46 protein-coding genes (2 of these 46 cut by a window edge) are annotated in these 57,671 nt (G+C 63.2%); 23 read left to right on the top strand and 23 right to left on the bottom strand.

Features of this window, described 5'->3' with window-relative positions; all coding sequences use genetic code 11:
- Together E8E78_RS06455 and E8E78_RS06450 are read right to left on the bottom strand one after the other, a co-directional pair.
- A protein-coding gene (locus E8E78_RS06455; RefSeq protein WP_049273476.1) for a methyl-accepting chemotaxis protein crosses the window boundary here: on the bottom strand, window positions 1-732 show its 5' end (the start). 885 nt of this gene lie to the left of the window's left edge; the window shows 732 of its 1,617 coding nt (coding positions 1-732); it begins with the start codon at window positions 730-732; its stop codon lies off the left edge, out of view.
- Window positions 733-922: 190 nt separating this feature from the next.
- Window positions 923-2,686: an ABC transporter transmembrane domain-containing protein gene (locus E8E78_RS06450; protein ID WP_280312863.1), complete on the bottom strand. Its 1,764-nt coding sequence runs from the start codon at window positions 2,684-2,686 to the stop codon at window positions 923-925.
- Window positions 2,687-2,894: 208 nt separating this feature from the next.
- Here E8E78_RS06450 and E8E78_RS06445 point away from each other — a divergent pair, with 208 nt between their 5' ends.
- A complete protein-coding gene (locus E8E78_RS06445) occupies window positions 2,895-3,068 on the top strand; it encodes a PA1571 family protein (RefSeq protein WP_165605163.1) in 174 nt (57 codons plus the stop codon).
- A 208-nt stretch (window positions 3,069-3,276) separates the two neighbouring features.
- Here E8E78_RS06445 and pdxB read toward each other — a convergent pair whose 3' ends face one another.
- The 3 genes from pdxB to rlmM all read right to left on the bottom strand — a co-directional run bounded on the left by pdxB (window position 3,277) and on the right by rlmM (window position 6,452).
- Window positions 3,277-4,419 carry a 4-phosphoerythronate dehydrogenase PdxB gene (gene pdxB, locus E8E78_RS06440; RefSeq protein ID WP_061203813.1) on the bottom strand — a complete coding sequence of 381 codons (1,143 nt, stop codon included), beginning with the start codon at window positions 4,417-4,419 and terminating at the stop codon, window positions 3,277-3,279.
- A gap of 60 nt (window positions 4,420-4,479) precedes the next feature.
- Window positions 4,480-4,722 (bottom strand): sulfurtransferase TusA, encoded by a 243-nt coding sequence (gene tusA, locus E8E78_RS06435; RefSeq protein WP_016500764.1) that lies wholly within the window; start codon window positions 4,720-4,722, stop codon window positions 4,480-4,482.
- Between the two features lie 665 nt (window positions 4,723-5,387).
- Window positions 5,388-6,452: a 23S rRNA (cytidine(2498)-2'-O)-methyltransferase RlmM gene (rlmM, locus tag E8E78_RS06430; protein ID WP_280312866.1), complete on the bottom strand. Its 1,065-nt coding sequence runs from the start codon at window positions 6,450-6,452 to the stop codon at window positions 5,388-5,390.
- 224 nt (window positions 6,453-6,676) lie between these two features.
- Here rlmM and acnA point away from each other — a divergent pair, with 224 nt between their 5' ends.
- Both acnA and E8E78_RS06420 read left to right on the top strand, forming a co-directional pair.
- Complete coding sequence (acnA, locus tag E8E78_RS06425) at window positions 6,677-9,418, top strand: aconitate hydratase AcnA (RefSeq protein WP_156858872.1); 2,742 nt, start codon at window positions 6,677-6,679, stop codon at window positions 9,416-9,418.
- Between the two features lie 193 nt (window positions 9,419-9,611).
- Window positions 9,612-11,177 (top strand): PAS domain-containing methyl-accepting chemotaxis protein, encoded by a 1,566-nt coding sequence (locus tag E8E78_RS06420; RefSeq protein ID WP_049272873.1) that lies wholly within the window; start codon window positions 9,612-9,614, stop codon window positions 11,175-11,177.
- 136 nt (window positions 11,178-11,313) lie between these two features.
- On the opposite strand, the gene E8E78_RS06415 is transcribed toward E8E78_RS06420, so the two are convergent.
- From E8E78_RS06415 to E8E78_RS06395, 5 genes are all read right to left on the bottom strand, one after another.
- On the bottom strand, window positions 11,314-12,198 hold the full coding sequence (locus tag E8E78_RS06415; RefSeq protein ID WP_016500769.1) for a pseudouridine synthase: 885 nt from the start codon (window positions 12,196-12,198) through the stop codon (window positions 11,314-11,316).
- Between the two features lie 51 nt (window positions 12,199-12,249).
- Complete coding sequence (locus E8E78_RS06410; protein WP_016485613.1) at window positions 12,250-12,558, bottom strand: hypothetical protein; 309 nt, start codon at window positions 12,556-12,558, stop codon at window positions 12,250-12,252.
- Window positions 12,559-12,623: 65 nt separating this feature from the next.
- Entirely contained in the window at window positions 12,624-13,055 is a 432-nt protein-coding gene (locus E8E78_RS06405; RefSeq protein WP_059395421.1) for a D-Ala-D-Ala carboxypeptidase family metallohydrolase, read from the bottom strand.
- A 109-nt stretch (window positions 13,056-13,164) separates the two neighbouring features.
- Window positions 13,165-13,404 carry a glutaredoxin family protein gene (locus E8E78_RS06400; RefSeq protein WP_049272879.1) on the bottom strand — a complete coding sequence of 80 codons (240 nt, stop codon included), beginning with the start codon at window positions 13,402-13,404 and terminating at the stop codon, window positions 13,165-13,167.
- Between the two features lie 72 nt (window positions 13,405-13,476).
- Window positions 13,477-14,685 (bottom strand): ammonium transporter, encoded by a 1,209-nt coding sequence (locus E8E78_RS06395; protein ID WP_049272881.1) that lies wholly within the window; start codon window positions 14,683-14,685, stop codon window positions 13,477-13,479.
- Window positions 14,686-14,998: 313 nt separating this feature from the next.
- Between E8E78_RS06395 and E8E78_RS06390 the strand changes: the two genes are divergently transcribed.
- The 8 genes from E8E78_RS06390 to dacB all read left to right on the top strand — a co-directional run bounded on the left by E8E78_RS06390 (window position 14,999) and on the right by dacB (window position 24,076).
- Entirely contained in the window at window positions 14,999-15,313 is a 315-nt protein-coding gene (locus E8E78_RS06390; protein WP_016500773.1) for a YqjD family protein, read from the top strand.
- 9 nt (window positions 15,314-15,322) lie between these two features.
- Complete coding sequence (locus E8E78_RS06385) at window positions 15,323-15,697, top strand: phage holin family protein (protein WP_016500774.1); 375 nt, start codon at window positions 15,323-15,325, stop codon at window positions 15,695-15,697.
- Window positions 15,694-16,023, top strand: coding sequence for a hypothetical protein (locus tag E8E78_RS06380; protein WP_016500775.1), 330 nt, complete (start codon window positions 15,694-15,696; stop codon window positions 16,021-16,023). Before E8E78_RS06385 ends, E8E78_RS06380 begins: the two co-directional genes overlap by 4 nt.
- A 147-nt stretch (window positions 16,024-16,170) precedes the next feature.
- Window positions 16,171-17,502, top strand: a complete 1,332-nt coding sequence (locus E8E78_RS06375; RefSeq protein ID WP_059395422.1) for a deoxyguanosinetriphosphate triphosphohydrolase — start codon at window positions 16,171-16,173, stop codon at window positions 17,500-17,502.
- A 285-nt stretch (window positions 17,503-17,787) separates the two neighbouring features.
- Window positions 17,788-18,405, top strand: a complete 618-nt coding sequence (locus E8E78_RS06370) for a response regulator transcription factor (protein WP_049274653.1) — start codon at window positions 17,788-17,790, stop codon at window positions 18,403-18,405.
- Between the two features lie 8 nt (window positions 18,406-18,413).
- Window positions 18,414-22,046: a transporter substrate-binding domain-containing protein gene (locus E8E78_RS06365; RefSeq protein ID WP_084967231.1), complete on the top strand. Its 3,633-nt coding sequence runs from the start codon at window positions 18,414-18,416 to the stop codon at window positions 22,044-22,046.
- 41 nt (window positions 22,047-22,087) lie between these two features.
- On the top strand, window positions 22,088-22,432 hold the full coding sequence (locus E8E78_RS06360) for a YggL family protein (RefSeq protein WP_016500779.1): 345 nt from the start codon (window positions 22,088-22,090) through the stop codon (window positions 22,430-22,432).
- Between the two features lie 186 nt (window positions 22,433-22,618).
- Window positions 22,619-24,076 carry a D-alanyl-D-alanine carboxypeptidase/D-alanyl-D-alanine-endopeptidase gene (gene dacB, locus E8E78_RS06355; RefSeq protein ID WP_016500780.1) on the top strand — a complete coding sequence of 486 codons (1,458 nt, stop codon included), beginning with the start codon at window positions 22,619-22,621 and terminating at the stop codon, window positions 24,074-24,076.
- A 131-nt stretch (window positions 24,077-24,207) separates the two neighbouring features.
- On the opposite strand, the gene E8E78_RS06350 is transcribed toward dacB, so the two are convergent.
- Together E8E78_RS06350 and rlmKL are read right to left on the bottom strand one after the other, a co-directional pair.
- Window positions 24,208-26,598 carry a GGDEF domain-containing protein gene (locus E8E78_RS06350; RefSeq protein ID WP_114942464.1) on the bottom strand — a complete coding sequence of 797 codons (2,391 nt, stop codon included), beginning with the start codon at window positions 26,596-26,598 and terminating at the stop codon, window positions 24,208-24,210.
- Between the two features lie 94 nt (window positions 26,599-26,692).
- Window positions 26,693-28,885, bottom strand: coding sequence for a bifunctional 23S rRNA (guanine(2069)-N(7))-methyltransferase RlmK/23S rRNA (guanine(2445)-N(2))-methyltransferase RlmL (gene rlmKL / locus E8E78_RS06345; protein WP_016500782.1), 2,193 nt, complete (start codon window positions 28,883-28,885; stop codon window positions 26,693-26,695).
- A 561-nt stretch (window positions 28,886-29,446) separates the two neighbouring features.
- Here rlmKL and E8E78_RS06340 point away from each other — a divergent pair.
- On the top strand, window positions 29,447-29,662 hold the full coding sequence (locus E8E78_RS06340) for a ribosome modulation factor (RefSeq protein ID WP_003248687.1): 216 nt from the start codon (window positions 29,447-29,449) through the stop codon (window positions 29,660-29,662).
- Between the two features lie 96 nt (window positions 29,663-29,758).
- On the opposite strand, the gene E8E78_RS06335 is transcribed toward E8E78_RS06340, so the two are convergent.
- On the bottom strand, window positions 29,759-30,784 hold the full coding sequence (locus tag E8E78_RS06335) for a quinone-dependent dihydroorotate dehydrogenase (RefSeq protein ID WP_016500784.1): 1,026 nt from the start codon (window positions 30,782-30,784) through the stop codon (window positions 29,759-29,761).
- Window positions 30,785-30,930: 146 nt separating this feature from the next.
- Here E8E78_RS06335 and E8E78_RS06330 point away from each other — a divergent pair, with 146 nt between their 5' ends.
- The 5 genes from E8E78_RS06330 to cobA all read left to right on the top strand — a co-directional run bounded on the left by E8E78_RS06330 (window position 30,931) and on the right by cobA (window position 36,587).
- Complete coding sequence (locus E8E78_RS06330; RefSeq protein WP_049274331.1) at window positions 30,931-32,145, top strand: CmpA/NrtA family ABC transporter substrate-binding protein; 1,215 nt, start codon at window positions 30,931-30,933, stop codon at window positions 32,143-32,145.
- 9 nt (window positions 32,146-32,154) lie between these two features.
- Window positions 32,155-32,730: an ANTAR domain-containing protein gene (locus E8E78_RS06325; protein ID WP_016500786.1), complete on the top strand. Its 576-nt coding sequence runs from the start codon at window positions 32,155-32,157 to the stop codon at window positions 32,728-32,730.
- Window positions 32,731-32,926: 196 nt separating this feature from the next.
- Window positions 32,927-34,138 (top strand): nitrate/nitrite transporter, encoded by a 1,212-nt coding sequence (locus tag E8E78_RS06320; RefSeq protein ID WP_016500787.1) that lies wholly within the window; start codon window positions 32,927-32,929, stop codon window positions 34,136-34,138.
- A gap of 9 nt (window positions 34,139-34,147) precedes the next feature.
- The gene (locus tag E8E78_RS06315) at window positions 34,148-35,818 is read left to right on the top strand and encodes a bifunctional protein-serine/threonine kinase/phosphatase (protein ID WP_049274334.1); all 1,671 of its coding nucleotides are present in this window, start codon (window positions 34,148-34,150) and stop codon (window positions 35,816-35,818) included.
- A gap of 28 nt (window positions 35,819-35,846) precedes the next feature.
- The gene (gene cobA / locus E8E78_RS06310; protein WP_049274336.1) at window positions 35,847-36,587 is read left to right on the top strand and encodes a uroporphyrinogen-III C-methyltransferase; all 741 of its coding nucleotides are present in this window, start codon (window positions 35,847-35,849) and stop codon (window positions 36,585-36,587) included.
- A 188-nt stretch (window positions 36,588-36,775) separates the two neighbouring features.
- On the opposite strand, the gene E8E78_RS06305 is transcribed toward cobA, so the two are convergent.
- From E8E78_RS06305 to ppsA, 8 genes are all read right to left on the bottom strand, one after another.
- Window positions 36,776-37,810 (bottom strand): OmpA family protein, encoded by a 1,035-nt coding sequence (locus E8E78_RS06305; RefSeq protein WP_016500790.1) that lies wholly within the window; start codon window positions 37,808-37,810, stop codon window positions 36,776-36,778.
- A gap of 111 nt (window positions 37,811-37,921) precedes the next feature.
- Window positions 37,922-38,488 (bottom strand): RNA polymerase sigma factor SigX, encoded by a 567-nt coding sequence (gene sigX / locus E8E78_RS06300; protein ID WP_016500791.1) that lies wholly within the window; start codon window positions 38,486-38,488, stop codon window positions 37,922-37,924.
- A 113-nt stretch (window positions 38,489-38,601) separates the two neighbouring features.
- Complete coding sequence (locus E8E78_RS06295) at window positions 38,602-39,426, bottom strand: mechanosensitive ion channel domain-containing protein (RefSeq protein ID WP_016500792.1); 825 nt, start codon at window positions 39,424-39,426, stop codon at window positions 38,602-38,604.
- A gap of 2 nt (window positions 39,427-39,428) precedes the next feature.
- Window positions 39,429-39,701 (bottom strand): hypothetical protein, encoded by a 273-nt coding sequence (locus E8E78_RS06290; RefSeq protein WP_014591816.1) that lies wholly within the window; start codon window positions 39,699-39,701, stop codon window positions 39,429-39,431.
- A gap of 87 nt (window positions 39,702-39,788) precedes the next feature.
- Window positions 39,789-40,784 carry a zinc transporter ZntB gene (locus E8E78_RS06285; RefSeq protein ID WP_016500793.1) on the bottom strand — a complete coding sequence of 332 codons (996 nt, stop codon included), beginning with the start codon at window positions 40,782-40,784 and terminating at the stop codon, window positions 39,789-39,791.
- A 27-nt stretch (window positions 40,785-40,811) separates the two neighbouring features.
- A complete protein-coding gene (rraA, locus tag E8E78_RS06280; RefSeq protein ID WP_049274340.1) occupies window positions 40,812-41,303 on the bottom strand; it encodes a ribonuclease E activity regulator RraA in 492 nt (163 codons plus the stop codon).
- A 215-nt stretch (window positions 41,304-41,518) separates the two neighbouring features.
- A complete protein-coding gene (locus E8E78_RS06275) occupies window positions 41,519-42,511 on the bottom strand; it encodes an alpha/beta fold hydrolase (protein WP_230676130.1) in 993 nt (330 codons plus the stop codon).
- Between the two features lie 102 nt (window positions 42,512-42,613).
- Window positions 42,614-44,989: a phosphoenolpyruvate synthase gene (gene ppsA / locus E8E78_RS06270; RefSeq protein ID WP_041167818.1), complete on the bottom strand. Its 2,376-nt coding sequence runs from the start codon at window positions 44,987-44,989 to the stop codon at window positions 42,614-42,616.
- A 179-nt stretch (window positions 44,990-45,168) separates the two neighbouring features.
- Between ppsA and E8E78_RS06265 the strand changes: the two genes are divergently transcribed.
- On the top strand, window positions 45,169-45,987 hold the full coding sequence (locus tag E8E78_RS06265; RefSeq protein ID WP_016485587.1) for a pyruvate, water dikinase regulatory protein: 819 nt from the start codon (window positions 45,169-45,171) through the stop codon (window positions 45,985-45,987).
- Window positions 45,988-46,207: 220 nt separating this feature from the next.
- Here E8E78_RS06265 and E8E78_RS06260 read toward each other — a convergent pair whose 3' ends face one another.
- Window positions 46,208-51,073 carry an NAD-glutamate dehydrogenase gene (locus E8E78_RS06260; protein WP_280337096.1) on the bottom strand — a complete coding sequence of 1,622 codons (4,866 nt, stop codon included), beginning with the start codon at window positions 51,071-51,073 and terminating at the stop codon, window positions 46,208-46,210.
- A 273-nt stretch (window positions 51,074-51,346) separates the two neighbouring features.
- Between E8E78_RS06260 and E8E78_RS06255 the strand changes: the two genes are divergently transcribed.
- A complete protein-coding gene (locus tag E8E78_RS06255) occupies window positions 51,347-51,700 on the top strand; it encodes a hypothetical protein (protein ID WP_049274347.1) in 354 nt (117 codons plus the stop codon).
- Between the two features lie 90 nt (window positions 51,701-51,790).
- Here the strand turns inward: E8E78_RS06255 and E8E78_RS06250 are convergent, their stop codons facing one another.
- Window positions 51,791-52,696 carry a LysR family transcriptional regulator gene (locus E8E78_RS06250; RefSeq protein WP_049274349.1) on the bottom strand — a complete coding sequence of 302 codons (906 nt, stop codon included), beginning with the start codon at window positions 52,694-52,696 and terminating at the stop codon, window positions 51,791-51,793.
- A 123-nt stretch (window positions 52,697-52,819) separates the two neighbouring features.
- Here E8E78_RS06250 and lysA point away from each other — a divergent pair, with 123 nt between their 5' ends.
- The 4 genes from lysA to E8E78_RS06230 form a co-directional block, all read left to right on the top strand.
- Window positions 52,820-54,052, top strand: coding sequence for a diaminopimelate decarboxylase (gene lysA, locus E8E78_RS06245; protein ID WP_049274351.1), 1,233 nt, complete (start codon window positions 52,820-52,822; stop codon window positions 54,050-54,052).
- A 249-nt stretch (window positions 54,053-54,301) separates the two neighbouring features.
- Entirely contained in the window at window positions 54,302-54,802 is a 501-nt protein-coding gene (locus tag E8E78_RS06240; RefSeq protein WP_049274353.1) for a sigma-70 family RNA polymerase sigma factor, read from the top strand.
- A gap of 5 nt (window positions 54,803-54,807) precedes the next feature.
- A complete protein-coding gene (locus E8E78_RS06235; RefSeq protein WP_049274354.1) occupies window positions 54,808-55,743 on the top strand; it encodes a FecR domain-containing protein in 936 nt (311 codons plus the stop codon).
- A 113-nt stretch (window positions 55,744-55,856) separates the two neighbouring features.
- Window positions 55,857-57,671 carry the 5' portion of a TonB-dependent receptor gene (locus tag E8E78_RS06230; RefSeq protein ID WP_049274356.1) on the top strand. It continues 672 nt past the right edge of the window, so the window shows 1,815 of its 2,487 coding nt (coding positions 1-1,815); its start codon is at window positions 55,857-55,859; the stop codon falls past the right edge of the window.

Genomic DNA, 57,671 nt, shown 5'->3' with positions numbered 1-57,671 from the left:
GCGCCCCAGTTCGTCCTCACGGCGGCTGTCCACGCGGGCGGCAAAACGGCCCTGGCTAAGCTGCGCGACGTACTCGATCAACTGGTGGATCGGCTCGATCAGGCTGCGGTTGACCAGCCACAGGCTGAGCAGCCCCACCAGTACCGCCGAGGCCAGCATCACCAGCAAGCCCAGCCATACCGTGCGTTCGGCACTGGCGTTGATGCTGGCCGCACGCTGGCGGGCATCGGCACGCAGTTGCTCCACCAGTTCGCTCATCTGCTCGCTGGCGGCGCGGTCTACACCCTTCACCGCCAAGTCGCCGGCTACCGGGTCGCCACCAGCGGCGAGGAAGGCCTGACGGCCCTGCGCATAGGCCTGGCCCAACTGCCGGTGGCTGTCACGCAGTTGCTGCAACGGCGCCTTGAGCCTGGCGTCGCTGCTGTCGATCAGTTGCCCGAGCAATTGTTGCACCTGCTGTTCGCGGGCCTGAAACTGCTGCCAGTACTTCTCCATCTCAGCCGGCTGGCGCCCGCGCAGCAGCACGTTCTTCCATTCCTGCACCTGGATCTTGAACTGCAGGTTAGCTTCATCAATCAATTGCGAAGCCCGCAGCGGCCCGTCCACCAACTCGGCATAACCGCGCACGCTGGACGACAAAAACTGGAAACACACCAGGGCGATCAACAGCATCGCCACCAGGCTGCCGCCGAGCAGCGAGAGAATTTGCACTCTGAGGGATTTACGCAACATCGTGGATCTCGAAACCGGAAGGAAAGGAATGGCGCGCATCCGCAACACCAGGTAAGACATTCCATGTCCTTGTTGGCAGGCCAAAAAAAAGCTGCCATCAAGCAATGGCAGCCAGGTCGAGCACTTACGCAACAGTTGAGCCAGATACTCTCAGGCAATTGCTACAAAATTGTTACAAACTCGCGACGCATTAGCCGCTGGTGAATTGCAAGGCCGCCAGCCGCGCATACAGCGGGCTTTCCTCGACCAGCTGGCGGTGGGTACCCACCGCCACCACCCGGCCCTTGTCGATGACCGCAATGCGCTCGGCATGCTGCACCGTGGCCAGCCGATGGGCGATCACCAGCGTGGTACGCCCGGCCATCAGGCTGGGCAACGCCTGCTGGATCAAGTGTTCGCTCTGCGCGTCGAGCGCGCTGGTGGCCTCGTCCAGCAGCAGGATCGGTGCATCCACCAGCAACGCCCGGGCAATCGCCAGGCGCTGGCGTTGCCCGCCAGAAAGGCCGATGCCACCCTCGCCCAAGGGCGTCTGGTAGCCTTGCGGTAGCTGCCGGATGAATTCGTCGGCATGGGCACCGTGCGCCGCTGCTTCGACTTCGGCCAGGGTCGCATCGGGTCGGCCATAACGGATATTGGCCTCCACTGTTCCGCGAAACAGTGAGGGGTTTTGCGCCACCAGGGCGAACTGGCGGCGCAACTGGTCGGGGTCCAGCTCAGTCACCGGCAGGCCATCGAGCAGGATGCGCCCTTGCTGTGGGTCGTAAAAGCGCAGCAACAAATCGAACAGGGTCGACTTGCCCGCCCCCGAGGGGCCCACCAAGGCCACGGTCTGCCCGGGCTCGATAACCAGGCTCAGGCCATCGACCGCTGCCACCGAGGGCCGTGACGGGTAGGCGAACACCAACTGCTGCAACTCGATACGTCCACTGGCCCGCTGCTGCGGTAGCGCCTGCGCCACGGTGGGTGGCAGGATCGCACTGCGCGCCGCCAAAAGCTCGGCAATGCGCTCGGCCGCACCCGCTGCACGTTGCAGCTCGCCGATCACCTCACTGAGGGTGCCGAACGCGCTACCGACGATCAGGCTGTAGAACACGAACGCCGCCAGTTCGCCTGCGGAGATACGCCCGGCGATCACATCCATGCCGCCCACCCACAGCATCACCCCCACTGCCCCCAGCACCAGCACGATCACCAGGGTAATCAGCCAGGCACGCTGGGCAATCCGCTTGCGGGCCACGCCAAAGGCGGCTTCGACCGTGTCGGCGAACCGTTCGCGGTCATGCGCCTGGTGGTTGTAGGCCTGTACCGTCTTGATCTGCCCCAGGGTCTCGGCCACGTAGCTGCCCACATCGGCCACCCGATCCAGGCTCTGGCGCGACAAGCTGCGCACCCTGCGACCAAACAGCAGGATCGGTGCCAGCACCAGCGGCAAGGCGACCACCACGATGCTGGTGAGCTTGGGGTTGGTGATGAACAACAGCACCACACCACCAATGACCATCAGCGCGTTGCGCAGGAACATCGACAGCGATGAGCCGATGACCGATTGCAGCAAGGTGGTGTCGGCGGTCAGCCGCGACTGGATCTCGGAACTGCGGTTGTCTTCGAAAAAGCCGGGGTGCAGCCCCATCAGGTGGTCGAACACGGCACGGCGGATATCGGCCACGCAACGCTCGCCGATCCACGACACCAGGTAGAAACGGCTGAAGGTGCCCACCGCCAGGGCCAGCACCAGCAGCAGGAACAGGCCGATGGTCTGGTTGAGCTGGTGCGCCGAACGGGTCATGAAGCCCTGGTCTACCAGCAGGCGGATGCCCTGCCCCATGGACAGCGTGATGCCGGCAGTAACCACCAGGGCCAACAAGGCCAGCAGCACCTGTCGACGGTACGGACGAACGAACTGCCAAGCCAGGCGCAAGGCTCGGCGTTGGCGAGGTGAAACCGAATCGGGCATGGCGGCGGCTACGATGGCGGAGAAACCGCAGACTACCACTCATCCGGCAGGGGGAATGCATGCAGGTTGCTATAACGCATCGGTCTAAACAGATGATGGAGCTTTCACAGGGTTTCTGTTGGACTGTTGCTGCCGTGATTCAGAAGCTGTCACAGGCCAGTCACGGCGCAGGGCTACCCTGAACTTGAACCTGAAGAGGAGACAGTACATGAGCTTGCAGCATGGCAGTGACCACCAGAAGCCTCAGACCACCCCGCCACCCCAGGCATGCGGTTCGATCATCGACGGCAAGGGGCGCGAAGTGCCAATTACCGAGCAGATGATCCAGCAGGCCTGCAAGGCCCTGGAAGAAAGCAGGGTCGAGCGCGTACACAAAGGTTGATCGGCGAATTTTTTGCAACCCGGCGCCTACGCCGGGTTTTTATTGCCCGCAGGTTTGCTTGGGCCCTTGTGGGAGCGGCCTTGCGTCGCGAAAGGGCTGCAAAGCAGCCCCGGCAACCCGTGCCGCGCTGCTGAAATCCTGGGGCCGCTCTGCGGCCCTTTCGCGACACAAGGCCGCTCCCACAACCGCAGATAACTCCAAAACTTGCTTAGACCAACTCCGCCCCCAAGGCACTCACCAGCTGCGCCAACTGCGGCGACTCCCCACGCAAGCGCACCGCCAACCCTTCAATCTCGCGCCGCGGCGGGTATTGCTTACGCAACTGGTCGAACGCCGCACGCTGCTGCTGCGGGTCGTCACTCAGGCTGCGGCGGAAGTCGGCATCGTCGCGGCGTGGGTCGTACACGGCGCGGCACAGGGTCGCCAAGGCCCAGGCCGGGTCGGTGCTGGCATCCAGTTCGATTTGCGCCAGCGGCGGTCGGGGCAGCAAGTCGGCCAGTTGCACCTGCTCGTCCACCCCCAGGAACCGGCACAGCGCCTGGTAGATCTGCGCCGTGCCACGCTGGCGGCCGTCGAGGCTGTAGCCGGCAATGTGCGGTGAGGCCAATGTGCACAGGTCGGCCAGTTGCAGGTCGACCTGTGGCTCGCCCTCCCACACGTCCAGCACTGCATGCACGTCTTCACGGTCCAGCAGCAGCTCGCGCAGGGCGGCGTTGTCCACCACCGGACCACGGCTGGCGTTGATCAGCCAGGCACCCGGACGCAACTGCGCCAGCTGCGCCTGGCCGAACAGGTGCCAGGTCGGGTGCTCGCCATCGAGCTGCAACGGGGTATGCAGGCTGATCACATCGCACTGTTGCACGATGGTTTCCAGGCTGACGTAGTTGCCGCCCTCGGCGGCCTGGCGTAGCGGATCGCACACCAGCACCTTCCAGCCCAGGCCGTGCAGCACCCGCACCAGGCGACCACCCACTTCACCCGCGCCCACCACGCCATACACCCGCTCGGGCAGTGCCGCGCCATCCAGCTCGGCCAGCGTCAACAGGCTGCCCAGCACGTAGTCGACCACACCGCGGGCATTGCAGCCCGGCGCACTGCTCCAGCGAATGCCGGCTTCGGCAAAGTAGTCCAGGTCCAGGTGATCGGTACCGATGGTGCAGGTGCCGACAAAGCGTACGCGGCTGCCTTCGAGCAACTGGCGGTCGACTTTGGTTACCGAGCGCACCAGCAGGATATCGGCGTCCTTGACGCTGGCGGCATCGAGACTTCGGCCGGGGTAACGGCGGATTTCACCGAAACCCTGGAAAAAGGCATCGAGCAGCGGGATGTTCTCGTCGGCAACTATCAGCATGGCGCTCTCCTGTCTGGGGAACGCAGTGTAGGCGCAACGTCGGGCGTGTTCCAGAGCGCTTCAGTCGGCTTTCTTGCGAATCCAGTACAGGAAGGTACCGGCGTCTTCTTGCTGCTGCAGCAGTTCGTGGCCGAGGAAGTTGCAGAACTTGGGGATGTCGCGGCGGGTCGACGGGTCGGTGGCGATCACCTTGAGCAGGCCGCCGGCGGCCAGGTCGCGCACGTGCTGGTGCAGCATCATCACCGGCTCCGGGCAGTTCAGGCCGGTGGCATCGAGGATGGCGTCAGGGGTGAAATCGGTCATGGGGGGCTCCGAAAATGATCGCCATTGTCGCGCATAGCGCGACGCGGTCCAAGCACCGCTTGATAAATGCGCAGCTGCCCGCCAGCCCAGCTCTTGATCTTGATCTTGATCTTGCTTTTGATCTTCGCGACTTCAGGAGGCCGAACGCAGGCCTTGCGGAGGGAGGTGACGGGCATGGATGCCCGTCAAGCGCTGGGCCCCAGGATGGGGCCTGCAGCGCGGTCCTCCCGGGAGCGAGGCCGGAGTGAGGGAACCCCGGAGCGAAGCGCAGGGGCCGGATGATCGGAGCGCAGCGTTTTTTGGTTACTTTTTTGTCGCGTTTGACAAAAAGTGACTCGCCGTAAGGGCGAAAAGGTGAGTAAGCGTCGCCATCACAAATGGACTGTTCGCTGAACCAAAACAGCCAGATCCGCTTTTTAGCTTCTTGCGAGATGGGCCTCAACACAGTGTAGACATTCGTTCGCGCAGGTGGCGCTGAGTCACCTTCGCGCCCTTCCGGCGGGTTACTTCGGTCTTGGCCAAAGTAACCAAAGCCGTCCGCTCCCATCATCCGGCCCCTGCGCTCGGCCTCCTGAAGTCGCAACCTGCGTCGCCTGAGCTACCGCGCGCTTAGAAGCAAAAACCGAAGCAAGAGCTACAGGCGGAGCGCGAACAGCGCCCTGGGCTCAGCGCGGCTTCAGATCGAGCCGGCGCAGGTGGCAAGTCACTTCCTCGCGGTCGTGGTACAGCTGCTTGCAGGCAATCGATACCCTGATCTTGCGCGCCTTGAACGTCGCCTCCATGCGATCGAGCAGCCGGCGTACTTCGGCATAGCGCTGCTTCATCGGCAGCTTCAGGTTGACCACTGCCTCGCGGCACAGTCCCTCGCCCAGCCAGGTTTCGATCAGCGAGGTGGTGCGCGCCGGCTTCTCGACGATGTCGCACACCATCCAATCCACCGGCTGCTTCGGCTGCCAGGTAAAACCATCAGCCATCAGGTGCTGAACCAGGCCGGTGTCCATCAGGCTTTCGGCCATCGGGCCGTTGTCGATGGCGGTCACCAGCATGCCCCGGCGCACTAGCTGGTAAGTCCAGCCACCCGGCGAAGCGCCCAGATCAACGCCGGTCATGTCATCGCCCAGGCGCTGCTCCCACTGCTCGCGCGGGATGAACTGATGCCACGCTTCTTCCAGCTTGAGGGTCGAGCGGCTGGGTGCCTCGCGGGGGAATTTCAGGCGCGGAATGCCCATGGGCCACAGGGCACTGTTGTTGGCCGGCGCAACACCGGCGAACACCCGCCGGCCGCTGATGAAGGTGAGCAGCAGGCGTGGGCGGCTGGCGTCGTCAACCAGGCGGCCGGCCTTCTCCAGCGCCTTGCGCAGCGGCACTTCGAACTTGCGGCAAAAGGTAGACAATTCCTTGCCTTCGTTACTGTCCAGCACTTCCAGCCACAGGCTGCCGAACACAGGCAAGTCGGCCAGCTCCGCCAGCAGCACACTGATGCGGTCAGTTTCCGGCAGTTCGACATAACCGCCCCGGGCCCACTGGCGCGGGAAAATCAGCTCGTTGAAACGCAGCGCCCCCATCAGCAGCTCGGCGCCGCCTTCTTCGGTACAGACAAACTCGGCGCTGGCACTGTGCGGCTTGCCTTTGGCATAGCCAGCAATACCCAGACGGGCGGCATGTTCGCTGATTTCGGCGCACACCTCGCCCTCGAAACCGGGCCGGCAATGCATGAACAGGGTATTCATCTCTCACTCCACTACGGCTGGCGCGCAACAGGCGCCGGCAGGGCGGCGATAATAAAGGAAGTTCGGAACCTGCGACACGCCCCGCCGGTCCAGAAAAGGGTCAGGGGCCGCAAACCGGTCTAACCTGACCACTCAGCCAGGTCCGTACCGTGCGGATCGAAACAGAGCGGTGACACCGGCAGACCTTGAGTATTTGCCGGGCACCGGCGCAGAAGGAGTTGGCAATGCCCTCGCTCGACAGCCTGAACACCCTCAACACCCTCCAGGTCGGCAACCAGACCTATCACTATTTCAGCCTTACCGAGGCCGCCCGCCAGTTGGGCGACCTGCAACGCCTGCCCATGTCGCTGAAGGTGCTGCTGGAAAACCTGCTGCGCTGGGAGGACGGCCAAACCGTCACCGGCGATGACTTGCGCGCCATTGCCCAATGGTTAAGCGAGCGGCGCTCCGACCGCGAGATCCAATACCGCCCGGCGCGCGTGCTGATGCAGGACTTCACCGGCGTGCCGGCCGTGGTCGACCTGGCCGCCATGCGCGCAGCCATGGCCAAGGCCGGCGGCGACCCGCAGCGGATCAACCCCTTGTCACCGGTGGACCTGGTGATCGACCACTCGGTAATGGTCGACCATTACGGCACGCCTCAGGCCTTCGGCGAGAACGTGGATATCGAAATGCAGCGCAATGGCGAGCGCTATGCCTTCCTGCGCTGGGGCCAGAGCGCCTTCGACAACTTCCGCGTAGTGCCGCCGGGCACCGGCATCTGCCACCAGGTCAACCTGGAATACCTGGGCCGCACGGTGTGGACCCGTGAAGCCGATGGCCGCACCTACGCCTTCCCCGACACCCTGGTCGGTACCGACTCGCACACCACCATGATCAATGGCCTGGGCGTGCTCGGCTGGGGTGTCGGTGGCATCGAGGCAGAGGCGGCCATGCTCGGCCAACCCGTGTCGATGCTGATCCCCGAGGTGATCGGCTTCAAACTGACCGGCAAGCTGCGCGAGGGCATCACCGCCACCGACCTGGTGCTGACGGTAACGCAGATGCTGCGCAAGAAAGGTGTGGTGGGCAAGTTCGTCGAGTTCTATGGGGACGGCCTGGCCGAGCTGCCGCTGGCAGACCGTGCGACCATCGCCAACATGGCACCGGAGTATGGCGCCACCTGCGGCTTCTTCCCGGTTGACGAGGTGACCCTGGACTACCTGCGCCTGTCGGGCCGACCGGACGCGACTGTGCAACTGGTCGAGCAGTACTGCAAGGCCCAGGGCCTGTGGCGCCTGCCGGGGCAGGAGCCGTTGTTCAGCGACAGCCTGGAACTGGACATGCACGAGGTCGAGGCAAGCCTGGCCGGGCCCAAGCGGCCGCAGGACCGCGTGGCGCTGGGCCAGGTCAGCCAGGCCTTTGACCATTTCATCGAACTGCAGCCCAAGCCGCTGGCCAAGGAAGTCGGCCGCCTGGAAAGCGAGGGCGGCGGCGGTGTAGCGGTGGGCAACGCCGACCAGGCTGGCGAGATCGACTACAGCCATGGAGGCCAGACTCACACCCTGCGCGATGGCGCCGTGGTGATTGCCGCCATCACCTCCTGCACCAACACTTCCAACCCCAGTGTGATGATGGCGGCCGGGCTGGTGGCGAAAAAGGCCCTGGAAAAAGGCTTGCAACGCAAACCCTGGGTCAAGAGCTCGCTGGCGCCGGGCTCCAAGGTAGTCACCGACTACTTCGAGGCAGCGGGGCTCACCCCTTACCTCGATCAACTGGGCTTCGACCTGGTCGGCTATGGCTGCACCACCTGCATCGGCAACTCCGGCCCGCTGGACGAAGCGATCGAGAAAGCCATCGGCAGCGCCGACCTCACCGTCGCCTCGGTGCTGTCGGGCAACCGCAACTTCGAAGGCCGCGTGCACCCGCTGGTCAAGACCAACTGGCTGGCTTCGCCACCGCTGGTAGTGGCTTACGCGCTGGCCGGTAGCGTGCGCATGGACCTGACCCGCGACCCGCTGGGTACAGGCAAGGACGGCCAACCGGTGTACCTGAAGGATATCTGGCCAAGCCAGCAGGAAATTGCGGCGGCCGTGGCCAAGGTCAATACCGCGATGTTCCACAAGGAATACGCCGAAGTGTTTACCGGCGATGCGCAGTGGCAGGCCATCGAGGTACCACAGGCTGCCACCTACGTGTGGCAGGCCGACTCTACCTATATCCAGCATCCGCCGTTCTTCGACGACATCGGCGGACCGCCGCCACGCATTGCCGACATCCACAGTGCGCGGGTACTGGCTCTGCTGGGCGACTCGGTGACCACCGACCATATCTCCCCTGCCGGCAACATCAAGGCCGACAGCCCTGCCGGGCGCTATCTGCGCGAGAAGGGCGTGGAGCCACGCGATTTCAACTCCTACGGCTCGCGGCGTGGCAACCATGAAGTGATGATGCGCGGCACCTTCGCCAACATCCGTATCCGCAACGAAATGCTGGGGGGTGAAGAAGGTGGCAATACCCTTCACGTGCCAAGCGGCGAGAAGATGTCGATCTACGATGCGGCTATGCGCTACCAGCAGGAAGGCACCCCGCTGGTGGTGATCGCCGGCCAGGAATATGGCACCGGCTCGAGCCGTGACTGGGCGGCCAAGGGCACCAACCTGCTGGGGGTCAAGGCGGTGCTGGCGGAAAGCTTCGAGCGCATTCACCGCTCCAACCTGGTGGGCATGGGCGTGCTGCCGCTGCAGTTCAAGGCCGGCCACGACCGCAAGCAGCTGGTGCTGACCGGCAAGGAGCGGATCGACGTGCTGGGCTTGAGCGGTGCGCAGATCCGCCCTGGCATGAGCCTGCCGTTGCGCATCACCCGCGAAGATGGGCAGCAGGAACAGATCGAGGTGCTGTGCCGGATCGATACCTTGAACGAGGTGGAGTACTTCAAAGTCGGCGGAATTCTGCACTTCGTGTTGCGACAGATGATCGCCGGCTGAGGCTGGGAGGTACGGCTGCGAATTTGCGGCGCTCTCGAGACCGAGCGCCGCCCGCGATGCGCCGCGCGGGCGGCGCTCGATTTCACAGGCGCCACAGCTCCAGCGCCGGACCAAACGCAGCAACGTTAAATAATCATTCAATAAAACCAGTGCCTTGCCGATACCTGTCCAAAGCCCTGCGGACTATCACCCCATGCGTAACAACCAGCCGATTACCCAGAGAGAACGGACTTTCCCTGCCCAGCAGCGGTTGATCTCCACCACCAACGCCAAGGGCGTGATCACGTACTGTAACGATGCCTTCATCGAAATCAGTGGTTTCACCCGCGAAGAGTTGACCGGCGCGCCGCATAACCTGGTACGCCACCCCGACGTGCCGCCTGCCGTGTTTGCCCATATGTGGCAAACCCTGAAGCAGGGCCAGCCGTGGATGGGCATCGTCAAGAACCGCTGCAAGTCCGGCGACCACTACTGGGTCAACGCCTACGTCACACCTATTTACGACAACAACCAGGTTGTCGGTTTCGAGTCGGTGCGGGTCAAGCCAACCGCTGAGCAGATTCGCCGCGCCGAAGCACTGTACCAGCGCATCAACCAGGGCAAGCCAGCTGTACCTCGCAGGGACAAGTGGCTGCCGGTGCTGCAGGACTGGTTGCCTTTCATCCTGATCAGCCAGGTGGGCTTCCTGATCGGCAACTGGCTGGGCCATTCCTGGGGCTTTGCCCTGGCTGCCGGGCTATCCGTACCCCTGGGCCTGCTGGGCTTGAGCTGGCAGCAGCGCGGCCTCAAGCGCCTGTTGCGCCTGGCCGAGCAGACCACCTCCGATCCGCTGATCGCGCAGATGTTTACCGACAGCCGTGGCGTACAGGCGCGCCTGGAAATGGCCATGCTCAGCCAGGATGCCCGCATGAAAACCTGCCTGACCCGCCTGCAGGACAGTGCCGAACACCTCAGCGACCAGGCGCGTCAGTCCGACGCCCTGGCGCACAAGAGTTCTTCGGGGCTGGAGCGCCAGCGGGTGGAGACCGAGCAGGTTGCCGCCGCCGTCAACCAGATGGCCGCCACCACACAGGAAGTGGCCAACCACGTTCAGCGCACCGCCGATGCCACCCAAGAAGCCAATCGCCTGACCAGCCAGGGCAGGCAGATTGCCGGGGAGACCCGCGAGGCCATTGAGCGCCTGTCGGCAGCGGTGGGCGAAACCGGTCAGACGGTCACCCAACTGGCCAAGGATAGCGACGAGATTGGTGGCGTGGTCGATGTGATCAAGGGCATTGCCGACCAGACCAACCTGCTGGCACTGAATGCGGCCATCGAAGCGGCGCGTGCCGGTGAAATGGGCCGTGGCTTTGCTGTGGTGGCCGACGAAGTGCGCCAGTTGGCCCAGCGCACTGCCGAATCCACCGGGCAGATCCACGGCCTGATTGCCAAGCTGCAACAAACCGCCAGCAACGCCGTGCTGACCATGGAAACCGGCCACCGCCAGGCGCAGGAAGGCGTCGACCGTGTGATGCAGGCTGACGAGGCCCTCGTGGGGATCAGCGAAGCGGTGGCCAACATCACCGACATGGCCACCCAGATTGCCGCCGCTACTGAAGAGCAGACTGCAGTGGCCGACGAAATCAGCCGCAACATCAGCACCATTGCCGAACTGGCCGACCAGACCGCCGAACAGGCGCAGCATTCGGCACTGCTGAGCGAGGAGCTGACCAGCACGGCGGGTAGCCAGTATTCACTGGTGGAGCGGTTCAACCGCTAATGCTCGCGACTTAAGCACTCCACCGCTGTGGATGGCACCGGCCCTGCCGGTGTTCGCGGCTAAAGCCGCTCCCACAGGAACCGAGTGACCTTGAAGCCTGCGCTCCCACGAGGACCGCGTATGCCTGCTTGCTGGATTACCAGTCCAGCCGCAGGCGGCTCTCGAAATAGCGCTCTTCGCCGCTCAACGGGTCCTCGAAACGCAAGCTCTGCGCCAGCAGTTTCAGCGGCCGCTGGTAGTCATCCGCTGCATCAAGCAGCTGCGGATAGAACGGGTCATTGCAGATTCCCGCCCCCAAGGCTGCCATGTGCACGCGCAACTGGTGGGTCTTGCCGGTCACTGGCGACAGCCCATAGCGCCACAGCTCACCGTTCTTCTCCAGCACCTCGGCCAGGGTTTCGCTGTTGGCCTCCCCTTCCACTTCATGCATACGGAAAAACGGCTCGCCATGCACCAGGCGGCTTTTGTGCACCAGTGGAAATGCATGCTGCGGCAAAGCCGCCGCAATGGCCTGGTAACGCTTGTCGATGCGCCGTTCAGGGAACAGCCGCTGGTAGGCGCTGCGGCTGTGCGGGTTGGCAGAAAACAGCACAAGCCCGGCGGTGTGCCGGTCAATGCGGTGCAGCGGCACCAGGTGCGGGTTATCCAGGCGACGGATCAGGCGGCGCAGCAAGGTCTGCTCGACGTATTCACCGGTTGGCGTCACCGGCAGGAAATGCGGTTTGTCTGCCACCACCAGGTGTTCATCCGCGTGCAGTACCACCTCCTGCACCGGGATCGGCCGCTCGTTCGGCACTTCGCGGAAGTAGTGCAAACGCATGCCACGCTTGTAGGGTAACTCGGCGGCAACCGCCCGGCCCTCGGCATCCAGCACCCTGCCACGGGCAAAACGGTCGAGCCACTGGGCGCGGTCGATGGCCTTGAAATGGTCGCACAGGCAATCAAGCACCGTCGCCCAGTTACCGGGGGGCAGGCACACCGTGCTGGCTTGCTGGCGGGCGGGGTCGAAGGGCGCGGTCATGGCAGGGCTCGGAACGTTCACGGCCGCGCATTATCGCCCAAGCCCGCGCCCTCAACCAGCCTGGACTATCGCCTCGCTGCGTTCCTTCAGCCAGCGCAGCACCTGCACCGGTTCCCAACGACCTGGGTCGTAAAGGGCATAGAGCAACCCTTGGTAACCCACCACATCCAGCCCGCGGTGGTAACCGGCACGCTGGAACAAGGCCTCGATTTCGGCGAAGCAGGTATTGAAGTGCACTTTACCGAACGGCGTGCGGTCGTCGGTCACCAGGCCTTCGAGGCGCAGTTCCAGAACGGCGTCAGCCACCCGATCCACGGGCATGCGGTTGACGCTGTACTTGAGTTGCTCGACGTTGAGCATGGCTTTACCTCGATACTGTATTTATATACAGCATACGAACATCCCCTTGCCGCCGTCAATGCGCTTCATTGCAGCCCCGTCAGGTAGCCACTGCCTTTGCGCATGGTCAAGACCTGCCGACGCGGCGTGCCCGGGGCCACCGACAGATGCACCCACCTGTCGAACTCCAGGATGAGTTGATCGAACGGCACGGCGCTTTCGCTGATCCTGCGCACGGTTTCCCGAGGGCTGACTTCAATTACAGTGAAGTCCGCCGCCAGGCCTTGTACATGCTGGCTGTTCGTGGCACCGCCGATCAACCGGTTGACCTTCTCGCTGCGAAAACCGCTGCTGACGATGATCGGCGCGCCGAACAGTGCGCGCACCTGCTCCAGCGCACCGCACAGCAATTGCAGGTTGGCCCTGGCTTCAGGGGGCGGGGTGTTATCGAATCCGTCCCTGGCGGCGAGCTGGGATACGGTCATTTCATCGAACGTGAAATGTGGGGTGATCAACATGGCGAACTAATCCGATGATGAGGGAGGTACCGGCGCCAGAGTGCGCCGGCACCTGATCATCAGCTCGCGTCACAGATCATGGAGCAGGGTTGCGACTCCTCTGCGGCCTTCATTGCCCAAGGAACGCCACCACCTGTTCGGCATCGAACGGCCAGTGCAGCTCGGCGGCATTGTCGCAGCGTCGCAACACTGGAATGATCAGGCCGTAACGCTCGAACAAGTGCTCGCTCTCGGCAATGTCGACCAGCTCCACCAGCAGGCCATGATCGACGAAAGGCATCAGCACAGCTTCGGCCACTTCACACAGGTGGCAGCCGAGGGTGCCGAACAGTTGGCATTCAGGCAGCATGGGCAGGTCCCGGTTTGACATGCAGAGAAACCTATTCTAGGTCTGTCGCGCCCGTCATGCACCTGACCTGGCTCAATCCTGGCTGGTGGCGCCGATACGGTGCAGCGACAAGTCCGCACCCTGGAACTCCTGCTCATGGCTCAAGCGCAGCCCATGCAGCGCGCGGATTGCGCCATAAACGGCAAAGCCGCCGACCAATGCCACCACAACGCCCATCAGGCTGCCCAGCAACTGGCTGATCAGGCTGACACCGCCCATGCCACCCAATGCCGCCTGGCCAAAGACGCCGCAGGCAATGCCACCCCACACGCCGCACAGGCCATGAAGTGGCCACACGCCCAGCACGTCGTCGATCTTCCAGCGGTTTTGCGCAGCAGTGAAGGTCCAGACGAACAACGCGCCGGCCACCAGGCCGGTGGCCAGTGCGCCAATCGGGTGCATCAGGTCGGAGCCGGCGCAAATCGCCACCAGGCCGGCCAACGGCCCGTTGTGCAGAAAACCTGGGTCGTTGCGCCCGGCCAGCAAGGCCGACAGGGTGCCACCGACCATGGCCATGAGCGAGTTGATCGCTACTAGCCCGCTCACCCCCTGCAACGTCTGGGCACTCATCACGTTGAAGCCGAACCAGCCGATGATCAGAATCCACGAGCCCAACGCCAGGAAGGGAATGCTCGACGGCGCAAACGCCACCAACCGGCCCTCGCGGTAGCGCCCACGGCGCGCGCCCAGTAGCAGCACCGCCGCAAGGGCCAGCCAGCCGCCCATGGCATGCACCACCACCGACCCTGCAAAATCGTGGAAAGGCGCGCCGAAACGGGCCTGCAACCAGGTTTGCAGCCCCAGGTTGCCATTCCATACCACGCCCTCGAAGAAGGGGTAGACAAACGCCACGATCAACGCCGTGGCACACAGTTGCGGCACAAAGCGCGCCCGCTCGGCGATGCCCCCGGAGATGATCGCCGGGATCGCCGCAGCGAAGGTCAGCAGAAAGAAGCACTTGACCAGCGCATAGCCATGGTCGACCGCCAGCGCCGCTGCCGGCTGGAAGAAATTGACGCCATAGGCTATCCAGTAACCGATGAAGAAATACACCAGTGCCGAAATGGCAAAGTCGCTGAGGATCTTCGACAAGGCGTTGACCTGGTTCTTGTGGCGCACCGTGCCCACTTCGAGGAACGCGAAGCCGGCATGCATGGCCAGCACCAGAATGGCGCCCATGAGAATGAACAGGGTATTGGAACCGTGGACCAGGGAGTCCATCGCGCTGTGCATGTTTTCCATGAAATAGGCAGACCTGCTGAAAAAGGCACCAGGACAGTTCAAGAACCTGCATCCCTGCACCGAATCGGTGCCAGCCCCCTGCCCTGTTTCGGTGACCGGGTCGGAGCCTGCGTGGTTTTTTCTTGGGTTTGTCGAGGATTGGGTTAAGGTTTATCGGTACCCGCTGCGCTAGCGCCCTGAATCGGCGCAATAGCTGCCAGCGACGCCCCGCAACGTGGCAATGCCTTAGCAAGGCCCATACCAGCACCGGCACTTGAACCTTCCGCGCGTGCTATTACTCGAATTACCATCACTCATCGACAGGGAGAGGCCCATGGCCAGCAAATCGGCAAAGACTGCACAAGAAATTCTGATGGCTGACTTCCAGGCTTTGGTACGCGACACCGAACGGCTGCTGGCCGACACTGCCAACCTGGCCGGCGACCAGGCCGACGAATTGCGCGAACAGATTCACGACCGCCTGACCCAGGCTCGCGAAACCCTGCAACTGACCCAGGACTCTGTCCGCGAACGCGGCCAAGCCGCGCTGGGCAGCGCCGAGCAGTACGTGCAGGAAAACCCGTGGCAGGCAATCGGCATCGCGGCCGGTGTCGGCCTGTTGATCGGCCTGCTGGCCAACCGGCGCTAAGGGGTTCCCATGGAGAATGACGCCAACGGCGCCAGCGCCTCGGGCAAGCGCCTGGGCGCCGCAGCGCTGGGGCTGCTGCACAGCCATATCGAACTGTTCGGCATCGAGTTGCAGGAGCAAAAGGGCCGCACCTTGAGCCTGCTGCTGTTCGCAGGCCTGGCCCTGGTGTTTGCCCTGTTGCTGCTGACGGCCCTTTCCGGGTTGTTGCTGGTGCTGCTGTGGGACAGTTATCGCCTGGCCGGCATCATCGGCCTGTGCGTGTTCTATGGCCTTGCCGCGCTGTACTGCGGCTTGCGCCTGAAGGCTGCGGTGTTCGACGAATCGTCGCCCTTCGGGGCCACCCTCGACGAACTCGCCAAGGACCGGGAGCGCCTGTTGCCATGAGCCTGCCACAACTGCCAAACACCCGTAACCCGCGCGAACTGCGCAAGGCACTGCTGCGCCTGCGCATGGAGATGCACCGCCAGGAAATTCGCCATGAGTCCGGCCAACTGATGGAACCGCTGCGCCGCGTGCGCGGCATGGGCAGCTCGCTGCATGAAGGGCTGGGGATAAAGCATGCGCCTTTGTGGGGGATTGGCGCCGTGGTGGCGCTGGGTTTCCTCACCGGCAAGGGCGTGCGCAGCGGTAACCTGGCGCGGCTGGTGCGCCTGGGCAGCAGCCTCCTGCCGCTGGTGCGCCTGTACCTGCAAGGCAACCGCCGCCCCTGAGCCCTGCACAATCCTTTGCAGGAGCTGCCTTGTGCTCCGAAGAGGCCGGCCCGGTAACACACGTGTATCGACTAAACGGGCCTCTTCGCAGCACAAGGCTGCTCCTACAGGATATGCTGCTTCCTTCGATCCACAGGAGAATGCGCCTTGGACTGGCACACCCTGCTCACCCGTGAACGCCTGGGCAAAGCTCTCTACAGCGCCGATGAACTCGGGCGCAGCCCTTTCCACAAAGACCATGACCGCATCATCTTCTCCGGCGCCTTTCGCCGCCTCGGGCGCAAGACCCAGGTGCACCCGGTTACCAGCAACGACCATATCCACACGCGTCTCACCCACTCGCTGGAAGTCAGCTGCGTAGGTCGCTCGCTCGGCATGCGCGTCGGCGAAACCCTGCGCGACAACCTGCCCGACTGGTGCGCCCCCAGCGATCTGGGGATGATCGTGCAGTCAGCCTGCCTGGCCCACGACATCGGTAACCCGCCATTCGGCCACTCCGGCGAAGACGCCATTCGCCACTGGTTCCAGCAGGCAGCCGGGCGCGGGTGGTTGGATGACATGAGCGACGACGAGCGGGCTGATTTCCTGAATTTCGAGGGCAATGCCCAAGGCTTTCGCGTACTCACCCAGCTGGAGTACCACCAGTTCGACGGCGGTACGCGGCTGACCTACGCCACCCTCGGCACTTACCTGAAGTACCCCTGGAGCGCGCGCCACGCCGACGCCCTGGGCTACAAGAAGCACAAGTTCGGCAGCTACCAGAGCGAGCTGCCCCTGCTTGAGCAGATCACCCGCAAGCTCGGCATGCCGCAACTGGAAGAGCAACGCTGGGCGCGCCACCCGCTGGTGTACCTGATGGAGGCCGCCGATGACATCTGCTATGCGCTGATCGACCTTGAAGACGGCCTGGAAATGGAGTTGCTGGAATACGCCGAAGTCGAAACGCTGCTGCTTGACCTGGTCGGCGAAGACCTGCCAGAAACTTACCGCCAGCTCGGCCCACGCGACTCCCGCCGGCGCAAGCTGGCGATTCTGCGTGGCAAGGCTATCGAGCACCTGACCAACGCCGCCGCCCATGCGTTCGTCGAGCAGCAGCAGGCATTGCTGGCCGGGCACCTGGCGGGCGACCTGGTGGAGCATATGCACGGCCCGGCCAAACGCTGCGTGCTGCAGGCCAAGGACATGGCGCGCAACAAGATCTTCCAGGACAAACGCAAGACCCTGCACGAAATCGGCGCCTACACCACCCTGGAGATTCTGCTCAACACCTTTTGTGGCGCAGCGCTCGAACAGCACGGCGGGCGCACCCCCTCGTTCAAGAGCCGCCGGGTGCTGGACCTGATCGGCAACAATGCCCCGGATCCGCATGCCTCGCTGCACAGCGCGTTCCTGCGCATGATCGACTTCATCGCCGGGATGACCGACAGCTATGCCAGCGAAATGGCCCGCGAAATGACCGGGCGCTCCAGCCCCACCTGAATCACGCCGGTGCAGCCACGGCCCCTCAGCCGGTGCTGCACCGCGTATTGCAGGAAACTTCCTACATATACTGACAGCAAGTTAAACAGTACGAATAAAAGCCCATGAAAAGTTACCAAAGACGCTTTGACATTGGGTCAAACACAAAAAATTCGTAGCCCGTTTTGTTTTATCTTGTAAGCCATTTCCCATAAGGAGCGAATCGCCCCCCCTCGCATGCCCGATGACTTCCAACTGCGATAAGGTGCCGGTTGTCCCCCTCAATCGCCCGCAGGGAAGTTGAACATGCATTCCATATTTATTGTCGACGATCATCCTGTCATCCGCCTGGCCGTCCGTATGTTGCTGGAAAACCAGAATTACAAGATCGTCGGCGAGTCGGACAATGGCGTGGACGCCATGCAGATGATTCGTGAAGCCGCGCCCGACCTGGTCATCCTCGACATCAGCATCCCCAAGCTAGACGGGCTGGAGGTACTTTCCCGCTTCCAGGCCATGGCCCTGCCATTGAAGGTTCTGGTATTGACCGCCCAGTCTCCGGCATTGTTTGCCGTGCGTTGCATGCACTCCGGCGCCGCAGGCTATGTGTGCAAGCAGGAAGACCTGAGCGAACTGCTCAGTGCTATCAAGGCGGTGCTGGCCGGCTACAACTATTTCCCCAGCCAGGCAATAAAAAACAACCAGACAACCGATACCGAGCTGCAACTTTTCCGCCAGGTAAATGACCGCGAACTGATGGTACTGCAACTCTTCGCCCAAGGCCGCAGCAACAAGGAAATAGCCAAGGGCATGTTCCTCAGCAGCAAGACTGTCAGCACCTACAAGAAGCGCCTCATGCACAAACTGCAGGTCAGTACACTGGTTGACCTGATCGAAATAGCCAAACGCAACGCGCTGGTCTGAGGGTGGTCATGCCGCACCCTATTGCTCGCCTGCTACTCGCCCTGCTCCTGTTTAGCGGCGTAGCGCAGGCCACCTATCAAGGGGCCTCGTCCTATACGTTACTGGCTCGGTCATCGGCCAAGCCGACCCACCCCATGCTCACGGCCGAACAACGGCAATGGCTCGAAGGCCGTCAGGAACTGGTACTGGGCACGTCGGCGCCAGACTACCCGCCGTTCGACATCACCAGTGGCGGCCGCGACTACCAGGGCCTCACCGCCGAGTACGCGAGCCTGATCGGCACAGCCCTGCAATTACCCGTGCGAGTGCTGCGCTTCCCCAGTCGGCAGGCGGCGGTGGAGGCGCTCAGGCATGGTGATATCGACCTGCTTGGCAGCGCCAATGGCTACGAAGCGGCCAGCGACGGCCTGGCGCTGTCGCAACCGTATGCCGTTGACCAGCCGGTGCTGGTAACACGCGAAGACGAAAGCCGGGCGCTCGACATGGACCTGGCCGGCCTGCGCCTGGGCATGCTTTACCATTACCTGCCCAAGCAGGAGGTACGCAGCACCTACCCCATGGCCGAGGTGCTGGCCTTTGGCTCCTCCAGCCAGGCCTTGAACGCCGTGGCGTTCGGGCAGGCCGACGTGTACATCGGCGATACCATCTCCACCCACTATCTGCTTAACCGCGGCCACCTGCCGCGTCTGCGCATGGCCAATTTCGGCAAGCACGAGGCCGTCGGCTTCAGCTTTGCCTTGCGCCAGCAGGACACGCTGCTGCTAGAGGTGGTGAACGCCACACTGGACAGCCAGCCCCCCGCCCTGCGCGCCAGCATCTTCAAGCGCTGGAGCGCCGGCAGCGACCTGCTGCTGACCGAGCGCAAGCTGCAACTGACCGACGCCGAGGAACAATGGCTGCAAGATCACCCGGTGATGCGCGTGACGATCGATGATACGGCTGCGCCCCTATCGTATTTCGATGGCTCTGGGCATTTTCGCGGCATCACCGCCGACCTGCTGGAGTTCATCAGCCTGCGCACCGGCTTGCGTTTTGAAGTGCAGCGTAGCAGCGGCATCGCCGACATGATCGCCCGCCTCAAGGATGGCCGCGCAGATGTGATTGCCGCACTGGCCACCGGCGCGGTGACCGACGAAGACCTGCAAGTCAGTCGGCCCTACCTGGAGAGCGCCTTCGTGCTGGTCGGCCGCAAGGACGATATGGCCCTGAACACCCTGGAGCAGTTGCAGGGGCATCGCGTGGCCATTACCCGCTACAGCGCCATGAACGCGAAGCTATCGCGGCACTATCCGACAATCGGCTGGGTCGAGACCGAAAGCGGGTTCTATTCCATGGCATTGCTCAACAGCGGGGCGGTGGACGCAGTGATCACCACGTTGCTCGACGCAAACCATGCCTTGGCCAACAACCCTGGGCTGGTCATCCGCACCACGGTGGGCAGCGAGCCCGCCAACTTCGCCATGGCCACCAGCACTCCGTCACAGGCAATGATGTCGATCATCGACAAGGCGTTGCTGAGCATTTCGCCAGAAGAGCTGGGGGTAATCAACAACCGCTGGCGCGGCTTCGGGCAGCACGACGATGGCAACGGCAAAGGCTACAGCCAGCTTGCTCTGCAGGTGGTGCTGGGCATGGTCGCGCTGCTATTGCTGGCCTTGCTCTGGAACGCCCGCCTACGCCTGCAGATCCGCCAGCGCCAACGCGCCGAACGAGCACTGAATGACCAACTGGCGTTCATGCGCGCCCTGCTCAACGGTACCCCCCACCCCATGTACGTACGTGATCGCGAGGCCTGCCTGCAAAGCTGCAATTTTAGCTATCTGGAAGCCGTGCAGGCCCGCTCCGACGAAGTCATCGGCAAACAGCTGGACGGCAGCCTGTTTGCCGACGAAGAGCAAACCCGGCAGATCCAGGCCGACTACCTGAAGGTCATGGCGGCAGGCTCGCCGTTGATAATGGACCGGCCACTGCGGATCAAGGGCCGCGAAATGACCATCTATCACTGGATACTGCCGTACCGCGACTCGCTGGGAGAGGTGCAGGGCATCATCGGCGGCTGGATCGACATCAGCGAGCGCCGCCAGTTGGTCATGGAACTGCGTCAGGCCAAGCAGCAGGCCGACGATGCCAACCGCGCCAAGAGCACCTTCCTGGCCACCATCAGCCATGAAATCCGCACCCCGATGAATGCCGTCATCGGCATGCTCGAACTGGCAGTCAAGCGCGCCGACCAGGGCCGGGTAGACCGCAGCGCACTGCAGCTGGCCCACCATTCAGCCAAGGACCTGCTGGGCCTGATCGGCGATATTCTCGACATCGCGCGCATCGAGTCTGGCCACTTGTCCCTGGCCCCGGAGGCCGTCGACCTTGCAGCACTGGTCGAATCGGTAGGGCGTATTTTCGAGGGGCAGGCGCGCCAGAAAGGCCTTGCTCTGGAGGTAAGGATTGCACCCGCCGCACGCTGCCACGCACTGCTCGATCCCCTGCGTTTCAAACAGGTGTTGTCCAACCTGGTGAGCAATGCCATCAAGTTCACCGAGCATGGCCAGGTCCGTATTGGAGTCAGTCTGCAGAATGACGGCAACACCACGCCCGCAGTGCTGGAACTGGAAGTGCGCGACAGTGGCATCGGCATCCATGCCGACGACCTGCAACGCCTGTTCAATCCGTTCATCCAGGCCAACCCGCACAGCCAGGGCGCCCGTGCCGGTACCGGCCTGGGCCTGGCCATCTGCCGCAGCCTGTGCGAAATGATGGGCGGCAGCCTGACCATCAAGAGCCTGGAAGATGTTGGCACCCAGGTGCGCCTGAAGATGCCGCTGCAGCGGATTGACGCCGCCCCACCCCCAGCGCCGCTCCTCGAGCACCTCGATGTGCCTGACCCGCGGCTGAACGTACTGGTGATCGACGACCACCCGGCCAATCTGCAACTGATGGCGCAGCAGCTCGGCTACCTGGGCCTGCCGCACGCCAGCGCCCGCGATGGCCGCGAAGGCCTGGCGGCCTGGCGCGCAGGCGACTTCGATGTGTTGGTGCTCGACTGCAACATGCCGCATATGAACGGATACCAACTGGCGACCGCCGTCCGTGCCGAAGAACGTCATGGCAAGCGGCTGCGCTGCACCATTCTCGGCTATACCGCCAACGCGCAGCCAGAGGTGCGCCGCCGGTGCCTGAGCGCCGGTATGGACGACTGCCTGCTCAAGCCGATCAGCCTGGGCACCCTCAGCCAGCACCTGGCGAGCATTCGTCCACGCCGCCAGCAAAAGCCCCGGCGCAAGCTTTACCATCTGGACGGCCTGGCTGCAGTGGTCGGGCATGACCCCGCCGACCGCCAGCGCTTCCTGCAGGCCTTGCAGCAAAGCCTGCAGGCCGACCTGGCCAGCTTGATGGCGCTGCATCCGGAGCATGACAGCGACGCCATTGCCGAGCAGGCCCACAAGGTGCTGAGTGCGGCCCGCATGCTGGAAGCCCCCGACCTGATGCAGGCCTGCGAGGCGCTGGAGGCCCGCGGCCTGCCCACGCACCAGTTGCGCCTGCGGCGCCAGGCACTGGCACGGCACATGTGCCGTGTAGAACGGGCTCTGGCCAAGGAGCTGGCCACCGGCGCATGCACTCAGGCAGGCAGCCAGACGTGTTAACTGGTAGACTGCGCGGCGTTATTACCTAAGAGGATTGTTTCATGGCCACAAACCGCTCCCGTCGTCTGCGCAAAAAACTGTGTGTCGACGAGTTTCAGGAATTGGGCTTCGAGCTGAACCTGGAATTCAAGGAAGATCTGGATGACCAGGCAATCGATGCTTTCCTCGATGCGTTCCTGGAAGAAGCGATGGACGCCAACGGCCTGGACTATGTAGGCGGTGACGATTACGGCCTGGTGTGCTCGGTCAAACGCGGCTCGGCCAGCGAAGAACAGCGCGCTGCCGTTGAAACCTGGCTGAAGGGCCGTAGCGAACTGACCAAGATCGAAGTCAGCCCGCTGCTGGACGCCTGGTACCCGGAAAAGCCGATCAACAAGGCTGAGTGATACCTGCCTGGCTTGATCGCTGAAAAGGCTGCCCTTGCGGGTGGCCTTTTTTATTGGCGGTGCTTTTCCGTCGAACGTGGCGCATCGTCGCTACGCTTGGGGCATAATGCGTACTCTTTCGTCGTGGGGCCATCATCTCTTACAGCCCCAATGCCCTTTTCCCTCGCCGCAGGGTATTTATCCATTATGATCAAAACGCTTCGTCCCTTCATTCTTGCAAGCCTGCTGTTGCCACTCGCATTGCCCAGCCAGGCCGCCGCCGTCAATACCACCCTGCCCGCCAAAGTGCAGCAGGCGCTCAAGGCCAACAAGCTGCAGGACACAGCCCTGTCGCTGGTAATGCTGCCGCTGGACGGCCCCGGCACGCCGACCGTGTTCAATGCCGATGTTTCGGTAAACCCGGCCTCGACCATGAAACTGGTCACTACCTACGCTGCCCTCGAACTGCTTGGCCCCACCTTCCAGTGGAAAACCGAGTTCTATACCGATGGCACCCTGAGCAACGGCGTGCTCAATGGCAACCTGTACCTCAAAGGGGGCGGCGACCCGAAGCTGAACATGGAAAAGCTGTGGCTGCTGATGCGTGACCTGCGCGCCAATGGCGTGCGCACCATCACCGGTGATCTGGTGCTGGACCGCAGCCACTTCGTGCAACCCAACCTGCCGCAGTTCAATGATGACGGCGGCGATGAAAACAAGCCGTTCCTGGTCAAACCCGATTCGCTGCTGGTCAACCTCAAGGCCCTGCGCTTCGTGGCCCGCAACGATGGGGGCAAAGTCACCGTCGCGGTCGAGCCACCGATTGCCAGCATCCGTATCGACAACCAGGTCAAGGCGGTGGCTTCGAAGCAGTGCACTGGCGATGTGCGCTACAACCCGGTACCCCAGGCCGATGGCATCAGCGTAACCGTCAGTGGCCAGCTGGGTGACGGCTGCAACTCGCAGACCTACCTGTCGCTGCTCGACCACGCAACCTACGCCGCCGGTGCCGTGCGCGCGATCTGGAACGAGCTGGGCGGCAGCATCCAGGGTGGCGACCGCATCGAGAACGTGCCCAAGAGTGCTCGCCTGCTGGCCCGCGCCTTCTCGCCAGACCTGGTGGAAGTGATCCGCGACATCAACAAATACAGTAACAACACCATGGCCCAGCAGCTGTTCCTGAGCCTTGGCGCGCAGTTCCGCACCGATGCCGATGGCGACGATGCCCGCGCCGCCCAGCGCGTAGTGCGCCAATGGCTGGCGAAAAAGGGCATTACCGCACCGCACCTGGTGATGGAGAACGGCTCTGGCTTGTCGCGTGCGGAGCGGGTCAGCACCCGGGAAATGGCCCAGATGCTGCAGGCTGCCTGGAAGAGCCCCTACGCTGCCGAGTTCATGAGTTCGATGCCGCTGGTAGGCATGGACGGCACCATGCGCAAGCGCCTGAAGCGCACCGCCATGACCGGTGAGGGGCACATCAAGACCGGCACGCTGAACACCGTGCGGGCGATTGCCGGCTTCAGCCGCGACAGCAACGGCCATACCTGGGCGGTGGCAGCGATCCTCAACGACCCGAAACCGTGGGGTGCCTCGCAGGTGCTCGACCAGGTGCTGCTCGACCTGTATCGCCAGCCGAAGCTGGCCGGCAGCACCGCGGCCAACTGATTGGCCAGCCATTACCGGCCCTTTCGCGGCTAAAGCCGCTCCCACAGGTACTGCACAGGCCTCAAGTGCTGTGAAGATCCTGTGGGAGCGGCTTTAGCCGCGAAAGGGCCAGTACCCACAACTGGCAGCTATCAGGCGGATTCCCCTTCCACCCGGTCCCGCCCGGCCTGCTTGGCTGTATAGACACCCGCATCAGCCCGCAACAGCAAAGCATCGGCGCCCTCCCCCGGCCGCCAGCCCGCCACTCCAAAACTTGCGGTCACCTGGCCCACGCCGTCCACCGGCACCGTGCGCACCCCTTGCCACAACTCAAGCGCCAGCAGCCGCGCCTGCTCGGCATCGCTGCCCGGGCACAACACCATGAATTCTTCCCCACCCAGCCGGCAGAACACATCAGTACGCCGCAAGCGCTGGCCAATACGCTGGCACAAGCTGCGCAACACCCGGTCGCCCATGGCATGGCCGAAGCGGTCGTTGATGCATTTGAAATGATCGATGTCGAGCATGATCACGGCCAACGCCAGGCCGTCGCGCTGGGCGCGCTCCAGTTCGACCTTGAGCCGGTCCTGGAAGTAGCGGCGGTTATGGATGCCGGTCAGCGAGTCGGTGACCGACAACGCGCGCAATTCCTCCTCCACACCCTTGAGGTCGGAGATATCCGTCAGGTAGCCATGCCACAGGGTGCAGCCTTGCCCCCCCACCTCTGGCGTCGCTTCGCCACGGACCCAGCGCAGGCCGGCACGCGGCAGGCACACCCGGTATTCCTCGCGCCACGGCGCCAGGTGCTCGGCCGAGTAACGCACCGAGCGGCGCACGCGGTCCAGGTCATCGGGGTGGATGCGCTCGAACACCAGCGTGGCATCCTCGCGCAATTGCTGCAGGTCCACTTCGTAGATGTCGTACAGGCCTTGGCTGGCATAGGGAAAGCACGAATGGCCGTTGGCATCCAGGCGATACTGGTAAATGCCCCCCGGCACCTCGGCACTGAGCTTTTCCAGCAGCCGGTCGCGCGCCGCCAGCGCCTCGTGTACCCGACGCCGCTCGGTGACATCAATGCAGATGGCCAGGTAGCCAACCCACAAACCCTGTTCATCCAGCATGGCGGTAACCAGCATGTTGGCCACCAACTGGCTGCCATCGGCGCGCAACAAGGTCCATTCTCCAGGTTCAGCGCCATGCGCTTGCACCGTTTCGGCGAACATGGCCTGGCCACCGGCAATCGGGCGACCATAGCGCAGGCTCAGGGCATGGCCGCGCTGGCTCAGTTCCTCGGGCAGCACCAGGTTTTCAAGGCGCAACTGGCTGATCGCCTCGCTGGCCGGGTAGCCGAACATACGCTCTGCGCCGGCATTGAAGGTACTGACCACACCCTTGAGGTTGGTAGCGATGATTGCCACCTGGGTCGCCGCATCCAGCACGCTGCGCAGCTGGTTGTGAGTGCCGCGCAGCGACTGCTCGCTGACCCGCAGTTCGGCGGTGCGCTGCTCGACCAGGGCCAAAGCGCGTTGGCGCTGGCTGAACAGGCTGTAGAGCAAGGCACTGAGCAGCAGGCTCAACAACCCACCCAGCAGGACCACCGCCAGCACTGCCGACGAACGATTGGCCTGCACGAACGCCAGGCTCGGCAGGATGCTCAACTGGAAGTGGTGATCGGCCAGGTGCAACTGCTGATTGCTGGCCAGCGACAAGGGGGCGACCTGGTTCAGCGAATCGAACATCACTTCCGGCCCCTGCAACCCGGACGGATCAACGATGCGCACCACCAGGTTGTCATCCGCCGCCACTGGCCGCCCATCACTGACCAGCTCGCGCATGCTCAGCAAGGCCGTCACATATCCTACCGCTGCGCCATGCGGATTAGCGTCGGAAAACACCGGCGCCACCAGCAGCAAGCCACGCGCGTACGATGGGATCTCGTACATGGCCAGGGGTTCGGACACCGCCATGCTGCCAGGCCCGAGTGCCCGTGCCAGGGCAGCCTGGGATGCAGCCTGGCCGGCAAGGTCCAGCCCATGAGGCAACCCTGGCATTTCACCAGATTGGGTATACAGCACAGGGAAGTAATGGTCGCGCAGCGGCGCAGGGCGCCATTGGCCTTGTGCGTCCTGGTCACGGATCACATAGGCCGTGCCTGAATGCTCACTGGCATGGCGCTCGAACTCGGTGCGTTGCGCGGCTTCGACACGCGGCGCCCAAGCGTAGGCCAGGGTGCGCTGCAGCAATGGCCGGGCGTAACCGTCAAATTCGAGCGGGGTGACTTCGTTGGAAAAGCTGAAGAACCGCCGCAGCCCATCCAGGCGCTGCTGCTGTTCATCAAAACGCTCGGCAATGCGGCTGAAGCGCTCGCTGGCCAGCAACTCGAAACGCTGGCGCAACTGCTGCTTGTAGAACGTCTGCGCGGCAAGCGCCAGGGCGGCCGTCAACAGGCCGCCCGCCACCAAAGCCACCAGCGCCACCGCCCAGGCGGACACCGCTTCTGTGCACAGGCCAAATAACCGCGCACGCACGCCACACTTTGACATACACCCATCTCGTCACGTCAGCGTCCTGCGGATTATCTCGCCCTCCTCACATTTATAGCTATTGGCCATTAGCCGCGCAATGTACCTCGTCGGCTCAACGCAGTTGCAGGCGCCAGGCGCGGTGGATCCGGTTGTTTCGGGCAAAGTCCGGGTCCAGCGTCTGGGCGGTGATTTCTTCCACGGCATAGCGCGCCATCAGGTGCTCGTCGAGCTGGAACTTGCGGAAGTTGTTGGAGAAATACAACACGCCATCCGGGGCCAGGCGAGCCATGGCCAGGTCCAGCAGCTGTACGTGGTCACGCTGCACATCGAACACGCCTTCCATGCGTTTGGAGTTGGAGAAGGTTGGCGGGTCGATGAAGATCAGGTCGTAGCTGTCGCGGTTAGCTTCCAGCCATGCCATCACATCACCCTGCTCCAGGCGGTTGCGCTCGGAAAAGCCATTGAGCGCCAGGTTGCGCCGCGCCCAGTCGAGGTAGGTTTTCGACAAATCGACGCTGGTGGTGCTGCGTGCGCCGCCCTTGGCCGCATGCACCGAAGCCGTGGCGGTGTAGCAGAACAGGTTGAGGAAGCGCTTGCCGGCAGCCTCGCGCTGTATACGCATGCGCATCGGGCGGTGGTCAAGGAACAGCCCGGTGTCGAGGTAGTCGGTGAGGTTGACCAGCAGCTTGACGCCACCTTCGTTCACCTCCTGGAAGCGGCCCTCGGTGGCCTGGCGCTCGTACTGGCGGGTGCCGCTCTGCCGCTCGCGGCGCTTGAGCACTACACGCTGCGGCGAAATACCCAGTGCCTGGGGGATGGCTGCCAGGGCATCGAGCAGGCGCGATTGAGCCTTCTCCGGGTCGATCGAACGTGGCGCGGCGTACTCCTGCACATGCACCCAGTCGTGGTACAGGTCGACCGCCAGGGCGTACTCGGGCATGTCGGCATCGTACAGGCGGTAACAGTCAACCTGCTCGCGGCGGGCCCACTTGCCCAGTTGCTTGAGGTTCTTCTGCAGGCGGTTGGCAAACATCTGCGCCCCTTCCGACAGGCGCGCCGGCTCACTGGCTACCGGCGCTTGCTCACGGATTTCGGCGTTGTCAGCCTGCGCTTCGCGGCGCTCACCGGTCACGAACTGGTCGGGCTGCACCTTGAACAGCAGCAACTTGCACGGCAAGGCGCCGTTCCAGAACGCGTACTGCTTGTGGCTGCGAATACCCATGCGCTTGCCCAGCTGCGGCGCGCCGGTGAACACCGCCGCCTCCCAGCCCATGCAGGCCTGGCGCAGGCGCTCGCCCAGGTTCTGGTAGAGGTACAGCAGGCTGGCTTCGTCACCCAGGCGCTCGCCATAGGGCGGGTTGCTGATGACCAGGCCTTTCTGGTTCTGGTCCGGGCGTGGCTCGAAGGTACTGACCTCGCCCTGATAGATTTTCACCCAGTCGCCCAGACCGGCGCGCTCGACGTTGTTGCGGCCCGGCTGGATCAGCCGCGGGTCGGCTTCGTAACCGCGGATCCACAGCGGTGGCTTGGCCAGGCCGGCCTGCGCCCGGGCCTGCGCCTCATCGTGTACCTTGCGCCACAGCGCCGGCACGTGGCCGAGCCATGCACTGAAACCCCAACGTTCACGCTTGAGGTTGGGCGCGATATCGGCAGCGATCATCGCCGCTTCGACCAGGAAGGTACCCACACCACACATCGGGTCGGCGAGTGCGCCGCCTTCGGCGGCAATGCGCGGCCAGCCCGAGCGGATCAGCACTGCTGCCGCCAGGTTTTCCTTCAGCGGCGCAGCACCTTGCTGCAGGCGATAGCCGCGCTGGTGCAGGCTGTGGCCGGACAGGTCGAGGGAAAGAATGGCCTCGCCACGGTCCAGGCGCAGGTGCACACGCACGTCAGGGTCGATCTTTTCCACCGACGGGCGCAGGCCTTCGCGGTTGCGCAGCTTGTCGACGATCGCATCCTTGACCTTCAGCGCACCGAAGTGGGTGTTGTCGATGCCCGAGCCATGGCCGCTGAACTCCACCGCGAGGGTGCCGTCGGCTGCCAGGTGGTCGGCCCAGTCAACCGCGTTGACGCCGTCATACAGGTCGTCGGCGTTCTTCATGGAGAAGCGCTTGAGCACCAGCAGCACCCGGTTGGCCAGGCGCGACCATACGCACAGGCGGTAGGCGGTTTCCATGTCGGCGGCGCCGCGAATGGCCGAGGTGTGCTCACGCACCTCGTCAAGGCCAAGGCCCTTGGCCTCTTCGGCAAGCAGGCTTTCGAGGCCTTTGGGGCAGGTGAGGTAGAGTTCGAAACGGTCCGACATGAGTATTCCAGAGCCTTGGGCTATTTGACTGACGAGGCGACGCATCGCCACGCGATGTTTGCCCGCATGCCTTTCCAGCAGGCGTGCGGGTGGCCGTTTCTGGCACATAAGCGTGCCGCGAAGGGCCGGGCCGCCTGACCGATCTGCGCTCGGCCAAGTGGCAAAGACAGCTTAGATCATCAGGCAGTACAAAAAATTCTGGCGATGGAGGGGCCTGTGTGACCCTTCGTCGCATTTCAAATTATTTCTGTCACCCGCGAGCAACGCTGGCGAAATGACGTCAAGGATCAGCAAACCCTGATCATAGCGGGCTAAACCTCAAATAAGGTTAAGTCGCATTTATTTACTTATCCCCTGACCCTATGAAAGGTTACGTGCTTATGACAAATCGATCATTCACACCGTGACTCGCATTCGTTAGAACTGGTCTCAGGCCGCTTCGCAACGAGGCGGCACTTTCAGCTCGCCACGCCGGCAGCGAGCGCAAACCGGCAGAAAGACTCTGCCCGGCCTCAGAGAGGCCGACGGGACATTACAGTCAACAAGTGAGGGCAACACCCTATGAGAAGACTTAAGCGTGATCCGTTGGAAAGAGCATATTCACGTGGCTACCAATACGGGGTCACCGGCAAATCCCGCGAACTTTGCCCCTTCAATCTTCCTTCTGTTCGCCAAGCCTGGATCAACGGCTGGCGCGAAGGTCGCGGTGATAACTGGGACGGAATGACTGGCACCGCTGGCATCCATAGACTCAACGAAAATCACGCCGTTGGCTGATCGAGGACACTGAATTCGATTTACCATGCACGCCCCATCCGGGCGGCGGGCGAAGGCCCAGGGGCCCCTTGAAGGGGCCCTTTTTTTGCCTGTCGATCAAACCCGTGGCATTGCCGCGATAGCGTCCACCGCCTCGCGGATCAGTGCCGGGCCTTTATAAATGAAGCCCGAGTAGATCTGCACCAGGCTCGCCCCGGCGGCGATTTTCTCGGCAGCGTGGCGGCCTTCGGTAATGCCACCGGCAGCAATGATCGGCAGCTTGCCGCCCAGCTCGCCTGCCAGCACCTTGACGATGTGGGTGCTCTTTTCCAGCACCGGCGCGCCCGACAGGCCGCCCGCCTCGCCACCGTACGGCAGCCCCTCGACACCTTCACGACCCAGCGTGGTGTTGGTGGCAATTACCGCATCCATACCCGATTCCATCAGCGCGGCTGCGACCAGTGCGGTTTCTTCGTCGCTCATGTCCGGGGCAATCTTGATGGCCAGCGGCACGCGCTTGCCATGGGTAGCGGCCAGTTGCTCACGGCGCACGGCCAGGGCATCGAGCAGCTGCTTCAGCGAATCACCAAACTGCAGGCTGCGCAGGCCCGGGGTGTTCGGCGAACTGACGTTGACGGTGATGTAGCTGGCGGCGGTGTACACCTTGTCCAGGCAGATCAGGTAGTCATCGACGGCACGCTCGACCGGGGTGTCGAAGTTCTTGCCGATGTTGATGCCCAGCACACCGCTGTAGCGCGAGGCTCGTACCCGGTCGAGCAGGTTATCGACACCCAGGTTATTGAAGCCCATGCGGTTGATGATGGCCGTGGCCTCCGGCAGGCGGAACAGCCGTGGCTTGGGGTTGCCCGGCTGCGGGCGCGGGGTGACGGTACCGATCTCGACAAAGCCGAAGCCCAGCTGGGCAAAACCGTCGATGGCCGCGCCGTTCTTGTCCAGGCCGGCAGCCAGGCCCACCGGGTTGGCGAAGTTCAAGCCCATGACCGAAACCGGCAAGGCCGCCGGCTGCTTGCACAGCATGCCGTTGAGGCCAAGGCGGCCACCGGCACCGATCAGGTCCAGGGACAGGTCGTGGGAAGTTTCCGGAGAAAGCTTGAACAGCAGCTGGCGGGCCAGGGTATACATGGGCGGGCAAGACTCGGGGGTGAGTGAGGGGGCGATTATAGCCACCGTGGCGCTGACAGGACAGTAAATCATGGGGCCACTGCAGGCCTGGCACATCGGTTGCACCGGTTTGGCCCACAGCCTAATCAGTACAGGCGAGGAACCTTGTGAACACTGCACCCCGAGCAACGCCCCTGGCCTGGGTCAACGGCAGCGATGCGCCCGAGAAGCCCAGCCTGAACATCGGCTACATGGCCCTGACCGACTGCGCCTCGGTGGTGGTCGCGGCCACCCAGGGCTTCGCCCAGCAACACGGCCTTACCCTCAACCTCAAGCGCCAGGGCTCTTGGGCGGGGCTGCGCGACAAGCTGGTCAGCGGCGAACTGGACGCCGCGCACTGCCTGTATGGCCTGGTCTACGCCGTGCATCTTGGCATTGGCGGCGTACCGGCCAGTGATATGGCGGTGCTCATGGGGCTGAACCAGAACGCCCAGGCGATCAACCTGTCCCCGGCCCTGCAGCGCAAAGGCGTGACCAACCCTGAAGCACTGGCGCGATTGGTGCACCAGCATGGCGCGCGCCTTACATTCGCCCAGACATTCCCCACCGGCACCCACGCTATGTGGCTGTATTACTGGCTGGCCAGCCAGGGCATCCACCCACTGCGCGACGTCGACAGCGTGGTGGTGCCCCCGGCACAAATGGCCGCACATATCCAGGCCGGGCGCATCGACGGCTTTTGCGTGGGCGAGCCCTGGGCCGCCGATGCGGTTGCCAAGGGCCAAGGCTTCACCCTCGCCACCAGCCAGTCGATCTGGCCGGACCACCCGGAAAAAGTCCTGGCCTGTGCCCGCGCCTTTGCCGAGCAGTACCCCAACAGCGCCCGCGCCTTGATCAAGGCAATCCTCGCCGCCAGCCGGTTCATCGAGCAAAGCCCGGAAAACCGCCGCAGCACCGCGCAACTGCTCAGCGGCAGCGCCTACCTGGACACGCCGCTGGAGAGCATCGAGCCACGCCTGCTCGGCCACTACCAGGATGGCCTGGGCAACCACTGGCAAGACCGGCATGCCCTGCGCCTGTTCGACCATGGCCGGGCCAACCTGCCGTATCTGTCTGACGGCATGTGGTTCATGACCCAGTTCCGCCGCTGGGGCCTGCTGCGCGAAGACCCCGACTACCTCGACGTGGCCCGCCAGGTACAACAACTGGCACTGTACAGCGAGGCGGCGCAAAGCCTTGGCGTAGCGTGCCCTTCGCTGCCGATGCGCAGCAGCCTGCTGATTGACGGCAGCTGCTGGGACGGCAGCGACCCCTACGGCTACGCCCGCAGTTTCAGCCTGCATGCACTGGGCGAATTGCCCGGTGCCCGTGTCGGCGCGTGAGGGACCAATATGTTGCGCATCCTGCTGATTGACGACACCCAGCACAAACTCGGCCGCCTCAAGGCGGCGTTGATCGAGGCGGGCTTCGAGGTCACCGAAGCCCCAGGCTTGACCATCGACCTGCCCGCCTGCGTCGAAACGGTGCGCCCGGATGTAGTGCTGATCGACACCGACTCACCTGACCGTGATGTGATGGAACAGGTGGTGTTGGTCAGCCGTGACCAGCCGCGCCCCATCGTGCTTTTCACTGACGAGCATGACCCTGGGGTGATGCGCCAAGCGATCCAGGCGGGGGTCAGTGCCTACATTGTCGAAGGCATCCATGCTGCCCGGCTGCAGCCGATTCTGGATGTGGCCATGGCCCGTTTCGAAAGCGACCAGGCACTTAAGGCGCAGTTGGTGGCACGCGACCAGCAACTGGCCGAACGCAAACGCATCGAGCAGGCCAAAGGTTTACTGATGAAAATGAAAGACTGCAACGAAGAACAGGCCTACACCCTGATGCGCCGCCAGGCCATGAGCCGACAGCAGAAGCTGATCCAGGTGGCAGAGCAGATCATTGCCATGCACGAGATGCTCGGCTAGCAGCGCAGGCCGCTCCCACAAAGTCCGCTCTGCTCGATATTCCGAATTGGCCCGGCTCTTGCTGATGTATTTACACCGGTAGCCAACGGCGGTTGCCCCACTTAAATCCCGACAAAGACGTCGCTCTCCCCTCCACCTTCCTGGAGTGGGTAGCGGCGTCTTTTTCGTTCCGTTGCATTGCCGAGTGAGGTGTTCGATGAGTACCAGCTTCTGGAAATCCGGGCATGTGCCCACGTTGTTCGCTGCGTTCCTGTACTTCGACCTGAGCTTCATGGTCTGGTACCTGCTGGGCCCGATGGCGGTGCAGATTGCCGGTGACTTGCAACTCAGTGCACAACAACGGGGCCTGATGGTAGCCATGCCGATCCTCTCCGGGGCGATCCTGCGCTTTGCCATGGGCGTGCTGGTCGACCGCCTGTCACCCAAGACCGCAGGGCTGATCGGCCAGGTGGTGGTCATCGTCGCGCTGGCGGCGGCCTGGCACTTCGGCGTACACAGCTATGAACAGGTGCTGCTGCTGGGCTTGTTCCTCGGCTTTGCCGGCGCTTCGTTCGCCGTGTCGCTGCCGCTGGCATCGCAGTGGTACCCGCCACAACACCAGGGCAAGGCCATGGGCATTGCTGGCGCCGGCAATTCCGGCACGGTGTTCGCCGCCCTGCTGGCCCCGGCGCTGGCCGCCGGCTTTGGCTGGAACAATGTGTTCGGCTTTGCACTGATTCCGTTGACGCTGGCGCTGGTGGTGTTCGCCCTGCTGGCACGCAACGCCCCAGAGCGCCCCAAGCCCAAAGCAATGGCGGACTACCTCAAGGCCCTCGGCGACCGTGACAGCTGGTGGTTCATGTTCTTCTACAGTGTCACCTTCGGCGGCTTCATTGGCCTGGCCAGCGCCCTGCCCGGCTACTTCAGCGACCAGTACGGGCTGAACCCGGTCACTGCCGGCTACTACACCGCTGCCTGCGTGTTCGCCGGCAGCCTGATGCGCCCACTCGGCGGCGCCCTGGCCGACCGCTTCGGCGGCATCCGCACCCTGCTGGGCATGTACAGCGTGGCCGCCATCTGCATTGCCGCAGTCGGTTTCAACCTGCCGTCTGCCGCCGCCGCACTGGCACTGTTCATCAGCGCCATGCTGGGCTTGGGCGCTGGTAATGGCGCGGTATTCCAACTGGTGCCACAACGCTTCCGCCAGGAAATCGGCGTAATGACCGGGCTGATCGGCATGGCCGGCGGTATTGGGGGCTTCCTGCTGGCGGCAGGGCTCGGCACCATCAAGCAGCACACCGGCGATTACCAGCTGGGGCTGTGGCTGTTCGCCAGCCTGGGCCTGCTGGCGTGGTTCGGCCTGCATGGCGTGAAACAGCGCTGGCGCACCACCTGGGGCTCGGCTGCAATCACTGCAGCGCGGGTCTGAGGCACGCCGATGAGCCTGCAACTGAGCTTTGCCCAGGCCAGCGCCACCGGGCCGCGCGCGGAAAACCAGGACGCCCTGCGCCTGGTGACCCCGGCGCCAGAGCTGGCCGCCAGCAAGGGCTACCTGTTCGCGCTTGCCGACGGCGTCAGCCAATGCGCCGATGGTGGCCTGGCAGCACGCGCCAGTTTGCAGGCGCTGGCCCTGGACTACTACGCCACCCCCGCCACCTGGAGCGTGGCCCAGGCACTCGACCGCCTGCTGCTGGCACAGAACCGCTGGCTGCGCGCTCAAGGCAGCGGCCAGCCATTGTTGACCACCCTCAGCGCACTGGTACTGCGGGGCCGACGATTCACCCTGGCCCATGTCGGCGACTGTCGTGTTTACCGCTGGCACGCCGGGCACCTGCAGTGCCTGAGCGAAGACCATGTGTGGGACCAGCCGGGCATGCAGCATGTGCTGAAACGCGCGCTGGGCCTGGACCAACATCTGCTGGTGGATTACCTGGAGGGCGAGCTGCAGCCGGATGAGTGCTTCTTGCTACTCAGCGACGGAGTCTGGGCCAGCCTGGGCGACCAGCACATCCAGGCGGTGCTGCGTGAACAGCCCGACCTGCAACTGGCCGTCGACACGCTGGTTGCCAGCGCGCACCTCAATGGCAGCCAGGACAACGCCAGCGCCTTGCTGGTGAAGGTCGAGCAACTGGGCACGGCCAACCTCGGTGACACCCTGGCACAGCTGCAGCAATGGCCGTTACCCGGCCCCCTGCGCGAAGGCCAGGTGATCGATGGCTGGCTTACCGAACAGCTGCTGTCGCACAGCCGCCAGTCGCTGCTGTACCGGGTGCGCGACGGCCAAGGTCAAACCTGGCTGCTCAAGACCCTGCCTGGCGCACGCGAGCAGGAGCCGAAGGCGGCGCAAGGGCTGTTGCTGGAAGAATGGTTCCTGCGCCGGGTCGCTGGCCGACATTTCCCCGAGCTGCATGCAGCCAGCCAGCGGCAACACCTGTACTACGTGATGCGCGAATACCCCGGCCAGACCCTTGCAACGCTGCTGGCCGAACACGGCCCGCTGCCCTTGCCACAGTGGCTGGAAATGGCCCGGCAACTGCTGCAGGCGGTCGGCGTGCTGCACCGGCGCAACCTGCTGCACCGCGATATCAAGCCAGACAACCTGCACCTGGGCAGCGATGGCCAGCTGCGCCTGCTGGACTTCGGCCTGGCCTACTGCCCAGGCCTGTCCGAAGACCCGCTGCACGACGTGCCCGGCACACCCTCGTACCTCGCCCCGGAAGCGTTCGACGGCCAACCGCCCAGCCCACGCCAAGACCTGTATGCCGTGGGCGTGACGCTGTACCACCTGCTGACCGGGCACTACCCGTATGGCGAGGTTGAAGCCTTCCAGCGCCCGCGTTTCGGCCAGCCAGTCAACGCCGCACGCTACCGCCCCGACCTACCGGAATGGCTGCAGCACAACCTGCAACAGGCGGTAGCCACCGACCCGGCGCAACGCTTCGAAACGGCCGAACACTGGCTGCTGCTGCTTGAACGCGGCGACCGCCAGGAGCTGCCCAACCGGCCAAGGCCATTGCTGGAGCGCGAGCCGCTGAAGGTGTGGCGCACGCTGGCCCTGCTGTCCCTGCTGTTCAACCTGATTTTGCTGCTCAGCCTGCTAAAAGGCTGAGCGCACCCTGCCGATGAGGAGTACCCCGATGAATGCAAAAGTCTGGTTGGTGGGTGCCGGCCCTGGCGACCCTGAACTGCTCACCCTCAAGGCGGTACGTGCCCTGCAGCAAGCCGCCGTGGTGATGATCGACGACCTGGTCAACCCGGCAGTACTGGAACATTGCCCCCAGGCCCGGGTGATCGCAGTGGGCAAGCGCGGCGGCTGCCGCTCCACACCACAGGCGTTCATCCAGCGCCTGATGTTGCGCCATGCTCGACAAGGGCGTTGCGTGGTACGGCTCAAGGGTGGCGACCCGTGTATTTTTGGTCGCGGAGGTGAGGAGGCGCTATGGCTGCAGGGACATGGCATCGAGGTGGAGCTGGTCAACGGCATCACGGCGGGCCTGGCAGGCGCCACGCAATGCGGCATTTCGCTGACTTCACGCGGCGTCAGCCGCGGGGTGACGCTGGTGACGGCGCACACCCAGGACGACAGCGAGCTGAACTGGACGGCTCTGGCACAGGGCGGGACGACGCTGGTGGTTTACATGGGGGTGGCGCGGCTGGAGCAGGTACGCCAGGGCTTGCTGGCGGGGGGCATGGCACCGGGCATGCCGGTGGCGATGATCGAAAATGCCTCGATGCCGCAGCAGCGTGAGTGCAGGAGCGATGTGCTGGGCATGGTTGAAGATGCGCGAAGGTTTGGCTTGCGTAGCCCGGCGATTCTGGTGATTGGGGAAGTGGTTGGGGAACAGCAGGCTCTGGAGCTTGTTTCAATCGCGGGCTAAACCCGTCACTGCAGGAGCAGCTTCGTCCTGCAAAGAGGCCATTACAGCGACAGGATACCTTTGCCCTTACCGGCCTCTTCGCAGCACAAGGCTGCTCCTGCAAGTGCTGTGCAGGCTGTGAGGCCGGTTAAAACCCAGGCAAAGAAAAACCCGGCCGAGGCCGGGTTTTTCATGAAACATCAGGCCAATTACTTGGACTGAGCTTCTACCTGAGCTTCAACGCGACGGTTGACAGCACGGCCTTCTTCGGTGGCGTTGTCAGCAACCGGACGGGTTTCGCCGTAGCCTACCGAGTCAACACGGGTAGATTCTACGCCGTACTGCTGGGTCAGGACTTGCTTGACAGCGTTGGCACGACGCTCGGACAGCTTCTGGTTGTAAGCGTCTGGACCCACGGAGTCAGTGTGACCTTCAACCACGGTGGTGGTTTGTGGGTACTGCTTCATGAAGTCAGCCAGGTTCTTGATGTCGCCGTAGCTGTTAGGCTTGACGACCGACTTGTCGAAGTCGAACTTGACGTCCAGCTCAACACGAACGACTTCGGCAACAGCCGGGCAGCCGTCGGCGTCAACGGTAACGTTGGCCGGGGTGTCTGGGCACTTGTCGACGTTGTCGCAAACGCCGTCGTTGTCGGAGTCGGAGCAAACTTCAGCAACTGGAGCTGGAGCGGCTTCGGCTTGCTTCGGGCTACCGCCGAAGTTCAGACCAACACCAACGCTTGGGGCCCACTCGGTGTCGCCCTGGTCGATGTTGTACTGAGCTTCTACGCCGGCACGGGCGTAGAACATGTCGGTGATGTACCACTTGGCGCCAGCGCCAACGTTGGCGAAGGTGGAGTGGTCACGACCGCCACGGCCGGTCTGGCCCAGCGACTGGTGCGAGAAACCAGCGGAAACGTACGGACGGATGGCGTCATACGGGTTGTTGAAGTGGTAAACGGCGTCCAAGGCGGTGTTCGAGCCCTTGATGTTCTTGCCGTCTTCGCCACGAGCGTTGTGAACTTCGTCGTAACCCAGGCGCAGTTCAACGTCGTCGGTCAGGAAGTAACCGATCGAGCCGCCGAACAGATTGCCGTCGTTCTTGAAGTCACGCTGGCTGTCGAAGAATTCTTTCTTGTAGAAGCCTTCGACTTCCACAGCGCCTGTGCCTTGTGCCATAGCGCCAATCGAGGTGGCGGCTACGAGCGAACCAATGGCCAAGCCCAAGGTGTTTTTCAATTTCATCCGTTAAATCCCCATCTGGTGATAGTTAAGCAGTCCCACCACAAACAAGGGGGACAACTCGACGGCAAGTCTAGCAGAACTCGCCGATTCGTTAGAGATATTTGCACGCCACTAAGTTTCATCAAGGCCGGCAAATTTCTCACGAAGCTTGTCTAGCGCACGCTTGTAGCGCATTTTCGTTGCGCTCAGGCCCATGTGCATGATGTCTGCAATTTCCTGAAATTCCAGCTCTGCGACAAAACGCAGCACCAGAATTTCCCGGTCAATCGGGTTCACATGCACCAGCCACTTGTCCAGCCCGCCTTTTTCTTCCGGCTTCGGGGCCTTGTCTTCGGACGCCTCTTCGATAGGGTCCAGACTCAAGGCATCCATCAGCCGGCGTTTACGGCGCTCCTTGCGGTACTGGGTGATGCACTCGTTGTAGGTGATGCTGTAGAGCCAGGTCTTGAACTTGGATTTACCCTCGAAGTTCTTCAGCCCGTACAGCACCTTGAGCATCACTTCCTGACAGACATCGTCCGCGTCACGGTCGTTCCCCAGATAACGCGCACAGACGTTGAACAGGGTCCGCTGGTAGCGCCGCATGAGCTCCTCATAGGCGCGGGTAACGTGGTACAGCTCCTCATGCGAACGCGCCACCAACTCTTCATCGGTGAGCTCGCGGGGGTCATAACGCATGGGCGGCGAATGAACTTTATTCAAAACGGATCTGGCCGACAGTCAGGTCAATGTCGCCGCGCGACCCCGTGGGTCGAATTTCGCGGCGGCATACATTAACAGCTTTTGTGCGGTTAGCGGCTATTGACGCGCTGCTCAAGCAGCTCGCGATTGGCCAGCGACACCAGTTCGCCATCATCGGTCAGCAGCGTTGTCTTGACCGTGCCGATTTCCTCGATATGCCCTTCGACCTCTCCAATTCGCACCTGCTGGCCGACCTGGTAGAGCTCACGCACGTAAATACCGGCCAGAATCTGCCCGGCAATTTCGCGGCTGCCAAGGCCCATTGCCAGGGCTACCGCCAGACCAACGGTAATCAGCCCGATGACGATCACGTGGTTCAGCAGGTCGGTTTTCACCTCCAGCTGGCTGATGGCAACCGAGATGCTGATGATGATCACCAGGCCCTGGGTAATACGCCCAAGGCCTGCCGAATATTCCAGGCCGATGCCTTCGGCGGCGCCGCGCACCAGCCCGTTGGCCACCTGCGCCAGCAGCACGCCGGCCAGCAACACCAAGGCGGCGCCGAACACTTTTGGCAGGTACAGGGCGAGCATGTCGAGGGTCGCGGAAACCCGCTCCAGGCCTAGCGACTCAGCGGCCGAGACGAGGAAGATGAGCAGCACGAACCAGTAGACAATCTTGCCGATCAAGGTCGAGATCGGCACCTGGATACCGACCCGGCCGAGCATCTTGGTGAGGCCGGTGCCGGCCATCAGGCGGTCAAGGCCAAGCTTGGCCAGCAGTTTGGACAATAGCGTGTCGAGCAGCTTGGCCACCACGAAACCGAGCAGCACCACGACCAGCGCGCCGAACAGGTTGGGGATGAAGTTCGCTACCTTGGTCCAAAGTGCAGTCATCGCGGCGACCAGGCTCTGGGTCCAGAGATCGAGTTCCATATTCAATCGGCCTTATCTGCTTTGCTGCCGGTGGCAGCGTTGCGGGAAGAGTGTCGACGCACCGGCGCGACATGCGCCGAGCCATTATTGACGGCAATCAGCAGCGCCTGGCTCCAGCGGCCAAGCAGGCTGAACAGATCGCCCGCGCCAACCTGGCGGTTGGCGGTTTTCAGCACGCGACCCAGGCAGGCAGCGTCATCCCGGTCATCGCGGTCATTGCCGGAGGGTGACGCCTTGAGCAGGTCACGCAGGGATTCTTCAAACGGATCGTGCATGGGCACCTCGCGCAGTGTCAGCAAGAGACGAGATGGCCGGGCAATGGGTCACACATCCGATTGGGACGAATGTTTCAAAATGAACACCTAGACCCATCGCAACCGCCGGAACATCCACCACTGCCCCACCGCCAGCCCAAGCACGACGATGCAGGCGAACAGGAAGCCATAGGGGTTTTCTGCCCCCGGGATACCGCCGACATTGATGCCCAGCAGCCCGGTAACGAAACTCATGGGCAAGAAGATGCAGGTGATGATGCCAAAGCGGTACATGGTGCGGTTCATCCGCTCGCTTCGCCGGCGGTCTTCGCTTTCCAGCACCAGTGCGGCACGCTCGCGGGTCAGTTCCAGCTCTTCGAGGTAGCGGATCAGGCTGTTGTTCAGCTCGTTCCAGTAATCGGCATCGGCATCGGCAAACCAGCTCCATTTGCTGCGTGACAGCTGGGCGTAGATCTCCCGCTGCGGGGCCAGGAAACGCCTCAGGCCCGCTGCACGCCGGCGGATCTGTTGCAGGCTGCCGTTCTCCGGAGTGTACCGTTCGTCGGATTCGACCTTTTCTTCTTCCAGGTCGACCAGTTCGGACAGGTCGCTGACCAGGCCCTGGACCTTTTCAGTCAGCAGTTCGCCCATCAGCAGCAACAGCTCGGACGCCGACTTCGGCCCCCTGCCCTGCTCCAGCAACTGAAGCATCTCGTCACTGGCGCGCAATGGCCGCAAGCGCAGCGAGATGACCCGCTGCGCCTGGGCGAAGATGCGCACCGAGACCATGTCTTCGGGCTCTGCGCCCGGGTTGAGGTTGACCCCACGCAAAAACAGCAACAGCTGTTCGTCAGCCATGGGCAGCAGGCGCGGCCGGGTGTTTTCTTCCAGCAGCAGCTCGCAGGCGAACTCGCTCAGGCCGCTGTCATGCAGCAGCCAGGTGCGGGTTTGTGGATGGCTGCGGTCCCAGTGCAGCCACAGGCTCTGCTCCGGTTGCAGCTGCAGGTCGTCCAGTTCAGTACGGGCAATCGAGCGCGCGCCGCCTTTACCATCGAGCACCAGGGCATGCACCAGCCCCCACTGCGCGTTGTCTTCCTCGAACATCAAAGCTCCATCAGCGCGTGCGGCGCATCACTCCGGCATTTTCAGCGGGCTTGGCGAGACCAGCACGCCATTGTTGTCGGCATATACGTACTCGCCCGGGCGGAAGGTCACACCGGCGAAGGTCACCGCAACGTTGAGGTCGCCGATGCCGCGCTTGTCGGTTTTCATCGGGTGGCTGGCCAGGGCCTGTACGCCGACGTCGGTCTGGATCAATACGTCTACATCACGCACGCAGCCGTAGATCACCAGGCCTTCCCAACCATTTCTGGCGGCCTTTTCAGCGAGCATGTCGCCCAGCAGCGCGCGGCGCAGCGAGCCACCGCCGTCCACTACCAGCACCTTGCCCTTGCCGTCGAGTTCGACCTGCTCCTTGACCAGCGAGTTGTCTTCGAAGCACTTGATGGTGACGATCTGGCCACCGAACGAGTCGCGGCCGCCGAAGTTGCTGAACATCGGTTCCAGCACTTGTACCAGTTCCGGGTAGGCGTCACAGAGGTCGGGCGTTACGTAATGCTGCATGGGAGGCTCCTGTCAGTCACAACGAAAGCGGGTATCGGCCAAGGCTACACCTTGGAGGCTGTCGCAGTCACCAAGGACCAAACGGTCATCTTCAGCCTGTGCGGGCCTCTTCGCGGGCACGCCCGCTCCCACAGGGATATCACAAGACTTCAGTGCTGTGAAATCCCTGTGGGAGCGGGCGTGCCCGCGAAGAGGCCGGCACAGCTAATGCAGGATCAGCTGGCTGGCAAAGGCTCTACCGCCACAGTGGACGCATGCACCGGCAACAGCGGGTTGCGCAACCAGCGCTCCACCAGCGGCCACACCTGCACCTGCGCGGCCTTGCTCACCAGCATGTCGACGTGCCCGAAGGCGTCGAAGCCTTCTTCACGCCCCAGCCGCAGGAACTGCTTGCGCTCCCCCCCCAACTGCTCGAACAGCTTTCGGCAGGCCCACACCGGGTCCTGGAAGTCCCCCGCGCCGGCCACCGCCAGCAGCGGCACATCCACCTCTGCCAGCCCCGCCCACCAGTCGCTCTGCTTGTCGCCAAAGCGCCCGAACAGGCCGTGCCAGCGCATGCTCTCCAGCGCCAGGCCGATGGGCTCGTCCTCTGGTCCACGCTTGAAACGTGGCCCGGAAATCTGCCCCCAGCGCTTGAGCACCAGCTTCGCGCCCCAGGCCAGCGGTGGCACTTTCAGCGGCCAGTAGACGCGGCTGATCTGGGTACCGAACAGCGCAACGCTGGCCACCTCCCCGGCAGCAAGAAAGCCACCACCCAAGGCTGCCGCCAGGGTAGTGCCGCCCAGGGAATGGCCAATCCAGTGTGGCGCCTGGCCCGACTGCTCGCGCACGAACGCGGCAATCAGCGGCAGGTCATCACGGGCATAGGCGGCTACGTTGTTGTGCTGCCAGGCGTGGTTACGTGGCGACAGGCCGTGGCCGCGCATTTCCGGGATCCACACATCGAAACCGGCACGGGCGAGATACGCACCCAGGCCAACCCCTTTGGGCGAGTACCAGAAACGCCGATTGGAAAAACTGCCGTGCAGAAGAATGACCGGCACACCCAGAGGCTGGCCCTGATCGGCCAGCCCCAGACGGGTAAGGGCAAGCTCGACGCTAGGGTCAGGGCCATTGCCGGCCTTGATCCGGTACACGTCTTCGCTAAGGTCGCCGCGCCGCTCGGCACTGAGCAGGGCCACGGGAAATAGAGTGCTGCTGCTTTGCATAAGGTTGCTTGGTGCACAAAAAAGGGCGGGAACCATTACTGGAACACGCCCTGGAAAAAACCAGGCGGGGGTACGCCAGACGTCCCCCCGCGTTTTACCTCGTCAGGCTGCGCCCTGGCCCTCGGCCAGGAAGAACCAGGTCTCGAGTACCGAGTCCGGGTTCAGCGACACGCTCTCGATGCCCTGCTCCATCAGCCACTTGGCCAGGTCCGGGTGGTCCGATGGGCCCTGACCGCAGATGCCGATGTACTTGCCGGCCTTGTTGCACGCGGCAATGGCGTTGGCCAGCAGCTTCTTCACCGCAGGGTTACGCTCGTCGAACAGGTGGGCGATGATGCCCGAGTCACGGTCCAGGCCCAGAGTCAGCTGGGTCAGGTCGTTAGAGCCGATCGAGAAGCCGTCGAAGTACTCAAGGAACTCCTCAGCCAGAATGGCGTTGGACGGCAGTTCGCACATCATGATCACGCGCAGGCCGTTGTCGCCACGGGACAAGCCGTTTTCGGCGAGCAGGTCGACGACCTGGCTGGCTTCGCCCAGGGTACGCACGAACGGCACCATGATCTCGACATTGGTCAGGCCCATCTCGTTGCGTACACGTTTCAGTGCACGGCACTCGAGCTCGAAGCAGTCACGGAACGATTCGCTGATGTAACGCGACGCACCGCGGAAGCCCAGCATCGGGTTTTCTTCTTCGGGCTCGTACAGTTTGCCGCCGATCAGGTTGGCGTACTCGTTGGACTTGAAGTCCGACAGGCGCACGATGACCTTTTTCGGGTAAAAGGCCGCAGCCAGGGTGCTGATGCCTTCGACCAGCTTCTCGACATAGAAGCCGACCGGGTCGCTGTAGCCGGCAATACGCTTGTCGACGCTGTCCTTGAGCTCCGGCGGCAGGCCTGCGTAGTTGAGCAGCGCCTTGGGGTGCACACCGATCATGCGGTTGATGATGAATTCCAGGCGCGCCAGGCCGACACCGGCGTTGGGCAGCTGGGCAAAGTCGAACGCACGGTCGGGGTTGCCGACGTTCATCATGATCTTGAATGGCAGCTCCGGCATGGCATCAACCGAGTTCTGCTTGATGTCGAAGCCCAGCTCGCCCTCGAAGATGAAACCGGTGTCGCCTTCGGCGCAGGACACGGTCACACCCTGGCCGTCTTTCAGCAGCTGGGTGGCGTTGCCGCAACCGACCACGGCCGGAATACCCAGCTCACGGGCGATGATCGCCGCGTGGCAGGTACGGCCGCCGCGGTTGGTAACGATGGCACTGGCGCGCTTCATCACCGGTTCCCAGTCCGGGTCGGTCATGTCGGAGACCAGCACGTCGCCCGGCTGGACCTTGTCCATTTCCGATACGTCGTTGATCACGCGCACCTTGCCGGCGCCGATGCGCTGGCCGATGGCGCGGCCTTCGACCAGTACGGTGCCTTTTTCTTTCAGCAGGTAACGTTCCATGACGTTGGCGCTGGAACGGCTCTTCACCGTTTCCGGGCGTGCCTGCACGATGTACAGCTTGCCGTCGTCACCGTCTTTGGCCCACTCGATGTCCATCGGACGCTGGTAGTGCTGCTCGATGATCATGGCCTGCTTGGCCAGTTCATTGACTTCGTCGTCGCTCAGGCAGAAGCGCGCACGCTCGGCACGGTCGACTTCGACAGTCTTGACCGAACGGCCGGCCTTGGCTTCTTCGCCATAGACCATCTTGATGGCCTTGCTGCCCAGGTTGCGACGCAGGATGGCCGGGCGGCCGGCCTGCAAGGTTTGCTTGTGCACGTAGAATTCGTCAGGGTTGACCGCACCCTGCACCACGGTTTCGCCCAGGCCGTAGGCGCCGGTGATGAACACCACGTCGCGGAAGCCCGACTCGGTGTCGAGGGTGAACATCACGCCTGCAGTGCCGGTTTCGGAGCGGACCATGCGCTGCACGCCGGCCGACAAGGCCACCAGCTTGTGGTCGAAGCCCTGGTGCACGCGGTAGGCGATGGCGCGGTCGTTGAACAGCGAGGCGAACACCTCCTTGGCCGCGCGGATCACGTTGTCGACGCCACGGATGTTGAGGAAGGTTTCCTGCTGGCCGGCGAACGAGGCGTCCGGCAAGTCTTCGGCGGTGGCCGAGGAACGCACGGCAACGGCCATGTTGTCGTTGCCAGCGGCCATTTCGGCGAAGGCGGTTCGGATTTCCGAATCCAGACGCGCAGGGAACTCGGCTTCCATGACCCACTGGCGGATCTGGGCGCCGGTTTTGGTCAAGGCATTGATGTCATCCACATCCAGCGCGTCGAGCGCGGCGTGAATCTTGTCGTTCAGACCACTCTGTTCGAGAAAATCGCGGTACGCCTGCGCCGTAGTGGCAAAGCCGCCCGGCACCGATACACCAGCACCGGCAAGGTTGCTGATCATCTCGCCCAGGGATGCGTTCTTGCCCCCCACATGCTCTACATCATGGACGCCGAGCTTATCGAGGGAAACTACGTACTCTACCAAGGTGATCTCTCCACTAACTGTGTTGGAAAAGCTCAAAAAGGCGCCCGCCTGTCTTCGGTGACTTGGCCGGGCGTTTGTGGCCTGTACCTGGAAAATAAGTGAGAATGCCGACAGCCGCATTCGGCAAACCGAACTTATCATATCCAAGAATCGTCATCAGCTTAAGGCCCAGATCGCAAATGAAACGAACCGCGTTCTTCATCTCCGACGGCACCGGTATCACTGCCGAAACCCTGGGCCAGAGTTTGCTCGCGCAATTCGAGAGCATTCCGTTCAACAAATTCACCCGTCCGTACATCGATTCGCCAGACAAAGCGCGGACCATGGTCCAGCAAATCAACGCTGCGGCCGAGCGTGACGGGGTGCGCCCGATCATCTTCGACACCATCGTCAACCAGGACATCCGGGAGATCCTGGCGACGTCGAACGGCTTCATGATCGACATCTTTTCTTCGTTTTTATCCCCGCTAGAGCAGGAATTGACCGCCCATTCGTCGTATTCCGTGGGCAAATCGCACTCGATCGGCGGCAATTCCAACTACATGGAACGCATCGAGGCGGTGAATTTCGCCCTGGACAACGACGACGGTGCGCGCACCCACTACTACGACAAGGCCGACCTGATTCTGGTAGGTGTGTCACGCTGCGGCAAGACCCCCACCTGCCTGTACATGGCCATGCAGTTTGGCATCCGCGCCGCCAACTATCCGCTGACCGAAGACGACATGGAGCGCCTGCAACTGCCGGCTGTGCTGAAAAAGCACCACAGCAAGCTGTTCGGCCTGACCATCGACCCAGACCGCCTCACCGCCATCCGCCATGAACGCAAGCCCAACAGCCGCTATTCCAGCTTTGCCCAGTGCGAGTTCGAAGTGCGTGAGGTAGAGAGCCTGTTCCGGCGGGAGAACATACCCAACATCAATTCCACGCATTTTTCGGTGGAAGAGATTTCGGCGAAGATCCTGGTGGAAAAAGGAGTGGAGCGGCGGTTCAAGTAAGCAGTCTGTAGACCAGCCGACTGACACGGTCCCGGTAGGAGCGGCCTTGTGCCGCGAAAGGGCAGCATAGCGGCCCCGGCGATATCAGCCTGAGGCGTAAATTGTGGGGGCGCTTCGCACCCCTTTCGCGGCACAAGGCCGCTCCTACACGGACCGTGGAATGACCAAGTAAAAAGCCCCGGCATCACTGCCGGGGCTTTGTTTTACCTCACCATAAGGCTCAGGACGGCACCACCGTCGCCTGCCCGCTCATGGCCAGGTCGACCAGCTCGCGGTTAGCCACCGCGTACATCGCATAGTCGGTGCCGGTCGCATTGCGCAGGTCGTCCAGCATGGCACGCCAGCGCTCTACCATCACCCGATGCTGCTCGGCCCACAGTGCCACGCGGGCGTCCATGTCATCCGGCGCATCGGCCATCTGCAGCACCGAAATGGTGATCGCCCGCTGCTGCAGGTCGATGTCGTCGCGGAAGGCTTCGCGGGCCAGCGCCTGCCAGTTGTTCTCCACCGGCAAGTTGCTGATTTCCTGCAGGTACCAGGTCAGGTCCAGCGAGCTGCCCACGGCGAAGAACGCCTTGGCCACCTGGGCGGGGTCGTGACCGGTGACGTCGGCCGCTTCGATGATCGGCAGCAGGGTGTACAGGTGGCTGGTACCCGCCACCATGCGCGCCAGCAGTTCTGGCACACCGGCGTCGACAAAGCCCTGGTAGCGCACCATCCAGCGTTCGCGGGTCGGGCCTTCGAGCAGCTCATCGAGCTTGAGCCCGAGTTGCGCAATCTTCGGCCCGAAGTGTGCGGTATCACGCCCGGCGTCCTGCTCGTTGCGGCGGCTGCGCAGGAACCAGCGCGTGGCACGGCGGCCCAGGCGCATCAGTTCGTCCATCAGGGTGAGCTGGATTTCTGCCGGCACCTGGTAGTCCAGTGCCTCGATCTGGCGGAACCAGTGCGGCAGGTGGAAGATGTCGCGCACGATCACATAGGCCCCGGCCACGTTGGCCGGGCTCATGCCAGTCGACTCCTTCAGGCGCTGGACGAAAGTGATGCCCATGTTGTTGACCAGGTCGTTGGCAATCTGGGTGTTGACAATTTCGCGCTTCAGGCGGTGGCGGCGCATGGAGTCGGCAAACTTGCTCACCAGCGACGGCGGGAAGGCGGTTTCCATGTCGCGGGTCAGGTAGTCGTCGTCCGGCACCAGCGATTTCAGCAGCTGTTCCTTGAGGTCGATCTTGCTGTACGAAATCAGCACCGACAGCTCGGCGCGGGTCAGCCCATGGCCAGCAGCCAGGCGTTCGGCCAGTTGCTCTTCGGACGGCAGGAACTCGATGGCGCGGTCCAGCTTGCCACGGGCTTCCAGGTCGGCCATCAGGCGCTTGTACTCGGCAATCCGCTCACGGGCACGGCGAGCCGCCAGCGACAGCGCCTGGGTCTGCTTGTAGTTGTTGCCCAGCACCAGGCCGGCCACTTCGTCGGTCATGCTGCCGAGCAGCTGGTTGCGCTGCTTCTCGGTCATGTCGCCACCCTGCACCACTTCGTTGAGCAGGATCTTGATGTTGACCTCGTGGTCGGAGCAGTCCACGCCGCCGGCGTTGTCGATGAAGTCGGTGTTGGTGGCGCCGCCGTTCAGGCCGAACTCGACCCGGCCAAGCTGGGTCATGCCCAGGTTGCCGCCCTCGCCCACCACCTTGCAGCGCAGTTCGTTGCCGTTGACCCGCAGCGCGTCGTTGGCCTTGTCGCCGACATCGGCGTGGCTTTCGGTGCTGGCCTTCACGTAGGTACCAATGCCGCCGTTCCACAGCAGGTCGACCGGTGCCTTGAGCAGCGCGTTGAGCAGCTCGGTCGGGGTGAGGCGGTCGGCTTCGATGGCGAAGCGCTCTTTCATCTGTGGGCTGATGGCGATGCTTTTGGCGCTGCGCGGGAAGATCCCGCCGCCTTCGGACATGATGCTGGTGTCGTAGTCGCTCCAGGCCGAACGCGGCAGGTCGAACAGGCGCTTGCGCTCGGCAAAGCTGGACGCAGGCTCCGGGTTCGGGTCAATGAAGATGTGCAGGTGGTTGAAGGCTGCCACCAGTTGCAGCTTGTCGGACATCAGCAGGCCGTTGCCGAATACGTCGCCGGCCATGTCGCCCACGCCGATCACGGTGATCGGGTCTTCCTGCACGTTGATGCCGCGCTCGCGGAAGTGGCGCTGCACGCCCACCCAGGCGCCGCGTGCGGTAATGCCCATCTTCTTGTGGTCGTAACCGGCCGAACCGCCCGAGGCAAAGGCGTCGCCCAGCCAGAAGCCATAGTCGATGGCGATGCCGTTGGCGATGTCGGAGAAGGTTGCCGTGCCTTTGTCGGCCGCCACCACCAGGTACGGGTCGTCATCGTCATGGCGCACCACGTTGGCCGGTGGCACCACGCCGCCGTCCTTGAGGTTGTCGGTGATGTCGAGCAGGCCGGAAATGAAGATTCGGTAGCACGCCACGCCCTCGGCGGCGATCTCGTCACGGCCGCCACCCAGTGGCAGGCGGCGCGGCAGGAAGCCGCCCTTGGCGCCAACCGGCACGATGACCGAGTTTTTTACCTGCTGGGCTTTTACCAGGCCCAGTACTTCGGTACGGAAGTCCTCTTCGCGGTCGGACCAGCGCAAGCCGCCACGGGCGACGTTGCCAAAGCGCAGGTGCACGCCCTCGACGCGCGGTGAATAGACGAAGATTTCGAACTTGGGCACCGGCTTGGGCAGTTCGGGGATCAGCTTGGGGTTGAACTTGAAGCTGAAATACGATTTGTTCTGGCCATTGGCATCCGGTTGGTAGAAGTTGGTGCGCAGGGTAGCCTTGATCAGGTCCAGGTAGCGGCGCAGGATGCGGTCTTCGTTGAGGACCTGCACGTCGTCCAGCGCGGTCAGGATCGCTTGTTCCAGGCGCAGCTGCTTGTCGTCCAGGTCTTCCTGGGTGAGCTTGCGGGCCAGGTAGAAGCGGGTCTTGAACAACCGGGTCAGCTCGCGGGCGATGTCGGTGTGGTTGTTCAGGGTGCTGGCGATGTAGCCCAGGTCGAAGCCCAGGCGGATCTGCTTCAGGTAACGGGCGTAGGCGCGCAGCAGCGCCACGTCGCGCCATGGCAGGCCGGCAGTGAGCACCAGGCGGTTGAAAGCGTCGTTCTCGGCATCGCCGCGCACGATGTGGATGAAGGCGTCCTGCAGGGTGTCGTTGAGCTGCTGGATATCCAGGCTCAGGCCTTCGCTGTAGGTGAAGGCGAAGTCGTGGATCCAGTACTCGCGGCCATTGGCATGGCGCAGGCGGTACGGGAACTCGCCGAGCACACGCAGGCCGAGGTTTTCCAAGATCGGCAGCACGTCAGACAACGCCAGGGGCGTATCGGCGTGGTACAGCTTGCAGTGCAGGATACGCTCGCCAACCTGGGTCAGCGGCTGGTAGAAGCTCATCGCCAGCGGCTTGCTTTCCGACAGGTTCAGCACGTGCTGCAGGTCGACCACTGCCGAGTGCGCGGCGAAGCGCTCACGGTAGCCGGCCGGGAAGCCCTTGGGGAAATCGGCCAGGATGTTGGTGCCCTGGGCTTCACCGAAGTTCTCGACCACCAGCGTCGAATAGTCGTCATGCCACGAGCGGCAGGCCTGGATAACTTCGCGTTCCAGCTGCTGCGGGTCGATGTCGATGCGGTTTTTCGGGTCTACGCGCAAAATCAGCTGCACGCGTGCCAGCACCGATTCGGAGAAGAAGGTCCAGAACTCGCAGTCGCTGGCCTTCAGGCGCTCCATCAGCACTTGCTGAATCTTCTGCCGTACTTCGGTGGAGTAGATCTCCCGCGGCACATAGGCCAGGCAGTAGCAGAAGCGGCCGTACGGGTCCTTGCGCAGGAACACGCGGATCTTGTTGCGTTCCTGGATCTGCACGATCGCCATGACGGTGGTGAACAGCTCGTCGATCGGCGTCTGGAACAGGTCGTCGCGCGGCAGCACTTCCAGTACCTGAGCCAGTTCCTTGCCCAGGTGGGCCTTGGCGTCGAAGCCCGAGCGGCGCTCGACTTCAGCCACCTTCACGCGGATATACGGAATGGCATGCACGCTCTCGCCATACACCGACGAGGTGTACAGGCCCATGAAGCGGTGTTCCTTGATGACTTTGCCGTCGGCGTCCAGCTGGCGGATCGACACGTAGTCCGGGTAGGCCGGGCGGTGCACGCGGCTGGGTAGCGCGGCCTTGGCAAACGACAGCAGCAGCGGTTCGTTGAGGTAAGCCACGGCGTAGTCTTCGATGCGCAGCTCTTCGGCCGTCAGGCCCACGCGCAGGCGGCGCGGCAGGCCGAGGAACGACTGCTCGTCGTAGACCATCTGGCCGCCGTCGGCGTCGCCCTTGACGGTGAATTCTTCATAGCCCAGGAAGGTGAAATGGTTGTCCAGCAACCACTCGAGGAACGCTTTGACCTCGCCCTTCTCGTTCTGGGCTGGGCCAAAGGCGGTCTGTTCAACCTGCGCCACCACTTCACGCAGCTTGGCCTTCATCGGTTCGAAGTCGGCCACGGCCACCCGTACCTCGGCCAGCACCTGCTCGATCTCGCGGGTCAGCACGGTCAGCTCGGCAGCATTGGCGCAGCGGTCGATCTCCAGGTACATCAGCGACTCATGGCGCACGCCTTCGCCCTGGGTGCCCTTGGGCAGCAGCTCCAGCAGCTCGCCCTTGGCGCCGCGGCGCACGCTGAGCACGGTGGTCTGCAGGGTGTGGATGCTGTAGCCGCGGCGGTTGAGCTCGGTGCGCACAGAGTCGACCAAAAACGGCAGGTCGTGGTGCAGCACCTCGACCACGGTATGGGTCGACTGCCAGCCATTGCGTTCGTAATCGGGGTTGTATACGCGTACTTGCGGGTATTCGGGGTCGAAACGCTCGATGATGCGCCAGGCTGACAGTGTGCAGCCGGCCAGGTCGGAAAGCCTGCGCTGGGTGAGTTCGTCCAGAGAGATGATGCCGAAGAACTGCTCGGCGAACAGCGCCACTTGTGGCAGGGACTGTTCGCTGATGTGCTGCGCCAGGGCCGCTTGCAGTTGATGCTGGAAGTCGGCTTTGCTGGCTGCGGTGAAGAACGCCATCTGTGGTACTCCGCTTGGGCTTTGTAATAGTTGAAGCGTCGCTGCGTGCGCCGTGTACGGATCAACGATAGCCAACCCGTGGCAAGGCGGACGGTAAAAACAGGCGTTGAACGTGCGCGGGCACGCCCAGGGCTCGCCGAAGCTTAACGACTGATCGGTCATCAACGCTTGCAGCGCTGCGACAATTTCGGTCAAGGGGCGGTAACTTTACGTTTATGCCTGTACGCAAGACTGTCAGAATTCCCTTCCGTTTCCTTTGATCCGAGCCTGCTCATGCAAATCAACACCGCCCTGCTGTTCGCCACCCCTTGCGATGACGAGGAAGACAACATGGCGACCCTGTGCTGCCACAGCGACAAGGGACAGATGTTCCTGCTTACCCGCTACCCGGACGAAGACACCGTCGACCTGACCCTGGATGATGAGCCGTCGACGCTGGATGGGCTGAAAGTGACGCTGAGTGCCAAGCGCCTGCTGATCGAAGTGGCGGCCGGCGACCAGGATGCGCTGAAGGGGGACGAGGTGCTGGAGATCAACCTCACCAGCGACCTGAGCGACCTGGACGAAGTGAAGCAAACCCTGGAAAACATCCTGACCGGGACCGGGACCTTCGTCTGCGAACTCTGAACCGCAGATTGCACATAGGGCCGACCTTTGTTGCCTGTACTGGCCTCATCGCCGGCAAAGGCAGCACAAATCCCTTGGGAGATTCAGGCGCTAGCGCAATGCTGCCTGCATCGCTTTGGCCTGCACCCGCAGCGCCTCGCAAAACGGCTCCACCGCTGCCGATGCCGGCCGGTGGTCGGGGCGTATCAGCATGACCTGGTAGGGCACCGACACCCGCAGCCTGCGGATCGGCAAACCGCCCTGGGCCGCCTCCAGGCCGCTCAGCGGGTTGATGATCGCCACCCCAAGGCCTTGCCTGACCATCGCGCACACCGAGGCGGCACTGGTGGTCTCGATCACCGTGCGGCGGTTCACCCCCGCCGCGCGAAAGTGCTGGTCCAGGCGCTGGCGGTAGGTGTCCAGGCTGGCCAGGTTGATGAAATCGACCTCATGAAAGTCGCTTAGCTCCAGCTCGGCCTTGGCCTGCAACGGGTCATGCTCGGGCAGCACGCACACCATGTTGGCGCTGAACAGCAATTCGCCATAAGCGCCGCGTGGTATCTGCTCGATTTCGGTCAGGCCAAGATCATGCTGCTGGGCAACCAGTGACTCCTCCAGCAACGGCGACTCCTGCGCCACGATGCTCACGCTCACACCGCGGTGCTGCTGATGGAAGCGCTGGCAGGCCTTGGGCAGCAAGGTCTGGGAGAACAGCGGCAGGCAGGTGATGGCCAGCCGTCCCTGCTCGAAATTGCGGATGGCCTGGGCAAAGCGATCAATGCGCTCCAGCCCGACGTAGGCACGCTCGACCTCTTCGATCAACAGCAGCGCCTGGGCCGTCGCCACCAGGCGCCCACCCTCGCGCTCGAACAGGTTCAGGCCAGTCACCTGCTCCAGCCGCGCCAATTCGCGGCTGACAGTGGGCTGCGAGGTGAACAGCAAGCGCGCCGCACCGGTGACACTGCCAGCGGCCATGATGGCGCGGAACACTTCAATGTGGCGGACGGACAGTTTCACGGCAGCACCCGGTGAGTCGACAATGGGTATATCAGATATGAATGACTGGCAGAAAAATAGCTATTTTTCTGAATTCCCGCTTTGATTCATCCTCGTGGCCTTCCTGATACGAGTAGCTCCACCATGACCGTACCCTTCACCCTTCTGGCCGAGGCGGTTCGCCAGCACGGCTCGCCCCTTTGGGCGTACGACGCCAGCACCATCGCCGAGCGTGTCGAACAGCTGAACGTATTTGACACCGTACGCTTCGCCCAGAAAGCCAACCCCAACCTGCATGTGCTGCGCCTGATGCGCGCCCACGGCCTGGTGCTGGATGCCGTGTCGCTGGGTGAAATGGAGCGGGCCTTCGCTGCGGGTGCGAGCGTGGACGGTGACCCTGCCGGCGTGGTGCTGACCTGCGACGCGCTGGACCGGCCAACCCTGGAGCGCGTGGTGGCAGAGAAGATCGAAGTCAACGCCGGCTCCATCGACATGCTGCGCCAACTGGGTGAACGCTCGCCCGGCCACCGCGTGTGGATCCGCATCAACCCGGGCTTCGGCCATGGCCACAGCCGCAAGACCAACACCGGCGGCGAAAACAGCAAGCACGGCATCTGGCACGAAGAGCTGGACGAGGCGCTGGCGTGCATCAAGACTCATGGCCTGCACCTGGTGGGCGTGCACATGCACATTGGTTCCGGGGTGGACTATCAGCACCTGGAGCAGGTGGCCCGCTCGATGATCGAACTGATCGGCCGCCTGGGCGTGGATATCGAGGCGTTCTCCATCGGCGGCGGGCTGTCCACCCCTTACCGCAGCACCGACAAGCCGGTCGACCTGCAACGCTACGCCCAGACCTGGGCGGTGGCACGCAAGGAAATCGAAGCGATGCTGGGCCACCCCGTACGCATGGAAATCGAGCCAGGGCGCTTCCTGGTGGCCGAGTCGGGCTATCTGGTGGCCGAAGTGCGTGCCGTCAAGCAAGTGGGCCGCAATACCTTCGTCATGATCGACGCCGGCTTCAACGACCTGATGCGGCCGGCGATGTACGGCGCCTACCACGGCATGACCCTGCTCGACGCAAACGGCCAGCCGGTGGACCGCCCACGGCAGCCGACTGTTGTGGCCGGGCCATTGTGCGAATCGGGTGATGTGTTCACCCAGGATGACCAGGAACTGACCCCGCAGGACCTGCCCCAGGCTCAGGTGGGCGACCTGCTGGTGATCCATGATGCCGGCGCCTACGGTGCATCGATGTCGTCGAACTACAACAGCCGGCCGTTGCTGCCGGAGTTCCTGATCGAAGACGGGACGCTGCGAATGATTCGCCGGCGGCAGACGGTGCAGGACCTGCTGAGCCTGGAGGCCGGGTTCTAACAACGTATTCAATGTGCGCGCGCTGCCTTTGTGTGAGCAACTGCCTTGCTCAAGATCCAGAAGCTGGCGCAACCTCAGTGGGAGCGGGCATGCCCGCGAACACCGGCAGAGCCGGTGCCATCCACCGTGTTGCCTGTTTCGCGGGCACGCCCGCTCCCACAAGGATGTGTGCATGCACACGATCCTTGCAATCAGCCTGCCCTACCATGACAATGCGATCAATTCCCATTAATATTGCGGTCTTGACGCATGTCGACGCTCGATCCTCAGGCCCTGCACCAGCTGTACAGCGAAAACAACAGCTGGCTGAAGGGCTGGCTGCGCGCCCGCCTGGGCAACGCCGCCGATGCCTCCGACCTGGCCCACGACACGTTCTTGCGGGTAATGACCGCACGTAATCCGTTGCCGATCCGCGAGCCGCGCAGCTACCTCAGCGCTATCGCCCGCGCGCTGCTGATCGACAAAGCCCGCCGCCGCGCCATCGAAAAAGCCTACCTGCAAGCCCTGGCCTTGCGCCCGGAGCCGGTAGAGGTATCGCCGGAAGTGCGCTTGTCGATCATCGAAATGCTGGTGGCCGTGGACACCCTGCTCGACGAACTCGGCGCCAAAACCCGCGCCATCTTCCTCGCCGTTCAACTGGAAGGCTTGACCTACGGTGCTACGGCCGAGCGCTTCGGCGTGTCGGTTACCACCGTGAAGAACCACCTGATCAAGGCGATGACCCGCTGCCTGCTGGCAGTCGAAGGCTGAGGGCGATGGATCTCAAGACACTCGAAGCCGCTGCCACCTGGTATGTGCAGCTCAACGATGGCGCCAGCGACGAGGCCCGCACCTACGCCTGGCGGCAGTGGCTGCAGGCCAACCCGCAACATGCTGCCGCCTGGGCGCGGGTAGAAAAACTGCAGCAGCAATGGGCCATGGTGCCGCCACAGGCAGCGCTGTCCAGCCTGGGCGCGGCACAAGCACAGCGGCGCGATGTGCTGAAGGTGCTGAGCCTGTTGCTGGCCATGGGCGGCGGTGGCTGGCTGGCAGCCGAGCAGGTGCCCTATCGCGCAATGCTGGCCCAGCAACGCACCCGTGGCGGCGAACGGCGCGCCATGCAGCTGGAGGATGGCTCACAGCTGGAGCTGAACGTGAATACCGCGCTGGATGTGCGCTACGACGCCAAGGTACGGGCGATCCAGCTGTACCAAGGGGAAATCCTGGTGCGCCCGATCAGTGGCCTTCAGCAGCGCCCGTTCATCGTGCACACCGAAGACGGCAGCGTGCTCACCCGTAGTACCGAGTTCAGCATCCGCAAACTTGCCCGGCAGACGCGCGTGGGCGTGCTGCAGGGCGCTGTCGAAGTACGCCCGCAGCACCACCCTGATCGGGTGCTGCAACTGCAGGCCACCCAGCAAGTGAATTTTGACCGCGACGACTTCGCCAGCGCACATGCCCTGCCCGTGGATTCGACAGCCTGGCTGCAGGGCATGCTGAGTGTGAACGACTGGCAGCTGGGCGACTTTGTCGAGGAACTGGGGCGTTACCGGCAAGGGGTGCTGCGCTGCGCCTCCTCGATCCGGTCCTTGAGCATTTCCGGTGCATTCCGCATCGACGATACCGATATTGCACTGGCCAACCTACCCAAAACCCTGCCCGTGAAGGTGCGCTATATCAGCCGTTACTGGGTGAGCGTGGAACCCGCCTGAATAACGGCCCCAAAAATAATTTCACCCACACCTTGCTGATTTCGATTCTCGCCCGTCCCTGACACAAGCCGCGACGACAGCGACTTTCTGCCATGACACGGAAGGATCACGCAATGCCCCATCTGCACCCCACCCCTGCAACCAAGCTGAGCCAGGCCGTGCGCCTGGTAGTGTTCGGCATGGCCCTGGCCAGCGCGCCGGGGCTGCTGCTGATGCCTGCCCAGGCCATGGCCCAAAGCCAGACCGCCTACCACGTCCCTGCCGGCCCGTTGGGCAATGCCATCACCCAGTTTGGCGTGCAGGCGGGCGTGACCATTTCGTTCGACACCGCACAAACCCGCAATCTGAGCAGCGCAGGCCTGGAAGGCAGCTACAGCGTCGATGAAGGGCTGATCCGCCTGCTGGCCAACAGTGGCTTGCAGGCTCAGCGCCAGGGCAATGGCGGCTATGTGCTGATGCCTGCAGACAACGGCTCGGCCATGGAGCTGGGGCCGATGAACATCGACGCCAACCGGCTGGACGCCACCAGCGAGGGCACCCAGTCGTACACTGCCCACGCAGTGACCATCGGCAAGGGCGTGCACACGCTGAAGGAAACCCCGCAGTCGGTCACCGTGATGACCCGCAAGATGCTCGACGACCAGAACCTCAACACGCTGGAACAGGTGCTGGACAAGACCCCGGGCATCACCGTGTACGACTCGCCCATGGGCGGCAAGTACTTCTACTCCCGTGGTTTCAACCTGGACGGCCAGTACCAGTACGACGGCGTGCCGCTGGACGTGGGCGGCAACTACGTGCAGGCCAACAGCTTTTCCAGCGACATGGCGTTCTACGACCGCGTCGAAATCCTCAAGGGCGCGGCGGGCATGATGAAGGGCTCCGGCTCTTCTGCCGGCGGCGTCAACTTCGTGCGCAAGCGTGGCCAGGAACAAGCCGCCACCACCGTCACCCTGTCTGCCGGTAGCTGGGACAACTACCGCGGCCAGGTGGATGCAGGCGGCCCGTTAAACGAGTCAGGAACCGTGCGGGGGCGCGCCGTGGCGTCGCTGCAGGATCGCCAGTACTTCTATGACACAGCCAAGCGCCAGGACCAGATACTGTACGGCGCCATCGACTGGGACGTCACCGCCGACACCACCCTGGGCTTTGGCCTGGCCTACGAGGATGTCGATGCCACACCGTGCTATTCCGGCCTGCCACGCTACGCCGATGGCAGTGACCTGAAGCTGTCGCGCTCCACCTGCCTGGGGGCCAGCTGGAACGACCTGCAAAGCCAGCGTGTTACCGGTTTCGCCGACCTCAAGCACCGCTTCAACGAAGACTGGACGCTGAACTTCGCCTCGATCTACACCCACAACAACCAGGACATCGAATACGCCTACTCCGAAGGCACGGTACCGGTCGGCGCCAGTACCGCCAGCATGAACGTGCGAGCCGGTCGTTTCGACTACGACCAGGACGACTACGGCTTCGATAGCTATGTCGATGGCAAGTTCGAGGCGTTCGGCCTGCAGCACGAGCTGATCATCGGCGCCAACGCCAGCCGGCAAAAAACCCATGACTACTTCGCGCTTATGCTGCTGAACGCCAAGCAGGACCCGTTCAACCCGACCGCGAACTTCCCACACCCGTCCAAGGGCGATTACCTGGTTAACCCGACCCGCGGCGGCAGCGTGCCAACCGACTCCACCACCACCCAGTACGGCACTTACGCCAACCTGCGGCTGAAGCTGGCAGAGCCGCTGACCCTGGTGCTGGGCGCGCGGGTCAGCTGGTACCGCAACAAGAGCGACTCCTATACCCAGTTCTACGATTACTGGGTGAATAACCGCAGCCAGGAAAACGGCCAGGTCACGCCGTTCGCCGCCGTGCTGTACGACCTGAACGACCAGTGGACCGCCTACGCCAGCTACGCCGACATCTTC

Origin of the sequence: Pseudomonas sp. BN505 (genome assembly GCF_029873175.1) — a bacterium.
GTDB lineage: Bacteria > Pseudomonadota > Gammaproteobacteria > Pseudomonadales > Pseudomonadaceae > Aquipseudomonas > Aquipseudomonas putida.
Note: the sequence above shows the minus strand (reverse complement) of the source record. Positions and strands in the feature narration are given on the sequence as shown.

Excerpts from the sequence above, each read along its gene's own strand:
- E8E78_RS06450 (WP_280312863.1), bottom strand. The coding sequence starts at position 2,686 with ATGCCCGATTCGGTTTCACCTCGCCAACGCCGAGCCTTGCGCCTGGCT.
- E8E78_RS06445 (WP_165605163.1), top strand. The coding sequence starts at position 2,895 with ATGAGCTTGCAGCATGGCAGTGACCACCAGAAGCCTCAGACCACCCCG.
- pdxB (WP_061203813.1), bottom strand. The coding sequence starts at position 4,419 with ATGCTGATAGTTGCCGACGAGAACATCCCGCTGCTCGATGCCTTTTTC.
- tusA (WP_016500764.1), bottom strand. The coding sequence starts at position 4,722 with ATGACCGATTTCACCCCTGACGCCATCCTCGATGCCACCGGCCTGAAC.
- rlmM (WP_280312866.1), bottom strand. The coding sequence starts at position 6,452 with ATGAATACCCTGTTCATGCATTGCCGGCCCGGTTTCGAGGGCGAGGTG.
- acnA (WP_156858872.1), top strand. The coding sequence starts at position 6,677 with ATGCCCTCGCTCGACAGCCTGAACACCCTCAACACCCTCCAGGTCGGC.
- E8E78_RS06420 (WP_049272873.1), top strand. The coding sequence starts at position 9,612 with ATGCGTAACAACCAGCCGATTACCCAGAGAGAACGGACTTTCCCTGCC.
- E8E78_RS06415 (WP_016500769.1), bottom strand. The coding sequence starts at position 12,198 with ATGACCGCGCCCTTCGACCCCGCCCGCCAGCAAGCCAGCACGGTGTGC.
- E8E78_RS06410 (WP_016485613.1), bottom strand. The coding sequence starts at position 12,558 with ATGCTCAACGTCGAGCAACTCAAGTACAGCGTCAACCGCATGCCCGTG.
- E8E78_RS06405 (WP_059395421.1), bottom strand. The coding sequence starts at position 13,055 with ATGTTGATCACCCCACATTTCACGTTCGATGAAATGACCGTATCCCAG.
- E8E78_RS06400 (WP_049272879.1), bottom strand. The coding sequence starts at position 13,404 with ATGCTGCCTGAATGCCAACTGTTCGGCACCCTCGGCTGCCACCTGTGT.
- E8E78_RS06395 (WP_049272881.1), bottom strand. The coding sequence starts at position 14,685 with ATGGAAAACATGCACAGCGCGATGGACTCCCTGGTCCACGGTTCCAAT.
- E8E78_RS06390 (WP_016500773.1), top strand. The coding sequence starts at position 14,999 with ATGGCCAGCAAATCGGCAAAGACTGCACAAGAAATTCTGATGGCTGAC.
- E8E78_RS06385 (WP_016500774.1), top strand. The coding sequence starts at position 15,323 with ATGGAGAATGACGCCAACGGCGCCAGCGCCTCGGGCAAGCGCCTGGGC.
- E8E78_RS06380 (WP_016500775.1), top strand. The coding sequence starts at position 15,694 with ATGAGCCTGCCACAACTGCCAAACACCCGTAACCCGCGCGAACTGCGC.
- E8E78_RS06370 (WP_049274653.1), top strand. The coding sequence starts at position 17,788 with ATGCATTCCATATTTATTGTCGACGATCATCCTGTCATCCGCCTGGCC.
- E8E78_RS06365 (WP_084967231.1), top strand. The coding sequence starts at position 18,414 with ATGCCGCACCCTATTGCTCGCCTGCTACTCGCCCTGCTCCTGTTTAGC.
- E8E78_RS06360 (WP_016500779.1), top strand. The coding sequence starts at position 22,088 with ATGGCCACAAACCGCTCCCGTCGTCTGCGCAAAAAACTGTGTGTCGAC.
- dacB (WP_016500780.1), top strand. The coding sequence starts at position 22,619 with ATGATCAAAACGCTTCGTCCCTTCATTCTTGCAAGCCTGCTGTTGCCA.
- E8E78_RS06350 (WP_114942464.1), bottom strand. The coding sequence starts at position 26,598 with ATGTCAAAGTGTGGCGTGCGTGCGCGGTTATTTGGCCTGTGCACAGAA.
- rlmKL (WP_016500782.1), bottom strand. The coding sequence starts at position 28,885 with ATGTCGGACCGTTTCGAACTCTACCTCACCTGCCCCAAAGGCCTCGAA.
- E8E78_RS06340 (WP_003248687.1), top strand. The coding sequence starts at position 29,447 with ATGAGAAGACTTAAGCGTGATCCGTTGGAAAGAGCATATTCACGTGGC.
- E8E78_RS06335 (WP_016500784.1), bottom strand. The coding sequence starts at position 30,784 with ATGTATACCCTGGCCCGCCAGCTGCTGTTCAAGCTTTCTCCGGAAACT.
- E8E78_RS06325 (WP_016500786.1), top strand. The coding sequence starts at position 32,155 with ATGTTGCGCATCCTGCTGATTGACGACACCCAGCACAAACTCGGCCGC.
- E8E78_RS06320 (WP_016500787.1), top strand. The coding sequence starts at position 32,927 with ATGAGTACCAGCTTCTGGAAATCCGGGCATGTGCCCACGTTGTTCGCT.
- E8E78_RS06315 (WP_049274334.1), top strand. The coding sequence starts at position 34,148 with ATGAGCCTGCAACTGAGCTTTGCCCAGGCCAGCGCCACCGGGCCGCGC.
- cobA (WP_049274336.1), top strand. The coding sequence starts at position 35,847 with ATGAATGCAAAAGTCTGGTTGGTGGGTGCCGGCCCTGGCGACCCTGAA.
- E8E78_RS06305 (WP_016500790.1), bottom strand. The coding sequence starts at position 37,810 with ATGAAATTGAAAAACACCTTGGGCTTGGCCATTGGTTCGCTCGTAGCC.
- sigX (WP_016500791.1), bottom strand. The coding sequence starts at position 38,488 with ATGCGTTATGACCCCCGCGAGCTCACCGATGAAGAGTTGGTGGCGCGT.
- E8E78_RS06295 (WP_016500792.1), bottom strand. The coding sequence starts at position 39,426 with ATGGAACTCGATCTCTGGACCCAGAGCCTGGTCGCCGCGATGACTGCA.
- E8E78_RS06290 (WP_014591816.1), bottom strand. The coding sequence starts at position 39,701 with ATGCACGATCCGTTTGAAGAATCCCTGCGTGACCTGCTCAAGGCGTCA.
- E8E78_RS06285 (WP_016500793.1), bottom strand. The coding sequence starts at position 40,784 with ATGTTCGAGGAAGACAACGCGCAGTGGGGGCTGGTGCATGCCCTGGTG.
- rraA (WP_049274340.1), bottom strand. The coding sequence starts at position 41,303 with ATGCAGCATTACGTAACGCCCGACCTCTGTGACGCCTACCCGGAACTG.
- E8E78_RS06275 (WP_230676130.1), bottom strand. The coding sequence starts at position 42,511 with ATGCAAAGCAGCAGCACTCTATTTCCCGTGGCCCTGCTCAGTGCCGAG.
- E8E78_RS06265 (WP_016485587.1), top strand. The coding sequence starts at position 45,169 with ATGAAACGAACCGCGTTCTTCATCTCCGACGGCACCGGTATCACTGCC.
- E8E78_RS06260 (WP_280337096.1), bottom strand. The coding sequence starts at position 51,073 with ATGGCGTTCTTCACCGCAGCCAGCAAAGCCGACTTCCAGCATCAACTG.
- E8E78_RS06255 (WP_049274347.1), top strand. The coding sequence starts at position 51,347 with ATGCAAATCAACACCGCCCTGCTGTTCGCCACCCCTTGCGATGACGAG.
- lysA (WP_049274351.1), top strand. The coding sequence starts at position 52,820 with ATGACCGTACCCTTCACCCTTCTGGCCGAGGCGGTTCGCCAGCACGGC.
- E8E78_RS06240 (WP_049274353.1), top strand. The coding sequence starts at position 54,302 with ATGTCGACGCTCGATCCTCAGGCCCTGCACCAGCTGTACAGCGAAAAC.
- E8E78_RS06235 (WP_049274354.1), top strand. The coding sequence starts at position 54,808 with ATGGATCTCAAGACACTCGAAGCCGCTGCCACCTGGTATGTGCAGCTC.